General features: G+C 71.2%; 55 protein-coding genes, 1 tRNA gene and 2 pseudogenes (2 of these 58 running past the window's edge). 26 read left to right on the forward strand and 32 right to left on the reverse strand.

What is annotated here, in order from left to right; translation table 11 throughout:
• Together ABZ532_RS12050 and ABZ532_RS12055 are read right to left on the reverse strand one after the other, a co-directional pair.
• Positions 1-25 carry the 5' portion of an FtsX-like permease family protein gene (locus ABZ532_RS12050; RefSeq protein ID WP_361281473.1) on the reverse strand. Its footprint begins 2,516 nt before the window's first position, so 25 of the gene's 2,541 nt are visible here — the first part of the coding sequence; it begins with the start codon at positions 23-25; its stop codon lies beyond the left edge, outside the window.
• Positions 26-83: 58 nt separating this feature from the next.
• Positions 84-854, reverse strand: coding sequence for an ABC transporter ATP-binding protein (locus ABZ532_RS12055; RefSeq protein ID WP_361281475.1), 771 nt, complete (start codon positions 852-854; stop codon positions 84-86).
• A 434-nt stretch (positions 855-1,288) separates the two neighbouring features.
• Between ABZ532_RS12055 and ABZ532_RS12060 the strand changes: the two genes are divergently transcribed.
• A tRNA-Leu gene (locus ABZ532_RS12060) sits at positions 1,289-1,373 on the forward strand.
• A 166-nt stretch (positions 1,374-1,539) separates the two neighbouring features.
• Positions 1,540-2,427 carry a hypothetical protein gene (locus ABZ532_RS12065; RefSeq protein WP_361281477.1) on the forward strand — a complete coding sequence of 296 codons (888 nt, stop codon included), beginning with the start codon at positions 1,540-1,542 and terminating at the stop codon, positions 2,425-2,427.
• A 77-nt stretch (positions 2,428-2,504) separates the two neighbouring features.
• On the opposite strand, the gene ABZ532_RS12070 is transcribed toward ABZ532_RS12065, so the two are convergent.
• The gene (locus tag ABZ532_RS12070) at positions 2,505-3,341 is read right to left on the reverse strand and encodes a hypothetical protein (protein WP_361281479.1); all 837 of its coding nucleotides are present in this window, start codon (positions 3,339-3,341) and stop codon (positions 2,505-2,507) included.
• Positions 3,342-3,697: 356 nt separating this feature from the next.
• Here ABZ532_RS12070 and ABZ532_RS12075 point away from each other — a divergent pair, with 356 nt between their 5' ends.
• From ABZ532_RS12075 to ABZ532_RS12085, 3 genes and pseudogenes are all read left to right on the forward strand, one after another.
• Positions 3,698-4,582 (forward strand): Bax inhibitor-1/YccA family protein, encoded by an 885-nt coding sequence (locus ABZ532_RS12075; RefSeq protein ID WP_361281481.1) that lies wholly within the window; start codon positions 3,698-3,700, stop codon positions 4,580-4,582.
• Between the two features lie 344 nt (positions 4,583-4,926).
• Positions 4,927-5,988: pseudogene (locus ABZ532_RS12080) on the forward strand (DUF4158 domain-containing protein); the annotation flags it as partial.
• Between the two features lie 19 nt (positions 5,989-6,007).
• Positions 6,008-6,718, forward strand: coding sequence for a carbonic anhydrase (locus ABZ532_RS12085; protein ID WP_361281689.1), 711 nt, complete (start codon positions 6,008-6,010; stop codon positions 6,716-6,718).
• A 70-nt stretch (positions 6,719-6,788) separates the two neighbouring features.
• On the opposite strand, the gene ABZ532_RS12090 is transcribed toward ABZ532_RS12085, so the two are convergent.
• Positions 6,789-7,082 carry a hypothetical protein gene (locus ABZ532_RS12090; RefSeq protein WP_361281483.1) on the reverse strand — a complete coding sequence of 98 codons (294 nt, stop codon included), beginning with the start codon at positions 7,080-7,082 and terminating at the stop codon, positions 6,789-6,791.
• Between ABZ532_RS12090 and ABZ532_RS12095 the strand changes: the two genes are divergently transcribed.
• Positions 7,069-7,416 carry an ATP-binding protein gene (locus tag ABZ532_RS12095; RefSeq protein ID WP_361281486.1) on the forward strand — a complete coding sequence of 116 codons (348 nt, stop codon included), beginning with the start codon at positions 7,069-7,071 and terminating at the stop codon, positions 7,414-7,416. The two genes, ABZ532_RS12090 and ABZ532_RS12095, sit on opposite strands and share 14 nt — an antisense overlap.
• 187 nt (positions 7,417-7,603) lie before the next feature.
• Positions 7,604-7,759: a DUF6126 family protein gene (locus ABZ532_RS12100; RefSeq protein ID WP_361281488.1), complete on the forward strand. Its 156-nt coding sequence runs from the start codon at positions 7,604-7,606 to the stop codon at positions 7,757-7,759.
• Between the two features lie 163 nt (positions 7,760-7,922).
• On the opposite strand, the gene ABZ532_RS12105 is transcribed toward ABZ532_RS12100, so the two are convergent.
• Together ABZ532_RS12105 and ABZ532_RS12110 are read right to left on the reverse strand one after the other, a co-directional pair.
• Entirely contained in the window at positions 7,923-8,300 is a 378-nt protein-coding gene (locus ABZ532_RS12105; protein WP_361281691.1) for an ATP-binding protein, read from the reverse strand.
• 335 nt (positions 8,301-8,635) lie between these two features.
• Positions 8,636-8,974, reverse strand: coding sequence for a metalloregulator ArsR/SmtB family transcription factor (locus ABZ532_RS12110; protein ID WP_361281694.1), 339 nt, complete (start codon positions 8,972-8,974; stop codon positions 8,636-8,638).
• 460 nt (positions 8,975-9,434) lie between these two features.
• Between ABZ532_RS12110 and ABZ532_RS12115 the strand changes: the two genes are divergently transcribed.
• Positions 9,435-9,809: a hypothetical protein gene (locus ABZ532_RS12115; RefSeq protein WP_361281490.1), complete on the forward strand. Its 375-nt coding sequence runs from the start codon at positions 9,435-9,437 to the stop codon at positions 9,807-9,809.
• A 143-nt stretch (positions 9,810-9,952) separates the two neighbouring features.
• Here the strand turns inward: ABZ532_RS12115 and ABZ532_RS12120 are convergent, their stop codons facing one another.
• Together ABZ532_RS12120 and ABZ532_RS12125 are read right to left on the reverse strand one after the other, a co-directional pair.
• Positions 9,953-10,372, reverse strand: a complete 420-nt coding sequence (locus tag ABZ532_RS12120) for a pyridoxamine 5'-phosphate oxidase family protein (RefSeq protein WP_361281492.1) — start codon at positions 10,370-10,372, stop codon at positions 9,953-9,955.
• Complete coding sequence (locus ABZ532_RS12125; RefSeq protein WP_361281494.1) at positions 10,369-12,096, reverse strand: SulP family inorganic anion transporter; 1,728 nt, start codon at positions 12,094-12,096, stop codon at positions 10,369-10,371. The genes ABZ532_RS12120 and ABZ532_RS12125 overlap by 4 nt, the downstream gene beginning before the upstream one ends.
• 434 nt (positions 12,097-12,530) lie before the next feature.
• Here ABZ532_RS12125 and ABZ532_RS12130 point away from each other — a divergent pair, with 434 nt between their 5' ends.
• The 3 genes and pseudogenes from ABZ532_RS12130 to mihF all read left to right on the forward strand — a co-directional run bounded on the left by ABZ532_RS12130 (position 12,531) and on the right by mihF (position 14,136).
• Positions 12,531-13,532, forward strand: coding sequence for a recombinase family protein (locus tag ABZ532_RS12130; RefSeq protein WP_361281497.1), 1,002 nt, complete (start codon positions 12,531-12,533; stop codon positions 13,530-13,532).
• Between the two features lie 61 nt (positions 13,533-13,593).
• Positions 13,594-13,776: a hypothetical protein gene (locus ABZ532_RS12135; RefSeq protein WP_361281499.1), complete on the forward strand. Its 183-nt coding sequence runs from the start codon at positions 13,594-13,596 to the stop codon at positions 13,774-13,776.
• A gap of 45 nt (positions 13,777-13,821) precedes the next feature.
• Positions 13,822-14,136: pseudogene (gene mihF, locus ABZ532_RS12140) on the forward strand (integration host factor, actinobacterial type).
• 121 nt (positions 14,137-14,257) lie between these two features.
• Here the strand turns inward: mihF and ABZ532_RS12145 are convergent.
• From ABZ532_RS12145 to ABZ532_RS12155, 3 genes are all read right to left on the reverse strand, one after another.
• Positions 14,258-14,734, reverse strand: a complete 477-nt coding sequence (locus ABZ532_RS12145; protein ID WP_361281501.1) for a hypothetical protein — start codon at positions 14,732-14,734, stop codon at positions 14,258-14,260.
• Positions 14,735-14,794: 60 nt separating this feature from the next.
• Positions 14,795-16,270, reverse strand: a complete 1,476-nt coding sequence (locus tag ABZ532_RS12150) for an NF041680 family putative transposase (RefSeq protein ID WP_361281503.1) — start codon at positions 16,268-16,270, stop codon at positions 14,795-14,797.
• Between the two features lie 338 nt (positions 16,271-16,608).
• Positions 16,609-16,839 (reverse strand): DUF4287 domain-containing protein, encoded by a 231-nt coding sequence (locus ABZ532_RS12155; RefSeq protein WP_361281505.1) that lies wholly within the window; start codon positions 16,837-16,839, stop codon positions 16,609-16,611.
• 99 nt (positions 16,840-16,938) lie between these two features.
• Here ABZ532_RS12155 and ABZ532_RS12160 point away from each other — a divergent pair, with 99 nt between their 5' ends.
• Positions 16,939-17,268 carry a hypothetical protein gene (locus ABZ532_RS12160; RefSeq protein ID WP_361281507.1) on the forward strand — a complete coding sequence of 110 codons (330 nt, stop codon included), beginning with the start codon at positions 16,939-16,941 and terminating at the stop codon, positions 17,266-17,268.
• Here ABZ532_RS12160 and ABZ532_RS12165 read toward each other — a convergent pair whose 3' ends face one another.
• The 3 genes from ABZ532_RS12165 to ABZ532_RS12175 form a co-directional block, all read right to left on the reverse strand.
• Positions 17,269-18,168: a hypothetical protein gene (locus tag ABZ532_RS12165; protein ID WP_361281696.1), complete on the reverse strand. Its 900-nt coding sequence runs from the start codon at positions 18,166-18,168 to the stop codon at positions 17,269-17,271.
• A 322-nt stretch (positions 18,169-18,490) separates the two neighbouring features.
• Positions 18,491-19,711 carry an acetyl-CoA C-acetyltransferase gene (locus tag ABZ532_RS12170; protein WP_361281509.1) on the reverse strand — a complete coding sequence of 407 codons (1,221 nt, stop codon included), beginning with the start codon at positions 19,709-19,711 and terminating at the stop codon, positions 18,491-18,493.
• 244 nt (positions 19,712-19,955) lie between these two features.
• The gene (locus ABZ532_RS12175) at positions 19,956-20,951 is read right to left on the reverse strand and encodes an SGNH/GDSL hydrolase family protein (RefSeq protein ID WP_361281698.1); all 996 of its coding nucleotides are present in this window, start codon (positions 20,949-20,951) and stop codon (positions 19,956-19,958) included.
• Between the two features lie 206 nt (positions 20,952-21,157).
• On the opposite strand from ABZ532_RS12175, the gene ABZ532_RS12180 reads away from it, so the two are divergent.
• Both ABZ532_RS12180 and ABZ532_RS12185 read left to right on the forward strand, forming a co-directional pair.
• Complete coding sequence (locus ABZ532_RS12180) at positions 21,158-22,546, forward strand: cystathionine beta-synthase (protein WP_361281511.1); 1,389 nt, start codon at positions 21,158-21,160, stop codon at positions 22,544-22,546.
• A 358-nt stretch (positions 22,547-22,904) separates the two neighbouring features.
• Complete coding sequence (locus tag ABZ532_RS12185) at positions 22,905-23,747, forward strand: MurR/RpiR family transcriptional regulator (RefSeq protein WP_361281513.1); 843 nt, start codon at positions 22,905-22,907, stop codon at positions 23,745-23,747.
• Positions 23,748-24,020: 273 nt separating this feature from the next.
• Here ABZ532_RS12185 and ABZ532_RS12190 read toward each other — a convergent pair whose 3' ends face one another.
• The 7 genes from ABZ532_RS12190 to ABZ532_RS12220 all read right to left on the reverse strand — a co-directional run bounded on the left by ABZ532_RS12190 (position 24,021) and on the right by ABZ532_RS12220 (position 29,641).
• Positions 24,021-24,395, reverse strand: coding sequence for a hypothetical protein (locus ABZ532_RS12190; protein WP_361281515.1), 375 nt, complete (start codon positions 24,393-24,395; stop codon positions 24,021-24,023).
• A gap of 28 nt (positions 24,396-24,423) precedes the next feature.
• Positions 24,424-24,852 (reverse strand): roadblock/LC7 domain-containing protein, encoded by a 429-nt coding sequence (locus tag ABZ532_RS12195; protein ID WP_361281518.1) that lies wholly within the window; start codon positions 24,850-24,852, stop codon positions 24,424-24,426.
• Between the two features lie 38 nt (positions 24,853-24,890).
• Positions 24,891-25,634, reverse strand: a complete 744-nt coding sequence (locus ABZ532_RS12200; RefSeq protein WP_361281521.1) for a transcriptional regulator — start codon at positions 25,632-25,634, stop codon at positions 24,891-24,893.
• Between the two features lie 11 nt (positions 25,635-25,645).
• Positions 25,646-26,071, reverse strand: a complete 426-nt coding sequence (locus ABZ532_RS12205; RefSeq protein ID WP_361281524.1) for a hypothetical protein — start codon at positions 26,069-26,071, stop codon at positions 25,646-25,648.
• A gap of 188 nt (positions 26,072-26,259) precedes the next feature.
• Positions 26,260-27,636, reverse strand: a complete 1,377-nt coding sequence (locus tag ABZ532_RS12210; RefSeq protein WP_361281526.1) for an APC family permease — start codon at positions 27,634-27,636, stop codon at positions 26,260-26,262.
• A gap of 119 nt (positions 27,637-27,755) precedes the next feature.
• On the reverse strand, positions 27,756-28,241 hold the full coding sequence (locus ABZ532_RS12215; protein ID WP_361281528.1) for an SRPBCC family protein: 486 nt from the start codon (positions 28,239-28,241) through the stop codon (positions 27,756-27,758).
• 68 nt (positions 28,242-28,309) lie between these two features.
• Positions 28,310-29,641: a diaminopimelate decarboxylase gene (locus ABZ532_RS12220; RefSeq protein WP_361281530.1), complete on the reverse strand. Its 1,332-nt coding sequence runs from the start codon at positions 29,639-29,641 to the stop codon at positions 28,310-28,312.
• Positions 29,642-29,767: 126 nt separating this feature from the next.
• Between ABZ532_RS12220 and hutU the strand changes: the two genes are divergently transcribed.
• Genes hutU through ABZ532_RS12235 form a run of 3 tightly spaced genes read left to right on the forward strand, consistent with a single transcriptional unit; the run spans position 29,768 to position 33,980 of the window.
• Entirely contained in the window at positions 29,768-31,426 is a 1,659-nt protein-coding gene (gene hutU / locus ABZ532_RS12225; RefSeq protein ID WP_361281532.1) for a urocanate hydratase, read from the forward strand.
• A 17-nt stretch (positions 31,427-31,443) separates the two neighbouring features.
• Positions 31,444-32,634, forward strand: coding sequence for an allantoate amidohydrolase (locus ABZ532_RS12230; RefSeq protein WP_361281701.1), 1,191 nt, complete (start codon positions 31,444-31,446; stop codon positions 32,632-32,634).
• A complete protein-coding gene (locus ABZ532_RS12235; RefSeq protein ID WP_361281534.1) occupies positions 32,625-33,980 on the forward strand; it encodes a formimidoylglutamate deiminase in 1,356 nt (451 codons plus the stop codon). Before ABZ532_RS12230 ends, ABZ532_RS12235 begins: the two co-directional genes overlap by 10 nt.
• A 285-nt stretch (positions 33,981-34,265) precedes the next feature.
• Here ABZ532_RS12235 and ABZ532_RS12240 read toward each other — a convergent pair whose 3' ends face one another.
• The 5 genes from ABZ532_RS12240 to ABZ532_RS12260 form a co-directional block, all read right to left on the reverse strand.
• Positions 34,266-35,510 carry a VWA-like domain-containing protein gene (locus ABZ532_RS12240; RefSeq protein ID WP_361281536.1) on the reverse strand — a complete coding sequence of 415 codons (1,245 nt, stop codon included), beginning with the start codon at positions 35,508-35,510 and terminating at the stop codon, positions 34,266-34,268.
• Between the two features lie 152 nt (positions 35,511-35,662).
• Entirely contained in the window at positions 35,663-36,910 is a 1,248-nt protein-coding gene (locus tag ABZ532_RS12245; protein WP_361281538.1) for a MoxR family ATPase, read from the reverse strand.
• A gap of 81 nt (positions 36,911-36,991) precedes the next feature.
• A complete protein-coding gene (locus ABZ532_RS12250) occupies positions 36,992-38,371 on the reverse strand; it encodes a hypothetical protein (protein WP_361281540.1) in 1,380 nt (459 codons plus the stop codon).
• Positions 38,372-38,492: 121 nt separating this feature from the next.
• The gene (locus tag ABZ532_RS12255; protein WP_361281542.1) at positions 38,493-38,906 is read right to left on the reverse strand and encodes an NUDIX hydrolase; all 414 of its coding nucleotides are present in this window, start codon (positions 38,904-38,906) and stop codon (positions 38,493-38,495) included.
• A 53-nt stretch (positions 38,907-38,959) separates the two neighbouring features.
• A complete protein-coding gene (locus tag ABZ532_RS12260; protein WP_361281544.1) occupies positions 38,960-39,793 on the reverse strand; it encodes a hypothetical protein in 834 nt (277 codons plus the stop codon).
• A 479-nt stretch (positions 39,794-40,272) separates the two neighbouring features.
• On the opposite strand from ABZ532_RS12260, the gene ABZ532_RS12265 reads away from it, so the two are divergent.
• Positions 40,273-40,689, forward strand: coding sequence for a cytidine deaminase (locus ABZ532_RS12265; RefSeq protein ID WP_361281546.1), 417 nt, complete (start codon positions 40,273-40,275; stop codon positions 40,687-40,689).
• Here the strand turns inward: ABZ532_RS12265 and ABZ532_RS12270 are convergent, their stop codons facing one another.
• The 3 genes from ABZ532_RS12270 to ABZ532_RS12280 form a co-directional block, all read right to left on the reverse strand.
• Positions 40,690-41,268, reverse strand: a complete 579-nt coding sequence (locus ABZ532_RS12270; protein WP_361281548.1) for a DinB family protein — start codon at positions 41,266-41,268, stop codon at positions 40,690-40,692.
• Positions 41,269-41,463: 195 nt separating this feature from the next.
• Positions 41,464-41,697 (reverse strand): hypothetical protein, encoded by a 234-nt coding sequence (locus ABZ532_RS12275; RefSeq protein ID WP_361281550.1) that lies wholly within the window; start codon positions 41,695-41,697, stop codon positions 41,464-41,466.
• Between the two features lie 66 nt (positions 41,698-41,763).
• Positions 41,764-43,113 carry a hypothetical protein gene (locus ABZ532_RS12280; protein WP_361281552.1) on the reverse strand — a complete coding sequence of 450 codons (1,350 nt, stop codon included), beginning with the start codon at positions 43,111-43,113 and terminating at the stop codon, positions 41,764-41,766.
• A 62-nt stretch (positions 43,114-43,175) separates the two neighbouring features.
• On the opposite strand from ABZ532_RS12280, the gene hutI reads away from it, so the two are divergent.
• The 8 genes from hutI to ABZ532_RS12320 all read left to right on the forward strand — a co-directional run bounded on the left by hutI (position 43,176) and on the right by ABZ532_RS12320 (position 52,167).
• A complete protein-coding gene (gene hutI / locus ABZ532_RS12285) occupies positions 43,176-44,345 on the forward strand; it encodes an imidazolonepropionase (RefSeq protein WP_361281554.1) in 1,170 nt (389 codons plus the stop codon).
• Positions 44,346-44,414: 69 nt separating this feature from the next.
• Entirely contained in the window at positions 44,415-45,122 is a 708-nt protein-coding gene (locus ABZ532_RS12290) for an AAA family ATPase (RefSeq protein ID WP_361281556.1), read from the forward strand.
• Between the two features lie 171 nt (positions 45,123-45,293).
• Entirely contained in the window at positions 45,294-46,376 is a 1,083-nt protein-coding gene (locus ABZ532_RS12295) for a GNAT family N-acetyltransferase (protein ID WP_361281703.1), read from the forward strand.
• Between the two features lie 10 nt (positions 46,377-46,386).
• Positions 46,387-47,652, forward strand: a complete 1,266-nt coding sequence (locus ABZ532_RS12300) for a glycosyltransferase (RefSeq protein ID WP_361281558.1) — start codon at positions 46,387-46,389, stop codon at positions 47,650-47,652.
• Positions 47,649-48,467, forward strand: coding sequence for a polysaccharide deacetylase family protein (locus tag ABZ532_RS12305; protein WP_361281560.1), 819 nt, complete (start codon positions 47,649-47,651; stop codon positions 48,465-48,467). The genes ABZ532_RS12300 and ABZ532_RS12305 overlap by 4 nt, the downstream gene beginning before the upstream one ends.
• A 135-nt stretch (positions 48,468-48,602) precedes the next feature.
• A complete protein-coding gene (locus tag ABZ532_RS12310; protein ID WP_361281563.1) occupies positions 48,603-50,465 on the forward strand; it encodes a hypothetical protein in 1,863 nt (620 codons plus the stop codon).
• 131 nt (positions 50,466-50,596) lie between these two features.
• Positions 50,597-51,031 carry a hypothetical protein gene (locus tag ABZ532_RS12315; protein ID WP_361281565.1) on the forward strand — a complete coding sequence of 145 codons (435 nt, stop codon included), beginning with the start codon at positions 50,597-50,599 and terminating at the stop codon, positions 51,029-51,031.
• Positions 51,028-52,167 (forward strand): glycosyl hydrolase, encoded by a 1,140-nt coding sequence (locus ABZ532_RS12320; protein WP_361281567.1) that lies wholly within the window; start codon positions 51,028-51,030, stop codon positions 52,165-52,167. Before ABZ532_RS12315 ends, ABZ532_RS12320 begins: the two co-directional genes overlap by 4 nt.
• Here ABZ532_RS12320 and ABZ532_RS12325 read toward each other — a convergent pair.
• The 3 genes from ABZ532_RS12325 to ABZ532_RS12335 form a co-directional block, all read right to left on the reverse strand.
• Positions 52,088-54,100, reverse strand: a complete 2,013-nt coding sequence (locus ABZ532_RS12325) for a lipopolysaccharide biosynthesis protein (RefSeq protein WP_361281705.1) — start codon at positions 54,098-54,100, stop codon at positions 52,088-52,090. The two genes, ABZ532_RS12320 and ABZ532_RS12325, sit on opposite strands and share 80 nt — an antisense overlap.
• A gap of 94 nt (positions 54,101-54,194) precedes the next feature.
• Positions 54,195-55,385 carry a DegT/DnrJ/EryC1/StrS family aminotransferase gene (locus tag ABZ532_RS12330; RefSeq protein ID WP_361281707.1) on the reverse strand — a complete coding sequence of 397 codons (1,191 nt, stop codon included), beginning with the start codon at positions 55,383-55,385 and terminating at the stop codon, positions 54,195-54,197.
• Between the two features lie 157 nt (positions 55,386-55,542).
• Positions 55,543-55,648: the end of an RNA polymerase sigma factor SigF gene (locus tag ABZ532_RS12335; protein WP_361281570.1), read on the reverse strand. Its footprint extends 845 nt past the window's final position; 106 of the gene's 951 nt are visible here — the last part of the coding sequence; its start codon lies off the right edge, out of view — the gene reads right to left on this strand; its stop codon occupies positions 55,543-55,545.

Here is a 55,648-nt window from a genome sequence, read left to right on the forward strand (position 1 = left end):
CATTGCGCAAGGCGGTACGGAACATGGTGGTGGTCAGTCCTGAGGTGAGGGCCGGAGGTCTTGGGTGCGGCAGCGGGTACGGGTCAGCTGGTCCGGCCCTTGGCGTCGAACGCCTTCATCCGGTCGAGCACGCCGTCGGCGGTCGGGGCGAGCATCTCGTCCACGATCCGGCCGTCGGCGAGGAAGATCACGCGGTCCGCGTAGGACGCCGCGACCGGGTCGTGGGTCACCATGACCACCGTCTGTCCCAGCTCCCGCACCGAGTTGCGCAGAAAGCCCAGCACCTCGGCGCCGGAGCGCGAGTCCAGGTTTCCGGTCGGCTCGTCACCGAAGATGATCTCGGGCCGGGAGGCGAGGGCACGGGCCACCGCGACGCGCTGCTGCTGGCCGCCGGAGAGCTGCGCGGGGCGGTGGCTGAGCCGCCCGGACAGCCCGATCAGGTCGATGACCTGCTGGAGCCACTGCTTGTCCGGCTTGCGTCCCGCGATGTCCATCGGAAGCGTGATGTTCTCCAGCGCGGTCAGGGTCGGCAGCAGGTTGAACGCCTGGAAGATGAAGCCGATCTTGTCCCGGCGGAGCTGGGTGAGCTGTTTGTCCTTGAGCGAGCCGAGCTCGGTCTCGCCGATGCGCGCCGACCCGCCGCTGAAACTGTCGAGCCCGGCGACGCAGTGCATCAGGGTGGACTTGCCGGACCCCGACGGGCCCATGATGGCGGTGAACTCGCCCTGCCTGAAGTCCACGGTGACCCGGTCGAGGGCGACCACCTGGGTCTCGCCCTGTCCGTAGACCTTGGACAGATCCATGGCACGGGCGGCTACCGCGGTGGTGCGGTAGGCAGTGGGGGTGGTGGTCACGAGTCGACTCTCCTGTCGCGTTCACGCTGCTCTTCGGGGACCACCCCATCGTGCTGCGTGACACCGGCCCGGATCGTCCGTCCCGATGCCCGTTCCTGAGGCCCTCTCGGGTCTGACCCGGCCCTCCGGCCGTAGTCCTCGGGTATGACGGCGACCCCTGAGCCGGACTACGGGTCAGGCGCGGATCCGGCCGTAAGTCAGGCTCCGCACACGGCACGGGTGGAACCCGAGCGCAGTCGGACGACGACTTTCCGTCATTTCGCCGAAGCGGCGATCAGTGGTCAAATGCCGGGCGAGAGCTAGCGCAAACTGCCGAATACCCGCACTGACGCACCCTCAGGCGCCCATAAAATCAGACAACATCGAGTCGGCGTACCGCTGTTCGGGGGAGTCATCCGGATAGGCTCGTGAGCCAGCACGGAGCCGCGTGCAGGGCCCGGATGGTGGAATGCAGACACGGCGAGCTTAAACCTCGCTGGCCTTCGGGCCGTGCCGGTTCAAGTCCGGCTCCGGGCACCATGTGCTACGAGGCGTGTGACCTCCGTATCCGACCGGCTCCGCTCCCCGCGGCCTGCTGCCCACGGCGGGCGGACGAGCCCCTGGCGCTCCCGCACCTCATCGCGAGGACAATGGCATGTTCATATGCATGGTTTCGACGGTGATGAACGGTGATGACGGGAGGCGCGTGAACGCTGCCACGGTCGCGATGGTGACGAGCGGGATCGGCATGCTCGTGGACACCGATCTCCGACTCGCCGTGGAGGCGTTGCGCACCGAGGGTCTGACGGCCGAAGCGGTGGCCTGGGACGCGGAGCCGGCAGCGTGGGAGAAATTCGATCTGGCCGTCATCCGGTCGACCTGGGACTACGCGGAACGCGTCGACGAGTTCCTGGCCTGGGCCGACTGGACGGCGCGGCGCACTCGTCTGTGCAATCCGGCCGAAGTGATCCGCTGGAACAGCGACAAGCGCTACCTGCTGGACCTCGCCGCACACGGGGTACCCGTCGTGCCCACGCGCTTCATCGAGCCGGGTGAGCAGTGCGGCGAGGGTGACTTCCGGAGCGCCGGCGCGGTGGTGGTCAAACCCGCCGTCTCGGCCGGTGCCGCGGATACCGCGCGCTACGAACCCGGACAGCATGCCGACGCCCTGAGCCATGCGCGCGGCCTGCTGGACCGGGGCCGCGTCGTGATGGTCCAGCCGTATCTGCCTCTTGTGGCGGAGGGGGAGCGCGCACTGGTCTTCTTCTCCGGCACCTTCAGCCATGCGATCCGCAAAGGCCCGGTTCTCACCGAGCCCGGAGTGATCGACAACGACCGGGTCCCCCATCCCGACCTCGTCCCGTACCAGCCGACCGACGAGGAGCTCGGCACCGCGACAGCCGCCCTGGCATCGGTGCCGTCCCCGGCCGCTCTTCTGTTCGCACGGGTGGACCTGGCGCTGGATGACACCAGAAGCCCTGTGGTCATGGAGCTGGAGCTCATCGAGCCGAACCTGTTCCTCCAGGAGCATCCGCAAGGGCTGGAACGCTTCGCCGGCGCTGTGGCGGCCGAGCTGCGGCGCGCCTCGTCGTAGCCACCGGCCGAGGGCCGGCCCGTCGCCATGGACGGACCGGCCCTCAGGACCACGTCAGAAGCCGCTCGCGGGCAGTGCTACCACCACACGACGAGGTAGCCCGCCCCGCCCTCGCCTCCGGGTCCACCGTCCGTGCCGGTGGCGCCCGCCGCGCCGCCGTCGCCGCCGTCGCCACCCTCGCCGCTGTTGAGCGGCGGGTCGACGATGCCGTCCGCGGTGTCTCCGCCCGCGCCTCCGGCCCCGCCGTCCGTGCCGGTGGCGCCTGCCGCGCCGTCGTCACCGATCCGGACCACGCTGGCACCGACGCACGCCGCGCTGCCTCCGCCGCCGCCCGATCCTGCCGTGCCGCCGACGGCGGTACCGCCACCGCCGCCGCCACCGCCGCCGCCACCACCGGCGTTCACCAGCACGCCGCTGTTGCTGAAGGTCGTTGCGTCGCCGACGCCTCCGGTGCCGCCGCCCCCACCCGGTGAGTTGACACCTGTCGCGCCGGTACCCGCAGTCCCGGTGGTGCCGCCGTCCCCGATGTCGACGGTGTACGTCTGCCCGGGCTTGACGGACACCGCGCACCAGACGAAGCCGCCGCCACCGCCGCCACCGCCGCCCCCGCCGGTCCCGGTCAGTTCCGTCGACGCGCCGCCGCCACCGCCGCCCGCGCCACCACCGGCGCCCCACGCCTGGACGAAGATCGAACGCACACCGCTGGGCACCCTGAACGTGTCGTCCTCGGTGAACTCCGCGAGTCCGTGGGGGAACTGGACCGGAGCGCTTGGCCTCGGCTGGGGGTAGTGCGGCTTCGGCCGCGGCTTGGTCGCGGCCTCGGTGGCGGGGGCCATGGCGAGGGCCTGACCGGCCAGACCGGCCGCGGCCGCCAGGACGACCGCCGTGCGGAGGCGCCGGGTGCTGCTGCTCATGATGAGCTTCCTTTCTCTGTGCGGTGCCACGGCCGTCACGGAGCGATCCACGTGTGCGAGTGGCCTGCGACGCACATCCCACAGCCCACCGCCGCCGCCCTGCGGTTGCCGCGCCGCGCCGTGCTCTGGTCAGGTGATCGTTCGATCGGGGTACGCCGGAATACGTCGGCGTAGACCGGGGTACGGGGGCTGGGTGAAACTCGAACGAACGGTCGATGCGATGGGGTGGTGGTGATCGGCCGGAGTGACCGGCTTGTCACGATCAAGGAAAGATCCTCCTTCAGCACTAGGCGGATCTCTTTGCCCCCGCATTACTCTTGTGGCAAGGCCGCGCACGGCGGCCATGGAGGAGTGAGATGAGGAGCAGCAACCCGGTCTTCTCGCGACGAGGGTTCAGCCGCGACAACGGCTACGCGGGCTTCAACGCCGCGCCGCAGGCCGGGGGCCCCGCCGCCGGAAACCCGTACGCCCAGGGCACCGGAAACCCGTACGCCACCAACCCCTACGCGCCGGCCGACGCCCAGCTGGGCGCACCGCCGCAGGCGCCCGCCCGCACCGGTGTGATGACGATGGACGACGTCGTGGCGCGCACCGCCATGACGCTCGGCACCGTCGTGCTCACCGCGATCCTGTCGTGGGTGCTGCTGCCCGTCGACCAGGCCAACATCGGCAAGTCGTACGCCATCGGCATCGGCGCCGCGCTGGTCGCGTTCGTGCTGGCGCTCGTCCAGTCCTTCAAGCGCAAGCCGTCGCCCGCGCTGATCCTCGCCTACGCCGCGTTCGAGGGTGTCTTCCTCGGCGTGATCTCCAGCGCCGTCTCCACGTACATCGCGGACGGCGTGGTCATGCAGGCGGTGCTCGGCACGATGGCGGTGTTCGCCGGCGTGCTGGTCGCGTACCGGATGGGCTGGATCCGCGTCACCCGCCGCTTCTACGGCTTCGTGATGGCCGCGGCGCTCGGGTTCCTGCTGCTGATGGCGGTCAACGCGCTGTTCGCCGTGTTCGGCGGCGGTGACGGCCTCGGCTTCCGCAGCGGTGGCCTCGGCATCCTGTTCGGTGTCATCGGCATCATCCTCGGCGCCTGCTTCCTCGCCCTGGACTTCAAGCAGGTCGAGGACGGCATCACCTACGGTGCTCCCCGCGAGGAGTCCTGGCTGGCGGCCTTCGGCCTCACCATGACCCTGGTGTGGATCTACCTGGAGATGCTGCGGCTGCTGTCGATCCTCCAGGGCGACGACTGACGCCAGGACGCGTATGAGTGAACGAAGGGCCCGCCCGGTGGAAGCCGGGCGGGCCCTTCGCATTGTGGTCGCCGATGGCGCGGGTGCCGATCCCTGGCTGCCAAGGCCGTGTGTGAGAACTCCCGCCTGGCCCGCGACTCCTCCAGAGCTTCGTCCTGGAGGTGCCCCCAGCACGCGGACAGCGCTTAGCTTGTCGTTTAACGGCTCTGCATTGCTTGTCCGGCCTTGGGGAACATCGGTACAGCCGTTGGCGCTGAGATTGATCATGGTCACCTAGCACAGTGATCGTGTGCCGTGCTGTGAAGATCGTCGATCACGCGTGAGAGACAGCTACCGTCCGCCGCGTGCCGGTGGAACTTTTAACTGATGAGCAGGCTGAGGCGTACGGGAGATTCGCCGAGGAGCCGACGCGTCCGGAGCTGGAGCGGTTCTTCTTCCTGGACGACGTCGACCGCGATCTGATCGCGCTGCGGCGTACGAAGCACCACCAACTTGGGTTCGCCCTCCAGATGTGCACGGTCCGCTACATCGGCCGATTCCTGCCGGAGGACCCGCTCGCCGTGCCGTGGCCGGTGGTCGAGCACCTGGCCGCGCAGCTGGGGATCGAGGACCCGTCGTGCGTGAAGCGGTACACCGAGCGGCCGAAGACGGCGTACGAGCACGCGTGGGAGATCCGGGACGCCTACGAGTACCACGAGTACGAGGACCCGGAGTGGTCGCGCAGGTTCCGCACGTTCCTGCACGGCCGGGCGTGGACGCACGCCGAGGGGCCGGTGGCCCTGTTCAACCAGGCGGTGGGCTGGCTGCGCCGGAACCGGGTGCTGCTGCCGGGTGTCTCGGTGCTGGCCCGGCAGGTCTCCGAGGTCCGTACGATCGCCGAGAAACGGCTGCACGCCACTGTCGCGCGGGCCGCGGCCCGCGCGGAACGGGAGCTGCCCGCGCAGCTGGTGGTGACGCTGGTCACGCCGGAGGGGAAGCGGTTCTCGGAGCTGGAGCGGCTGCGCCGGCCGCCGACGCGGACGACGGGCACGGCGTTCGCCCGCTCGCTGGAGCGGGTGGGCGAGATCGGCGCGTTCGGCCTGGGCCGGGTGAAGCTGAACAAGATCCCGCCGAACCGGCTCGCCGCGCTGGCCCGGTACGGGCTGGGCTCGAAGGCGGCCGGGCTGGAGCGGGCCGCCGAGCCGAAGCGCACGGCGATGCTGACGGCGGGGATGCGGCACCTGGAGGCCAAGGCGATCGACGAGGCCCTGGACCTGTTCCAGGTCCTGATGGCGACGCGGCTGATCAGCACGGCGAAGCGGGCCACGGACAAGGACCGGCTCTCGACGCTGCCGCAGCTGGAGAAGGCGTCCCGGACACTCGCGCGGGCGGCGAAGGTGCTGTTCGAGGAGCTGGAGTTGGTCGAGAGCCACGGCACGGACGTGGATACGGCGGCGCCGGCTGGTGCGTGCGGGGTTGAGCGGGATCGTGGTGGTGGGGGCGGGGTTGATGTGCGGGCCTTCGGCGGTGTCCGGTGCACGGGCGGAACCAGCGGTGGGTGGTCTGTCGCGACTGTCGGGGCCGGGGCGAGCCTGGCGGGAGCTTGAGGTGGGGAACCGGCGGTGGCAGACGTTCCACGAGAGCTTTCCGGATCGGGCCAAGAGCGTGCGCAGGGCGCTGGTGGGCGGGCAGCATCCGTTCGCGGTGATTCTGGGGTGCGTGGACTCGCGGGTACCGCCGGAGCTGGTCTTCGACCAGGGGCTGGGTGATTTACTCACTGTGCGGTCGGCGGGCGAGGTCCTGGATGAGGCGGTCTTGGGCAGCATTGCCTACGGGGTGCTGGAACTCGCTGTCCCGTTGATCGTTGTCCTGGGTCATCAGGGATGCGGGGCGGTCGCCGCGGCGGTGCATGCCGATGCCGGGGACTCGCAGCTTCCGGCGCACATCCGGTACCTGGCGGACCGGATCCGCCCGGCGATCGACCACCGGCTTCACGGTGAGGCCCGTGTGGACGCGGCGGTCACCGAGAACGTGCGCAGGGTGCGGGACAGCCTGGCCGGCGAGCCGGACCTCGCCGCCCTGGCCGCTAAGGGCCGCCTGGCTGTCGTCGGTGCCCGGTATGAGTTCAACAGCCAACGGGTGCACCGGGTGCCCTGAGCAGTCAGGGGGTTGATTGCCGTTGCAGATCCGCGGGCTCCTGGCAGCTAGACTTGCAGAGTTCTGCAATTCATAAGGTTCTGTACGGCGTGGGGGTGGCGGTGTGTCCGAGTTCGCGCAGGCGGCGCGGCATCGTGTTCGGGTGGCGTGGGCCCGTGTGGCGGCTGCCCAGGAGGCTGGTGATGTCGTGGAGGAGGCTGAGGCGGCTGATGAGTTGGATGACGCGCTGCGTACGGTCCGGAAGCATGGCGTGGATCTGGAGGATGCCGGGTGAGTCGGCTGTGAGCACGGTGTGCGAGGTCGGGGCGTCGTCGTGGGCGGTGCCGTTGGTGCCGGCCTCGGGGCGGGCGGTGCGCCAGCGCACCGAGCGGGTGCTGTCCGGGCTCGGGATCGCGTCCGCGTCCTGCCTGGGCGGGGCTGTGCTGCTGGTGGTCAGTGAGCTGGCGGCCAACGCGGTGCGGCATGCCGGGCAGTCCCCGGACGTCGAGGTCACGCTGGCGCTGTCCGGCAAGGTCCTGACGGTGGCGGTCGCGGACCTGGACCCGCGGCCCATGGCGCTGCGCGTGCTGCCGGGGCGGGGCCTGGGGGTTGTGGCTGAGCTGGCGCGCGCTCACGCCGGGGACGGGCGGATCGAGCCCGCTCCTGGTGGGCAGGGCAAGAGCGTCGTTGTCCGCTTCCTGGCCGTGGAAAACCCGTGACCGTCCCACAGAAAGAAGGAGTCATGTACGAGATCAGCTACGCCTGTGCACCGTGCGCGCCGGCACCTGCGGTCGTGGCGGCCGGGCACGTCCCGGAGATCGTCGCGCAGGCAGGCCGGGACGGGTTGCGGGTCCATATCCGGCCCTGCCCGCCGCACCCTGGCCAGCCACCCACAGGAGGGGAGCTGTGGTGAACGGCGAGAGTCACGACGTGGATCGGACTGGCGAGAGGTGGAAGGAGAAAGGCGTCGCGCTGCGCGCGTTCTTCTACATCTTCGGCACGCATCTGTTTGCCGGCTTCGTGTGGCTGCTGTTCTACGTGGGCGAGCACGCCCAGAAATAGACCGGCCGCGGGCCAGGAGCTCACGGTGAACCTGCGGCTGGGGAAGACGGCTGCCCGACTCGTGAGGCATCGCACGGGAGTTCGCCTTGGTCAGGACAGCGAGTTACCGGGAGAGGTCAGCCGGTTCGGCACCGGTCTCCCTCGTCGTCCGCGAATGCTCTCTCTACAGGGGGAGGGTGACCCAGATGCTTTTGCCGTGGCCGTCGGAATCTGCGCGGACCACGGTGGTGCCGCCAAGGCCGAGGGTGAGTTCGACGACGGTGGCCAGGCCGCCGCGGTGGGTGAGATGGGCGTGCAGGAGTGCGGGTTGGTAGGGGTGGCGGTCGTGGACGGCGAACGCGAAGGTGTCCGGGGCGCCGGCGTAGATCACCGTGATGGTGGGTGAGAGATCGACAGCGTGCCGCACGCTGTTGGTGACCAGTTCGGCCAGGATGAGCAACGCGGGGTCTACGGCATGGTGGTGGCGGCTGATGCCCCACCCGGCCAGTAGCAGTTCAGTAGTCTCGCGTGCTGTCCGGACCGCGGAGCCGACAGCGGGCATCGTCAGCACGAGGCGGTAGGGCAGATCGCCGATCGGAGAGAACACTCAGAGGCTCCCGTGACCGTGGCCCATTCGCAAACCGGTCCGTACCCTGCCCAGCAGGATCTGGGGACGACGCGACATCCGTGTGCCGACGACCAGTACTCCGCTCGTGCTGTACCTGGCGACGGTCGCAGGCAGAACCGGAGACATCGCGCGAGCGTGAGGGGCAGCGGCAGGATCGCTGCCGTGACGCCGGGCCAGCAGGTCGCGGCGGGGACTGTGTGCCGAGGCTGCGAAATCGTTGCGCGCGAGCGGGCGGCTCACCGATCGCCGACAGCGGGAGGTCAGCCTGCTCACTTGGCGGCCTCGGACTCCTGCAGCTCGGCCAGCAGCTCGTTCTGCCCAGCGAGCATTACCGTGAGGATCCGCCGGGCAGCCCGCAGCAGATCCGCCACGTCGCCGCCCGCCAGCTCATACACCACCGTCGAACCCTCCCTGGTCGAGGTGACGATCCCCGAGCGGCGCAGCACCGCCAGCTGCTGGGACAGCGCCGACGGCTCCACCTCGATCTCTGTCAGCAGATCCCGCACCGGCATCGGCCCGCTCTGCAGCAACTCCAGCACCCGGATACGCACCGGATGACCGAGCATGCGGAAGAACTCGGCCTTGGCCTGATAGAGCGGTACCGTCACCATCGAGACCCTTCCTCCTCAACACCCCACAAAGGCAGGCAACCCCTTGCCTGGCCTGCGCCCGCGACTCCCCCGCGAACGCAGCCACTCCATGATGTATTGAATTGCAGAATTTTGCAATTGCCGACTGCCTGTCGACTTCGTCGTTTTCCGACTAGTGCACCCGGGCACGGCCGGGACGCGGCCGCGAACTGGTCGGACGCCTCGACCTCACCCAATCCCCCCACCGACTCCGGCCGTTGACCGTCCGCCTGTGATGTTGCCCGCGGCCGATCTCGGGTGGGCCGTTCTCGGGCAAGCGGACGCTCTCGCGGGCGCGCACTCTACCGCGATCCTCCGCATGCCCTGACGAGGACTGGGATTCTCGCGCCCACCACATCCACGGTACGTAATCTCGCCGTCACCCAACTGGCAGGCACTTGCTGTGCGCAAGTGCCGTGGCGAGGAGCGAGGAAGCGGCATGGCCAACATAGAAGTCTCCCTCAAGGAGACCGTGACATCGATTGAGGGCAGCCTGGGCGCCGCCCTCGTCGATTACACCAGCGGGATGGCACTGGGCACGATCGGGGGCAGCAAAGACCTTGACCTGACGGTGGCCGCGGCGGGCAACACGGACGTGATCCGCGCAAAGCTGCGCACCATGGAACTCCTTGGCCTCGACGACGAGATCATCGATGTACTGATCACGCTTGGCACCCAGTACCACCTCATCCGGCTCCTCAAAGGCCGCAGCGGCGACGGCCTGTTCCTCTACCTCGTCCTGGACAAAGCGAAGTCCAACCTGGCCATGGCCCGCCATCAACTCAGCCGCATCGAAGCCCAACTGGAGTTGTAACGAGCCTCACCGTCGGGGCTCAGCATGCCCACAAATTGAAGAATTCTTCAATTAACCACATGGCGAATTGATGTGTACGGGCGGGCTGAGACCCGATGACACCGCGTGCGGCGGCCATGGTGGCCGCCGCACCGGGTCGGCCGTCATCGTGCCTCTTCGGCGGGGCGGGCCAGGCGGAACCCGGTGATCGACTGCGGGGTCAGGCGCAGCAGGGTGTCGTGGGGGCCGTGTGCCCAGCCGGGCAGGGTTCGGCGGTAGTGGGCTTCTTCGTATGGGTCGGTGATGGGGTCGCCCGGGCCGTGCGTGGTGAGGGTCCAGCCGGTGCCGGCCGGGTGCTGGATGTTTTCGCAGTGGTAGGTCAGGGCGGTGCGGGAGTGGACGATCAGGGGCTGGACGGGGGCGCGGACGATCAGTTGGCCGTGCTCCAGGAGGTGGCAGGCTGGGCGGATCATCGCTTGGTTGCGCTGGATGTAGACCAAGCGGCCGGTATGGGCGTCTTCGAGGAGCCATAGGGCCTCGGTGCCGGAGATCTCCAGCATCATCCGCTCGGCGGGATGGGTCATCGGGGGGCCTTCCGGGCTCGGTGCGGGTGACGGTGGCGGCGGGGGAGGAGTCCGGCATGCTCGAGGAGTTTGCGGGCCGCGGCGATCGCCTCTGGGGTGGTGGCATACTCCTGACCATCGGTGTGCAGCATGTCCAAGGCCCCGACGGATTCGAGGACCTGCCGCTGGCCGGGCCGGATTCCGGAGGCCAGCACGGTGATCCCACGTCGGTGGAGCTTGTCGACCGCGTCTTTCAGGACGAGGGCGCCGGTGGCGTCCATGGTGGTGACTCTGGACATGCGCAGGATCACCACGCGCACGTCGGCCACCTCTGACAGCTGAAGCAGGAACCGGTGCGCGCCAGCGAAGAAGACCGGGCCGTCGATGCGGTAGGCGACGATGTGCTCGGCAAGCAGCGCGTGCTCCTCGTCGCTGTGTTCCCCGGGCAGGTCCGGGCGGAAGTCGACCTGATCGAGGCGGGCCTGCCCGGCGACCGCGCGCAGCGCCAGCGCCCCGGCCACTACGAGGCCGATGATCACCGCGTAGACCAAGTCCAAGAGCAGAGTGGCCGCGGCGGTCAGTACCAGGACGAGCGCGTCCGAGCGGGTCGCGCGGGCCATGGCCCTGAGCGAGCCGACCTCCACCATCCGCACCGCGGTTGCCAGCAGCACCCCGGCCAGCGCTGCCAGCGGGATGCGGGAGACGAGCGGGGCGGCGGCGAACACGATCACTCCGAGGATCACCGCGTGGGTGAGGGCCGCGGTCCGGGAGGAAGCACCGGTGCGCACATTGACCGCGGTCCGGGCTATCGCCGCGGTCGCCGGGACCCCGCCGAACAGCGGGGCGGCCAGGTTCGCCACCCCCTGCCCGAACAACTCCCGGTCCGGATCATGCTTCTGGCCGACCGTCATGCCATCCGCCACGGTCGCCGACAGCAGCGACTCCAGCGCAGCCAAAGCCGCCACCGCCACCGCAGGGGCCAGCAGCGCCCCCAGCGCCGAGATGTCGATAAAAGACAGTGAAGGCACGGGCAGGCCCGACGGCAACGCGCCGATCGACGCCGCTCCCTGAAGATGGAAGACCTCCACCGCGATCGTCGCCGCGATCACCGCGACGATCGAGAACGGTATGGTCGGTCGCCACCGCGCCCCGGCCAGCATCACGGCTGCCACCCCGAGCGAAAGGCCCAGCGCCGTCCAATTCGGCGCCTCGACAAACGCTGTCACCGAGCGCCAGGCGATCGCCAGGACCTTCTCGCCCTCGGGCTTGTCCATCCCCAGCGCGTTGGGGACCTGCTGCAGGCCGATCACGCACGCGATGCCGAGAGTGAAGCCCTCCACCACCGGGGCAGGCACATACGCCATGTACCGGCCCGCCTTCAACAAGGCTACGGCGATCAGCAGCACACCGGCCATCAGCCCGACCGTGAGCACCCCGCCCGAACCGTACTCGGCAACGATCGGGACCAGCACAACCGTCATCGCCCCAGTCGGCCCCGACACCTGAAGGTTCGAGCCGCCCAGCAAAGCCGCCAAAGCCCCGGCCACCACCGCGGTCGCCAACCCCGCCTCCGCCCCCAGCCCGGAGGAGACACCAAACCCGAGCGCGAGGGGCAGGGCAACGATTGCCACCGTCAACCCCGCCAGCAAATCCCGGCGCGGATCCCGCGCCATCACCAGGTAGTCGGCACGGGTCGGCAGCACTGCCCGAACCCTGCGCACGCACCGCAGCAGGACCTGATTCATGAGACTGCCCCGCTCACCCGCAGACCACCCAGCCCCTGTCTCCAGCCGGCGAACACCGGCACGAAGTCGGCCATCACCCAGCACAGCGGAACTGCCACCCCGCTCCTCCAACCCTTCCCATCACCAAAGGCCCGTACGGGCACATCACCGGCCCACCCCGGAGACCACGATATAAGAATGTAATGAATTGCAGAATTCTGCAATTCCGAGAGTCGCCGATCCAGTCGCACGCTCTTGCGGAAGGTGCACCCCGCCTGACGGGGACCTTCAACCGCGGACGGTCAGCCATTCTCATGAACGACCCTTTGCCAGAGCAAGATCACTTGAGAGCCGGGAAAGCCGCCCGGGCCCCGGATTGGTTCGCACAACTCGTTCTCACTCAAAGGCGGGTCGAACCCCCTTCTGAGACTTGCATTGTGAGAAAATCCGGGGCTATGACGGACCCTCAAGAGCCCTCCCCGGCCGACGCGGACGACGTCGAGCGCCATCCCTGCCCGAGGTGTGCGGCCGAGCCTGGATCACCGTGCCGCTCGCGCGGCGGCGCGGTCGCCGGCACCTACCACACCGGCCGCTTCACCAAGGTGCCCCGGCTCGCGAAGCTCCTGCGGGTGGCAACCCCGGCTGACCGAGGTCCGGGGCAGCCGTGGCGGCCCGGCACGCCGCCCCCGGCGCCGATTGCCCCGAACACCCCGACCGCTGACATCCGCATCGGCTACGCGCGATGCTCGCACCTGAGCCAGGAACTCCAGTCCCAGCTCGACGCGCTCACCAAGCACGGCATCCCCAGGGAGAAGATCTTCAGCGAGAAGATCAGCACCCGCATGCGCGTCCGGCCGCAGTTCGAGGCCGCGCTCGCCGCCGCCCGCGAGATCAAGGCCCACGCACCCCACTGCCGGGTCATCTTCACCGTGTTCGAGATGAAGCGGCTGGGGCGCGATGCAGCCGAGCTGACCGCGCTCGCCGATCACCTCACCGCCCACGGCCTGGTCCTGGAGATGCTCGCCGGACCGCTCCCCGGGATGTACGACCCCTCCGGCCCCGGAAGACTGCTCTTCGGCTTCTTCGCCGCGATGGCGGAGACCGAGCGGGAGAACATCCGGGAATCGACGCTGGAAGGACTCGACACCGCCGCCCGCAAGGGCAAGCACGGTGGTCGGCCTCCCGTCATCACCGACGACATGCTGCACACCGTGCTCCGCCGCCGCGCGAACGGCGAGTCCGTCGAGCAGATCCAGCCCGACCTGATCATCCCCACCGGCAAACGCAAAGGTCAGGCCCCATCCGTCGCCAGCGTCTACCGGGCCCTCGCCGAACACGCCAAGCGCGAGGCGTACCCCGAAGCCGTCGAGCAGGCACGAGCCGACTTCACCACGCTGACAGCCGCGGACGACATACCCCAGCCCCGCCAGCCGGCCCCCGCGGCCCAGGCCGTGTAGAGCTGGCCCCGCGATCGCGCGCCTGACGTGCTAGAAGACCAAGATCAAGTGCTTAGCGTTAATGGCTGTTCCGTTGGCCCCCAAGGCCGTCCTTCAGCTGGCCGCCCACTGGCGCGAGGCGGCACTGGAACTCGGCGAGTTCGCCCCGCCCCGCCCTGCGTCTCGTCACCGACCCGACACCACCCTCGTAGAGGGGGCACCGGATCCCGTAAACCTGCTGGTCACCAACTGCACGGCAGGGTGATGATGACCGCCACACGCCCGTACGAGAGGAAGAGGAGCGGCGCCCATGGCTCTGCCCGTACTGACCGCCGAGGCCCGCGCCGAGGCACTGAGGAAGGCCGCCGCCGTCCGCAAGGACGCGGCGAAGTCCTCGAAGCCCTCAAGACGAACGGGGTCACCTTGAAGGAGGTGCTGGACCGCGAGGACTCCATCGTCGGCAAGACGTACGTACGGCGCCTGCTGGAATCACTGCCCGGCATCGGCAAGGTCCGCGCCGGGCCAGCTCCTGGCCGACCTCGACATCTCCGAGCGTCGCCGCGTCCAGGGCCTCGGCGCCGGCCAGAAGGAACGCCTCCTCGAACTCTTCCCGCCGCGAACCTGACCAGCGACGCCGCCCGCCCGCTACAACGTCAGAGGACCCCGGTGATCACCTCACCGGGGTCCTCTGCGTTCATGATCAATCCCAGCGCCAACGGCTGTACCGATGTTCCCCAAGGCCGTTGTCAGTCCCATGCGTTGAAGAGGACTCCGCCCAATGTCGTGATGCCGTAGAAACGGACCTCACGCCACTCGCCCGGCCCGAGCACTGAGGTGTCCACGTCGGAAAGCGGTGTGGCAAGCAACTCGCTGCTCAGGACGGCGAAGCCCACGTCGGTAAAGGCATGAGCCCACGTAGGCGGTGCGAGGAACTCCTCCCCGTACCAGTTCCGACGTGTCTGGGCGAAGGCGATCCAGGGGTGATGAGCGTGACAAAGGACGATGCTCTCGCCTGCGCCTCCGACGACCGATGCGGTGTGGAAGGGCCGAGGATATGCCTGTTCCTCCACCTCGCCCACTTTGCCTCCGGCGCCGCGGGCAGCGGCATACAGAGCGGTGCGGAACGCCCGCAGGTCGGTCTTCGGGAGCGGGCCCTCCTTCGGCCAGAAAAAGCCTGTCGCCCCGCGCGGCAGCACGAAGCTGGTGTTCCCGTCGTTGACCATGTCGCTCATTTTGCCTGGTGGGAGGTGCATCGGTTGTCGTAGGTGGCGTGAGCTGCGGGTTCACGCTGTGCGGCGAGGCTTGGTGCCCACCTTGTGATGGGCGGGGCGGGTATACGCCTCGCCGGTCGCGAGGACTCTGCCCACGTCATGACGGGGGGCGGGGTGACGGTTCTTTGAGCCCGGCGGACGGCCGGGTCCAGGGCGGGACGGTTTCGGTGCACCGGCAGGAGTGCCGGTCTTCGTGCGCAGGTTCCTGAACCCCCGTCGGACGCGGGCGGGAGTGAGTCTGTTCGGCTCGGTTGGCTTCTCCCAGGGGCGCCGGAGGCCGGCGGCCAGCGGGCGGGCGAGCCGGAGCTGGGCATAGGCGGCGATCACCAGCCAGGTCCACCGGTCGGCTGCTTCCGAGCTGCGAAGCCGGGGCTTGGTCCATCCGAGCGTCTGCTTGAACAGGCGGAATGTGTGCTCGATGTCGAAGCGGCGGAGGAAGGACTGCCAGCAGCGGTCCACGTCGCCCGTGGTGGCGTCGGTGCCCGACCACCACAGCCAGACCGGCTTGTTGACCCCGCCGCTGGGCAGCTTCTCCACGACCAGACGGATGACAGTGCCCTCGATGAGAGGAAGCGGGCCGTCGTGGTCGAGCCAGGCCGCCCGACGTGTCAGCCTCGGATGCAGCAGGTCCCACGCCTGCGCGGTCGCCTTCCCGTAGCGGCGAGTGTCGGTGACCGTCACGGTCTGCTCGGTGCCCCAGGTGGCCGGGTCGCCGAAGATGAACTCGCCGCCGTGCTTCGGCGGTCGCCCGCCTTGGGGATAGGACAGGGCGTACTCCGTGAGCGAGGGCGTCGGTCGGCGCATCACCCGGTCCGACCGCAGTCGGCCCAGGATCTCGACGGGCAGGTCGCCCAGCAGGTGAGCGATGCGGGGCGCGTCGTATCCGGCGTCCAGCACGACCAGGACGTTGGGGTCGCCCTGCTTCCACTGGCCGGTGGCGACGAGCCGTTCGACGACCTCGCGGAGCTGGACCGTGGTCACCGCGGCAACGTCGGCGCCGGGGTCCAGGCGCACCGCGTCCAGCACCGCTGTCCAGGACGTGCGGCCGGTCTCCAGCGCGGCCACCACCGAGTAAGGCCAGCCGGGCACCATCTGATGCTTGCCCTCACCCCGGCCGAACGTGTGGCAAAAGGCCCGGTCGGCACAGGTGTTGGCGTCCGGCCGGAGCCACGGCGAGACATCCACCGCCAGCACGAGCCGGCCGTCCGCCGCCCTGGGCAGCGGCACCCCGGCCAGGGCCCGACGCAGCCGGGCGACGTCGATCCGACCCTGGTTGAGTCCGCCGTACAGGGCTCCGTGCCCACGGCGGTGTTCGGGCGCGAGCGCGAGATCGACCAGCGTCCGCACCGGCCCGTCCGTGCACAGCAACGCGTCGCACAACTCGAACAACGCGTCGCCCCGTGCGGTCAGACACGCATACAGCTCCGACCGGAAGTGTGACACTTCCGCGAACGCATCCCGCAGGACGCCCTGATGCACCAAACTCACGGCCACGGCCTTCGTGTTGATCCACTCTGTGACGGAGCACAGGATCAGACGAAGGCCGCCTACACGTCCGCCGAACTGCGAAAACGCTGACCAAGTTCGATCCGCGTTCGACGCCGGACCATAAATGACAAGCTTAGGGCGTGTTGCGAAAGTCCCGCCTGGCACGCGACTCCCCCAGAGCTTCGCCCGGGAGGTGCCCCCAGCACGCACACTCGCTGCGTTGTCGGACTCATCCAAGTACGTCCAGTACGAGGACGACCCTCCGCCTTGCGATCGCACGCACCAGACGCCGCGAGCCCCACCCCTCCGGGCGGACGGCGCCAGTTCCCCAACACGGCCTAGAGCAGTCTGCGGGCCGCGCGCCTCAGGTCGTACTCGTGGATGATCGCTTTCGCGTGGCCGTAGGCGAGATTGTGCTCGCCGCGCAGCCAGCTGACCTTCTCCTCGAAGCGGAAGAGAGCGGGGCCGTCCTCCACGGTGCGGAGCCAGTCGGCCACTTCACGACCGGTGCAGTCGGGGATGCGGGAGAGCAGATTGCGGTGGGTCTCTTCGGAGAAGACTTGGGACATCGGCGCCTCCGTGCGCTTTGCGCGTGTGGTCCTTCACGTCACCGTGCCTGAGTGTTCGTCCATTGGCAACAGTGCGGCACCGGCGCATAGGGTCGCGTCGTGCTTGATACGACACCCCTGACCGCCGCCGTGGAGCGGATCGCCGACCGGCTGCGCACCGCCCCGCAGAGCCGTCTGCAGCGAGGGGCTGCGGACGAAGGGCTGGCGCTGGCCAGGGAGTTGGCGGTGCGGGCCCAGCGGATCGAGGCCCCGGACGAGGATCCGAAGATCATGCCCGATGCCGGGGTCTTCGCCGTCGCCGACCAACTTGTCGTGGCAGGGTCGGATTTGGCTGAGTCCTTGCGCACGACTGCGGCCCCGCCGCGGGAGCTGGACGAGGCCGTGGGGTTCGTGGAGAAGGCGGGGGAGCGCCTGAGTGCCCTGCTGTGATCAGAGGGATGCGATGACGCGGTCCGCGAGGATGTAGACACTCTCCTCGGGGCCGCAGGAGAAGGTCAGCGCATAGGCACCTGACACGCCGGAGCCACCCAGCAGGACAGGCGTCCGTCCGCTGCGCAGCGCGTCGGCGAGACGCTCGGCCGTCTCCCGGTGGCCGGGGGTGATGCAGAGCGTCGTGCCGTCGGCGAAGACATAGACGTCGAGGGTGCCGAGCGGCCCTGGCCGCACGTCGGAGAGAGCGGTGCCGGTCTCGGCGAGCTCCTCGAGGCGGGCCACCGTGCGCTCGTGGTCGGTGACCACCGGGGTCTGGACCGGTACGAAGTCCGGGTGGGAGGGATGCCTGCGGCGGGCCGCGGCCAGCTCCGGGGAGTCCTCGGCGAACTCGGCCGGGGGCTCACTGAAGCCGGGGAGTTCGTCCTGTCCGTCCAGCGCCTCGGCCGCGTCCAGCGTGCCCATCGCGTCGACCGCTTCCAGTGCCTCATCGAGGTGCATGGCCTCGAAGTCCATCGCCTCGAGCCCCGCGAAGTCGGCCTGGCGCGGGATGAACAGCGGCGGAGCGTCCTCTCCCAGCCCCCCGGATCCGCCGAGCAGCGTCGTCGGGGCGTCGGCGGCCTCGCGGGCCTCCTGCGCGGCCCAGAAGGCGCGCGCCTCGGCCAGTTCGCGCTCCCGCTCCTCGGCGAGGGCTTCGGCGACGGCTGCGCGTATCTCTTCGGCAGGGGCGGTGCGGGCCCCGGGCACCGTGGCGGCGAGCGGACCGGGACCACTGCCGTGCAGGGCGGACAGCTCCGCACGCAGGGCCGTGACCTGCTTGCGCAGCCCGTGAGCGGCGTGCAGGGCGGCGGTGCCCGCTGCCGTGGCCGTGGCCGCGGTCAGCATGAGGGCGAGAGACATGGCGCTCACTGACGTACTCCCGGTTTCTGTGGATCCCCGACCGACTTACTACATCAGCTTGGCCTGAGCTGATGTCTCGTGTCAGTGCAATACATCACGAAATGGACAGCTCTTCACAGGGGTCGGGTGGGATTCACGCGGGACGATCACCCCTAGAGATGCTCTGACCTGGCCAAATGAATCTCCCCCAGGAGATACGTCACATCCTGGGGGAGATTAGGTCACGGCTGGGACGCGGAGGGATTGACCGAGTCGGCCAGGAGGAAGGGGGATCCGTTCCCCCGCTCCTCGACCGGGCAGGTCAGCGCCCCTGTGCGTGGCATCAGCTCAGGCGCTCGATCACCATGGCCATGCCCTGCCCGCCGCCGACGCACATGGTCTCCAGACCGAACTGCTTGTCGTGGAACTGGAGGCCGTTGATCAGGGTGCCGGTGATACGGGCGCCGGTCATGCCGAAGGGGTGGCCGACCGCGATCGCGCCTCCGTTGACGTTCAGCTTGTCCAGCGGGATGTCCAGGTCCCGGTAGGACGGGATGACCTGGGCCGCGAACGCCTCGTTGATCTCGACCAGGTCGATGTCGCCCATGGTCAGCCCTGCGCGCTTCAGTGCCTGCTTGGACGCATCGACGGGACCGTAGCCCATGATCTCGGGGGAGAGGCCCGAGACTCCGGTGGAGACGATCCGGGCCAGCGGGGTCAGCCCCAGCTCCCGCGCCTTGGTGTCGGACATGATCACGAGCGCGGCGGCGCCGTCGTTGAGCGGGCAGCAGTTGGCCGCCGTCACCAGGCCGTCGGGGCGGAAGACCGGCTTCAGGCCCTGGACGCCCTCCAGCGTGACCCCGGCGCGCGGGCCGTCGTCCTTGCTGACGACCGTGCCGTCGGGGAGCGTCACCGGGGTGATCTCGCGCTCCCAGAAGCCGTTCTTGATCGCCTGCTCGGCGAGGTTCTGGGACCGTACGCCGAACTCGTCCATCTCCTGGCGGCTGACGCCCTTGAGCCGGGCCAGGTTCTCGGCGGTCTGGCCCATGCTGATGTAGGCGTCCGGGACCAGGCCGTCCTCGCGCGGGTCGTGCCAGGTCGAGCCCTCGCTCGCGGCCACGGCCGCGGTACGGGCCTCGGCCTCGGCGAACAGCGGGTTGTGCGTGTCGGGCAGACCGTCGGACGTGCCCTTCACCGAACGGGACACCATCTCGACACCGGCCGAGATGAAGACGTCGCCCTCGCCGGCCTTGATGGCGTGCAGCGCCATGCGGGAGGTCTGGAGGGAGGACGAGCAGTAACGGGTGATGGTGCAGCCGGGGAGGTGGTCCATCCCCATCTGCACGGCCACGATCCGGCCCAGGTTGTATCCCTGCTCGCCGCCGGGCAGGCCGCAGCCGAGCATCAGGTCGTCGATGTCCCTCGGGTCGAGCTCGGGCACCTTGGCCAGCGCGGCCTGGACGATGGTCGCGGTCAGGTCGTCGGGCCGCAGGTCTTTCAGGGAGCCTTTGAAGGCCCGGCCGATGGGAGAGCGGGCGGCAGAGACGATCACGGCTTCGGGCATCACGGCTCCAGGAAAGTACGATCAGAACAACTGTCTGGGAAATTACCCCTACGTACCGCGCGGGTCACTGCACGGACCGTGTGATGAGGGCCTCTTTTCTAAGCGCTCGCTTACGCATGCGTGCCTACTCGCCCCAGGCGCGGGCGACCAGCCGCGACGGGACAGCCCCCGGGACCTCTCCCGCTGCCCCTGCGGGGAGACCTCCCGGGGACCCCGGTGACGCACCGGATTTCCGGCGGAGGCTCTACGCACCAGGGTGCACCTCCGAAGCGGCCGTGGGCTCCGCCGCGACCGGAGGGGGCAGCCGGCGCCGCCTGCGGTGCTTGAGCAGTGCCCAGGGCGCGCGGGCCCCGGTGACCTCCGTACCGGCCTCGTTCGCCGCCTCCGCCGCGGCCTTGGCGACCGGCAGCATTCCCTCGTGGCGGTCCACTTCCAGCCGGTCCGAATCGGGCCACAGCCCGAGCGCCGCGCAGAGCGTGGGCAGCATCGCCATCGCCGCCGTCGCGTACCCCTCCGCCGAGGGGTGGTAGTTGTCGGGGCCGAAGAGCTCGCGCGGGTTCGCCGCGAACTCGGGGCCCAGCAGATCACCGAGCGACACCGTCCGGCCGCCCTGCTCCACCGCCACGATCGTCTGCGCCGCGGCAAGCTGCCGGGAGACCCGGCGGGCCAGGAACCGCAGCGGCTGGTACACCGGCTCGATGGTGCCGAGATCGGGGCAGGTGCCCACCACCACCTCCGCACCCGCCGTGCGCAGCCGCCGCACCGCCGCCGACAGGCAGCGCACCGACTGGGTCGGTGGGATGCGGTGGGTCACGTCATTCGCGCCGATCATGATGACGCACACATCCGGGGGCCGAGCCGGGTCCTGGAGAGCCAGCGCCGTCTGCCGCTGCAGATCGTCCGACCTGGCTCCGCACTCCGCCGCGATCCGCAGCTCCACGGGCCGCTCGGCCACCGCGGCCAGCCCGGAGGCCAGCAGGGCGCCCGGTGTCTGCCCCGAGCGGCGTACGCCTTGGCCGACCGCCGTCGAATCGCCCAGCAGTGCCAGCCTCAGCGGTTCTGACGGGATGTACACCGTGCCGTACATCCCGTCAGGGGTCGGGGGCAGCGGCGCCGTGCCGCCGTTCACCGACCGTTTCGCCAGCTGCACCTCGGCCAGCAGCAGACCCACCGCCGCAGCCCCGACCAGTCCGATCCCACCGCCGCCGTACGCCGCGCCCGCCGCGATACGCCGCGCCACCCTCGCCCTTGACACAGTCCCCGCCACCTCCGCGTAGCCGTGCTGCCGTCTGCCGTGCCGTGCTCGTACCCGTCCGTCTACGGCATGTCACTCGTGTCCACGTCGTGTCACTCAAGAGCTAACTGCCCCGTAACGACCGTCGCCCAATCTCACTCCGATACGGCATACGCTGGCGGAACCACTACGGAGATCCCGGAGATAAAACGGTGCAATTCCACGACTCGATGATCAGTCTGGTTGGCAATACCCCGCTGGTGAAGCTGAACAGCGTGACAGCGGGCATTCAGGCGACGGTGCTCGCCAAGGTTGAGTACTTCAACCCGGGCGGTTCGGTGAAGGACCGTATCGCCCTGCGCATGATCGAGGCCGCCGAGCAGAGCGGAGAGCTCAAGCCGGGTGGCACGATCGTCGAGCCCACCAGCGGCAACACCGGTGTCGGGCTTGCCATCGTGGCCCAGCAGAAGGGCTACAAGTGCATCTTCGTCTGCCCTGACAAGGTGTCCACGGACAAGATCAATGTGCTGCGCGCCTATGGTGCCGAGGTCGTGGTCTGCCCGACCGCGGTCGACCCGGAGCACCCGGACTCGTACTACAACGTCTCCGACCGGCTGGTCCAGGAGACCCCGGGTGCCTGGAAGCCCGACCAGTACTCCAACCCCAACAACCCGCGCTCGCACTACGAGACGACCGGTCCCGAACTCTGGGATCAGACTGAGGGGAAAATCACCCATTTCGTCGCGGGTGTGGGCACGGGCGGCACCATCTCCGGCACCGGTCGCTATCTGAAGGAGATCAGCGACGGCAAGGTGCGCGTCGTCGGTGCCGACCCCGAGGGCTCCGTGTACTCGGGCGGCTCGGGCCGGCCGTACCTCATCGAGGGCGTCGGTGAGGACTTCTGGCCCACCGCGTACGACCCCGACGTCACCGACGAGATCGTCGCCGTGTCCGACAAGGACGCCTTCCAGATGACCCGCCGCCTCGCCAAGGAGGAGGGTCTGCTGGTCGGCGGTTCCTGCGGCATGGCGGTCGTCGCGGCGCTGCGCGTGGCGGAGGGCCTCGGCCCGGACGGCGTCGTGGTCGTGCTGCTCCCGGACAGCGGGCGCGGCTACCTCTCGAAGATCTTCAACGACGAGTGGATGAACGACTACGGCTTCCTGGAGCAGGCCGGCGACGAGCCGCTGGTCAGCGCCGTGCTGGAGCACAAGGAGGGCGCGCTGCCCTCGCTCGTGCACATGCACCCCGAGGAGACGGTCGGGCAGGCCATCGAGGTGCTGCGGGAGTACGGCGTCTCCCAGATGCCGATCGTCAAGCCGGGTGCCGGTCACCCGGACGTCATGGCCGCCGAGGTCATCGGCTCGGTCGTGGAGCGGGAGCTGCTGGACGCGCTGTTCACCCAGCGGGCGTCGCTGCACGACCCGCTGGAGAAGCACATGAGCGCCCCGTTGCCGCAGGTCGGCTCGGGTGAGCCGGTCAGCGACCTGATGGCCGTGCTCGGTACGGCGGACGCGGCGATCGTGCTCGTCGAGGGCAAGCCGACCGGCGTGGTCAGCAGGCAGGACCTGCTGTCGTTCCTCGCCAGGGAAGGCGCCAAGTAGCCCCCGGGTGACGTGAGCGCGGGGACCGCCGCACCCCCTGAACGGGGGGCGGGACGACGGCGGTCCCCGCGAGGGGCGCTCTTCCCGGGTCAGGACCGGGATGCGCCCGGCGTCAACGGAGGTCCGGGAGCCGCTCCGGAAGTCCCTGACGCCGACACCCATCAATGTGCCGGACGCGTGTTAAGCGCGTGCTGCGCCAATGTGTCGCGCTCGTACCGCTTTCGCGAACCGTTACGGGCGCCCCCTCCGCGAGCCCTCCCCGCACGCCCCGCCTTGCCCTGGCTGCATACGTTCATGCAGAGTTCTAGGGGACTGAATGGACGATCCGTGTGCTGAGACGGCCGAGAAGGGGGACGGCATGAGCGACACCAGCCCTGCCGCACGGTTGCAGCAGCTTTTCGAGGGCCAGCGGCTCACGCCCACCCAGCGCCGCATCGCCCACTGCATGGTGCGCCGCGCGGCGGATGTGGCCTTCCTGTCCAGCGTCGAACTGGCCGAGCTCGCCGGGGTCAGCCAGCCCTCCGTCACCCGCTTCGCCGTCGCGCTCGGGTTCGACGGCTATCCGGCGCTGCGCCGTCATCTGCGTGAGGTCGCTCCGGCCGCCGAACCGGTCGTGGGCAAGGACGAGTTCAACGAGTACCAGCAGGCCGTCCACGCGGAGATCGAGAACCTGCGGCACCTTGCCGAGATGCTCGCCGATCCGGCCCCCGTCGAGCGGGCCGGACGGCTGCTCGCCGCCTCGCGGCCGCTGCCGGTCCTGGGGCTGCGGGCCGCCTCGTCGCAGGCGCGTGGCTTCGCGTACTTCGCGGCCAAGGTGCATCCCGACGTACGCCTCATCGACGAGGGCGGTTCGATGGTCGCCGACCGCATCGACGGGGCCCGGCGCGCGGGCGCGAGTGCGCTGCTCTGCTTCGCGCTGCCGCGCCATCCCAAGGAGGTCATCGAAGCGCTCGACTACGCCCGCTCCTGCGGGCTGACCGTCGTCACGGTCGCCGACTCCGCCTTCGCCCCGGTCGGCACCCACAGCGATCTGCTGATCCCGGCTGCGGTCGGCACGGGCCTCGCCTTCGACACGGCCTGTGCGCCGATGCTGCTGGGGCGGGTGCTGCTGGAAGCGATGTGCGACGACCTGCCGGACGCACAGGCGCGGCTCGAGCAGTTCGACGTACGGGCGGCCGAGCGCGGGCTGTTCGCCGAGTAGCGGCTGAGCGGAGGCTCGCACGCCCGCTCCCGTCATCGGCGCCTTCAGTCGCCGTCGGCGGCGTACTCGGAATCGGTGACCAGCCCTGTCCGGGCGGTCTTCGAGGTTCAGCCCGCGGCGTCAGCCGCGGGGGGACTTCCCAGGCTCGGCCGGCCTGGGGGCGTTGCGAGGCGGTGGGAGTCCCACGGCCTTCGGCGGGAGCCGGCGACGCCGCGCCCGGTGGGGCGCGGCGTCGCTGATCCGATGGTGTGCGAGAAGTCGGCTGACGTGTGGTCAGACCTCCAGCTCTGCCTCGACCTTGCGCAGCTGATGGCGGGCCATGGCGAGGTTGGCGCGCTTGTTGTCGAGCGCCAGGTACAGGAACAGCCCGTTGCCGCCGCGCGCCTTGAGCAGCCGGATCAGGTGGTACTGCGTGCCCAGACTGATGAGGATGTCCTCGATCTCGTCCTGGAGGCCCAGCATCTCCATGGCGCGGAGCTTGGCCCGCACCACATCGGTGTTTCCGGCCGCCGCCACGTTGAGATCGAGGTGCTTGCCCCCTCCCAGGGTGCCGAGTGCCATCCCACTGGTGTAGTCGACGAGGGCGACGCCGACGCACCCCTCGATGACGGTCATCGCTTCCTTGAGGGCTGTTTCGGTGTTGGCCATGGTGGTGGTGCCTTTCGTTTCGATGGGCTCATCGGACTTGTGCGGTGTGTGGGGGGGTGGAGTTGGAGTTGGAGTCGAGACGGTCGAGTGCGCCGTCGACGAGCTCGCCTATGCGTGCCCCGGTCCTGCGGGCTTCGAGGTGCAGTCGCCCGACATTGACGCGGGGCTCCGCGGTGACGGTGAGCACGGCCGCCGAACCTGCCGCGTAGGTCGCGACATAGCCGCGCTCGCCGCGTATCAGCAGTTCACGGAAGCCGCCCTGGCCGGTGGCCTCGGTCAGGCGCACCGACACACCCAGGGCCGCCGCCGTGAGGGCGGCGACGGTCTCCGCCTCCGCGTCCGGGGTGTCCCGGGCCAGAACCAGGCCGTCCACGCTGGCCGCGAGGGCGCCGGTGAGCTGAGGCAACCGGCTTCGCAGCCGGTTGAGTTCGTCGACGACTCCAGGGCTCGCTGTCATCAGCTGTCTCCTCTCGGCGCGCTGCCTCAGCGTGCGCATCACAGCGTTGCCTCCAGGGCGTCACGGAGTCTGCGGAGTAAGGCGATGTCAGGGTCCGCGGACATCTCCATGGCGCGGGCGACATCGGGGGGTGGTAGAGCAGGGACAGAGCTGCGCGGGGTCTCGACCAGACCGGCAGCGGCCAGCCGGCGCACATCGATCATGGTGTGGAAGGCGGGGCGGCCCAGGGCCCTGGCGATGTCGGCGGGAGTCCGGACACCGTCCGCCAGCTCGAGCACGGCGCGCTGCCGCGGGGCGGCCCGGATACCCGGCGCCCGTCTGGTGCGGACCACCGGCGCGGTGTCCGTCTCCGGGTGCGCCCACAACCGGTCGAGCAGCGCACGGCGTCTCGCGGTCTCCCGCTCCACGGCCGCCGCGGGGACGGGCCGCACGGGCCCTATCCAGTGGGCGACCCCGTAGCGGAAACGGGAAGGGGTGTTGCTCGGTGCGAGCGCGAAGAACGCGGCGTCGTAAAGTGCCTCCAGGTGGCAGATCTCCAGCTCGCCGCCCGAGAGCCGGCCGGTGTCGACCAGATAGCGGCCCACCCTGCCGAGCGCCCCGGCCTCACGCAGGGCCTCCGTCCAGCCGTCGGCGCGCAGCCGTCCGGCGGCGGTCAGCAGGACCTCGATCCCGGGGGCGACGGGGCTTTCGGCGTGCACCACCTGGCCGTCGACGAGATAGAGCGTGCCCCGGTCGCGTAACAGGGCGCCGGTCGCCCGCTCCGAGGCGAGTCTCAGCAGCATCGGGGATACGGTCACTCCAGCACCAGCCGCTCGGTCAGATCCCGCATCCGCAGCCGTGCCAGGGCGAGATTGCCCTCGACCCGGTCGAGCCACAGATGCAGAAGAACACTGCTGTCAAAGCTGGTCTCCACGAAACGCAGGACGTGATAGCACGTACGGGTGGTCACGACGAGGTCTTCGATCGGGGGTGTCTTCCCGGAGCCTGCGCCGGAGCCCGCCCGCCCGGCCGGATCATCGTCGGCAGCCGGTGCGAATGTGGGATGCTCCGCCGCCATCCGCGCCAGTTCGGCGGTTTCGGTGGCAGCCGTCTCATGGTCGGCGCCCGCGGCGTCCCCCACCGTGCCGAGAGCGAGCCCGCTGGTCCAGTCGACAAGCGCTGCGCCGCGCACTCCGGGCAGCCGCATGGCGTGGAGCAGACACTCGTCGATTCCGGGCACGCGAAAATCCCCCTCCAGCACGTGTGCGAAACGGCTCGGACGTTCGAACGTCCGTAGTCGGGAGGTTACGCAACGGAGTGGTGCCTGCTAGAACTTCTGGCATTTTCCGTCGGAACATGCCCGCGATCCGCTAGGGTCCGCGGCCCCCCCGTGCGCGCGTCCCTGTACCTGCCCGGGCTCACGACAGCTCAGACGCCGCGTGTCACCGACTGCTCGTGATGGAGCTTCATCCACAGCTTGTTGACGCCCCACAGCAGGATCCCGATGCCGATCAGCACCCCCGCCCGGATGTACACATCAGCGGCCCGGTCCGACAGCGGGCTCGCGAGGATGACCGATGTGAGCGCACCGATCACCGGCAGGACCATCGGCGTACGGAAGTGGTCGTGGTCGACCGGGTCCTTGCGCAGCACGAGGACCGCGACGTTCACCACGGCGAACACGCACAGCAGCAGGAACGCCGTGGTGTCGCCGAGGCCCTCGATCTCGCCTGTGGACACCAGGCCGATGGCGATCGCGGTGACGAAGATGATGCCCGTGACCGGGGTGCGGCGCCGCGGCAGGACCTTGCCCATGCCGGGTGGGAGCACCTTCTCGTTGGCGAGGCCGTAGCAGAGCCGCGAGGCCATCATGATGTTGATCAGCGCGGAGTTGGTGACCGCGAACAACGCGATCAGGGCGAAGAGTTTCGGCGGGAAGGCGACGCCCCCGGCCTTGACCACCTCGAGCAGTGGTCCGGTGGAGCTCTCCAGCACCCGGTAGTCGACCAGCAGCGAGGACACCAGCGCGACCAGCACGTAGATCGTGCCCGTCACCGCGACACCGGTGAAGATCGCGCGCGGGAAGGTGCGCACCGGATCCTTGGTCTCCTCCGCCATGTTGACCGAGTCCTCGAAGCCGACGAAGGCGAAGAAGCCGAGCGCCGTGGCCCCGAGCACACTTGTCATCAGCGCGAAGCCCGTGCCGCCCGACGACTCGAACTCGCCCAGCCGGGACGGCTCCCCGCCGCCGGTGATCACCGCCCAGGCGCCGATCGCCAGCACCACGACCAGGCCCGTCAGCTCCACGATGGTCAGCACCACATTGGTCTTCACCGACTCCGAGACCCCGCGCAGGGCCAGTGCGGCCAGGGCGAGGATGAAGGCGATCGCGATGAGGGTGGGCGGGATGGCGGTGGTGAACTCCTGGAAGTAGTCCCCGCTGAAGGCGCGGGCCGCCGCGCTCGCCGATGACAGCCCCGAGCACATCACCATGAAGGCGATGATGAAGGTGAGGAAGGGGAGCTTGAACGCCCGCTGGGTGTAGAGCGCGGCGCCTGCCGCCTTCGGGTACTTGCCGACGAGCTCGACATACGAGGCGGCGGTCATGATCGCGACCAGGAAGCCGATCACGAACGGCAGCCACAGCGCCCCGCCGACCTTGCCCGCGACCTTGCCGGTCGTGGCGTAGATGCCCGTGCCCAGGATGTCGCCGATCACGAAGAGGATCAGCAGCTTGGGGCCGATGGCCCGCTTGAGTGAGGGCTGCTGCTCTTCCGGTGCCTCCATGGAGGCGGATGCGGCCATCGGATCCCTTTCCCGTGGTCCCGTCCCTGTGTGTACCGCTCTCTACTGCCCGGCTTTCGCGTGGTGATTCCGGGGCGTGGGGCGGATGAGCCTTACGAGGGACAGGGGGGACACGGCGGTCAGCCCGTGCCACCGCCTCCCCCTGCGCCGCGCCCCTCCACTTCGGCGGCGACATCGGCGAGGTCCCTGGCGATCGCCTTGCGCACGGCCCGCGCGCCCAGACCGCCGAGCACCTTGGCGAGCAGCCCCATCGCACCACCGGGCGGCACGGCGCTGAACGTCATCCGCACCACCGTGGTCTCGGGACCCAGCGGCTGGAGCGTGAACTCCGAGACATAGTGCGTGCCCTGGGAGTCGGCCTCCACCACATACCGTCCGGGCGGCTCGCTCGCCGTCACGTACATCTCCTCGGTGGCTTCCTTGCCCAGCATCCGCCGGGTCTCCCGCCACCGCGTGCCCACCCGGAAGGGGCCGTCGGTGAGGACCTCGACCTTCTCCACTCCGCGCAGCACCCGTGCCATGTCGCCCAGGTCGGTCATGGCTTCCCATACGCGAACGGCGGACGCGGCGATCCGGTGCTCGACGGCGACGCTTTTCGTGGTCATGGACCCCATGGAAGCACCGGGGTCCGACAACCGCTCTCCGCCGCTCAGCCCCGCGGCCGGTGCCCCCGCTACAGCAGTGCGTCCGGGTGCGCCCCGCCCGACTCCGCCACGATCTCCTCCATCGTCTGCGCGTCGCGCACGAGCGTGAACGCGATCCCGCCGCCGCCCGCCTCCTCGCGGAAGCCGTACACGGCCGGGCGCACCAGGCTGTTGTACGCGTAGTGGCTGGTGAAGTAGTAGGCGCCGGTGTCCAGCGCCGCCACCACGTCGCCCTGCTCCAGCAGCGGCAGCCCCCTGGCCTCGGCGAGCAGGTCGCCCGCGAAACACGCCGGGCCCGCGATGTCCTGTACGACGTCGGGCCCCGTCCTCGGGTGTCCCTTGGTGTCGTACGCGGCGATACGCACCGGCCATGCGCCCGGCGCGTACACGGTCCGGGTCGCCACCTGGGCGCCCGCATGGGTCAGGGCGATGGGCCGGCCCCCGGTCCGCTTGGCGTACTCGACCCGGGCGAGCACCATGCCGTGCTTGGCGGTGAGCGCCCGTCCGAATTCGGTGACCAGCCCGTACCGCCCGTCGAAGAGCCCCGGGACCTCGCGGTCCAGCACCTGGGCGTAGTCGGCGAAGCGGGGGGTCTCCTCGTCGGTCGCGAAGTTGACGGGCAGCCCGCCGCCGATGTCCAGCGTGTCGACCTGCTGCCGGCCGGCGGCTGCGTTGATCTCCTCGGCGAGCTCGTACACGGTCCGTACGCCCGCGGCCATGAGCTCGAGCGGCAGGCCCTGGGAACCGGAGTGGGTGTGCAGCCGGGTCAGCCACGGCCGGTCCAGGAAGGTCCGTACGACCCAGTCGCGTGCCCTCTCGTCGCGCAGCCCGACGCCGAACTTCGACGTCGCGGTGGCGGTCGAGAGCGCCCCGATGGTGCCCGCCCCGATCTGCGCGTTGACCCGTAGACCCATGGGCGAGGCGGGGACCGTCCCGTCCGCCAGGGCCCCGATCAGAGCCTCGATGCGGTCGATCTCCTGTGCGTTGTCGGCGTTGACGGCGATACCGAGGTCCAGGGCGGCGCGCAGCTCCCCGGGCGTCTTGGCGGGAGAGTCCAGCACGATCCGGTCGGGCGGAATCCCCGCTGCCCTGGCCAGGGCCAGCTCCCCGGGGCTGGCCACCTCGGCACCGAGCCCCTCGCTGCCCAGCAGCCGCAGCACGCCCACCAGGGGGGCCGCCTTCACCGCGAAGGCATGCAGCACCGGAGCATCCGTGACCTGCTGGAACGCGGTCCGCAGCGATGCGGCGCCCGCGCGGATCCCCGCGATGTCCAGCAGGGCGACGACCGGCTCGGTATCGCCGCCCAGCAGTCCCTGTTCCACGGCTGCCCGTATGGCCTGATCTCGACGGTCTGGCGTCATGGAGTCCAGCCAAACACCCGGCGGGGCTCCGCGCAGCGGTGCGCGGTGGTTGACTGAAATTATTCAGCGAGCGAGGATGTGAATAGACACATAGATCAGCGTCATCGTCGCGAGGAGGCCTCGGCCATGTCTGGACCCCGCCCCGTACGGGCACCGCGTGGTACGGAACTGAACACCCTCGGGTGGCAGCAGGAAGCCGCGCTGCGCATGCTCCAGAACAACCTCGACCCCGAGGTCGCCGAGCACCCCGACAAGCTCGTCGTCTACGGCGGCACCGGCAAGGCCGCCCGCGACTGGCGCTCGTACGACGCCATGGTGCGCACGCTGAAGACGCTGAAGCAGGACGAGACGATGCTCGTCCAGTCCGGCCGCCCGGTCGGCGTGATGCAGACCCACGAGTGGGCCCCGCGGGTGCTCATCGCCAACTCCAACCTCGTCGGCGACTGGGCGAACTGGGAGGAGTTCCGCCGCCTGGAGTCCCTTGGCTTGACCATGTACGGCCAGATGACGGCCGGATCCTGGATCTACATCGGCACCCAGGGCATCCTCCAGGGCACCTACGAGACCTTCGCCGCCGTCGCCGCGAAGAAGTTCAACGGCACCCTCGCCGGGACCATCACCCTCACCGCCGGCCTCGGCGGCATGGGCGGCGCCCAGCCGCTCGCCGTCACCATGAACGACGGCGTCGCCATCTGCATCGACTGCGACCCGCGCGCCATCGAGCGCCGGATCGAGCACCGCTACCTGGACGTGAAGGCCGACTCCCTCGACCACGCGCTCCAGCTCGCCACCGAGGCCCGCGACGCCCGCCGCCCGCTGTCCATCGGCGTGCTCGGCAACGCGGCGGAGCTGGTGCCGCAGCTCCTCGCGATGAGCGCCCCGATCGACATCGTCACCGACCAGACCTCGGCCCACGACCCGCTCGCCTACCTGCCCGTCGGCGTCGACTTCGACGACATGGCCTCGTACGCGGCCAAGGACCCCGCGGGCTTCACCACCCGCGCCCGCGAGTCGATGGCCAGGCACGTCGAGGCCATGGTCGGCTTCATGGACGCGGGCGCCGAGGTCTTCGACTACGGAAACTCCATCCGCGGCGAGGCCCAACTGGCCGGATACGACCGCGCCTTCGCCTTCCCCGGCTTCGTCCCCGCCTACATCCGGCCGCTGTTCTGCGAGGGCAAGGGCCCCTTCCGCTGGGCGGCGCTCTCGGGCGAGGCGTCCGACATCGCCAAGACCGACAAGGCGATGCTCGACCTCTTCCCGGAGAACGAGTCCCTGGCCCGCTGGATCAAGCTGGCCGGAGAGCGGGTCCACTTCCAGGGCCTGCCCGCCCGTATCTGCTGGCTCGGCTACGGCGAGCGCGACCGCGCGGGCGAGCGCTTCAACGACATGGTCGCGAGCGGCGAGCTGGCGGCCCCGCTCGCCATCGGCCGCGACCACCTGGACTGCGGCTCCGTGGCCTCCCCGTACCGCGAGACCGAGGCCATGCTCGACGGCTCCGACGCGATCGCCGACTGGCCGCTGCTGAACGCCATGGTCAATGTGGCCTCCGGCGCATCCTGGGTGTCCATCCACCACGGCGGCGGGGTCGGCATGGGCCGCTCCATCCACGCCGGGCAGGTCACCGTCGCGGACGGCACCAAGCTGGGCGGCGAGAAGATCCGCCGGGTGCTCACCAACGACCCGGGAATGGGCGTCATCCGCCATGTCGACGCCGGTTACGACATCGCGGAGTCCGTCGCCGACGACAAGGGCGTGCGCGTCCCCATGCGGGAAGACTCGTGACCGAGTCCTTCCACGAGATGTGGACCCGGCTCGCGCCCATCGGGCGCGAGCCGGGGACCCACGGCTACCGCCGATACGCCTGGACCGGCGCCGACGCCGACTGCCGGGCCTGGTTCCGGGAGCAGGCCGAGGCGCGCGGGCTGGTCCACGAGACCGACCGCAACGGCAACCAGTGGGCCTGGCAAGGCGACCCCACGGCCGGTGACGCCGTCGTGACCGGGTCCCATCTGGACTCGGTCCCCGACGGCGGCGCCTTCGACGGCCCGCTCGGGGTCGTCTCCGCCTTCGCCGCCCTCGACGAACTGCGCCGCAGAGGCGCTGAGTTCACCAAGCCGTTCGCCATCACCAACTTCGGCGACGAGGAAGGCGCCCGGTTCGGCCTCGCCTGCGTCGGTTCCCGCCTCGCTGCCGGGCAGCTCACCAAGGAACAGGCGCACGAGCTGCGTGACGGCGACGGTGTGTCGCTGCCGCAGGCCATGGAAGCGGCCGGATACGACCCGGACGCCATCGGGCCCGACCCCGAACGCCTCTCCCTTATCGGCGCGTTCGTCGAACTGCACGTCGAACAGGGCCGCGCGCTCGACCTGTCCGGGGATCCCGTCGGCATCGCCAGCGCCATCTGGCCGCACGGCCGCTGGCGCTTCGACTTCCGGGGCGAGGCCAACCACGCGGGCACCACCCGGCTCGCCGACCGCCGCGACCCCATGCTCAGCTACGCCGAGACCGTGCTCGCCGCCCGCCGCGAGGCCGAACTCGCGGGCGCCGTGGCGACCTTCGGCAAGGTGGCCGTCGAGCCCAACGGCGTCAACGCCATCCCCTCCCTCGTCCGCGGCTGGCTCGACTCACGCGCCGCCGACCAGGCCACCCTCGACAAGGTCGTCGCCTCTGTCGAACAGGCCGCGAAGGACCGCGCCCAGCGCGACGGCGTCGACCTCGCCGTCGTACGCGAGTCGTTCACCCCGGTCGTCGAGTTCGGCCACGCCCTGCGCGACGAGATCGGTGCGCTGCTCGGCGGCCGGGCCCCGCTGCTGGGCACGGGCGCGGGACACGACGCCGGAATCCTCTCCGGTTCCATCCCGACCGCCATGCTGTTCGTACGGAACCCGACGGGCGTCTCACACTCCCCGGCCGAACACGCGGCAGAGGACGACTGCGTGGCCGGGGTCCTCGCACTCGCCGACGTACTGGAGGGACTCGCGTGCAGGTGACGCAGACGTACTGGCTGGAGCACGCCTGGCTCGACACCAACGTCGAACCGGGGGTGGTCATCGAGACCGCCGGCGGCCGGATCAAGGCCGTCACGACCGGGGTCGCGCCCCCGCCCCCCGGGGCCGTCGTGCTGCGCGGCCTCACCCTCCCCGGCCTCGCGAACGCCCACTCCCACGCATTCCACCGGGCCCTGCGCGGACTGGTCCAGGTCGGCTCGGGCACCTTCTGGACCTGGCGCGAGTTCATGTACCAGGTCGCCTCGCGGCTCACGCCTGACTCGTACCACGCGCTGGCGCGCGCCGTGTACGCGGAGATGGCGCTCGCCGGGGTCACGGCCGTCGGCGAGTTCCACTACCTGCACCACGCTCCCGGTGGCGCCCCCTATGCCGATCCCAACGCGATGGGCGAGGCGCTGATCGCGGCGGCGGCCGACGCGGGTATCCGGATCACGCTGCTCGACACCGCGTATCTGTCCTCCGGCATGAAGGACAAGCACAGCGGCAAGGCCCCGAACCAGCACCAGCTCCGCTTCTCCGACGGCACGGCCGATGCCTGGGCCGCCCGGGTTTCGCAGCTCAAGGACGGCGAACTGGTGCGCATCGGCGCGGCGATCCACTCCGTACGGGCCGTTCCCGCCGACCAGCTCCCGTCGGTCGCCGCCTGGGCCGCCGACCGCGGCGCGCCCCTGCACGTCCACCTTTCCGAGCAGACGGCCGAGAACGACGCCTGTGTCGCTGTCCACGGCTGCACCCCGACCCGGCTGCTCGCCGACCACGGGGTGCTCGGCCCGCGCACGACCGGCGTCCACAACACCCACCTGACCGACGACGACATCAGTCTGCTCGGCTCGACCGGCACCGGCACCTGTATGTGCCCGACGACCGAACGGGACCTGGCCGACGGCATCGGCCCGGCCGTCGCCCTGGGCCGGGCCGGCAGTCCCCTGTCGCTCGGCAGCGACAGCCACGCCGTCATCGACCTGCTCGAAGAGGCCCGTGCGATGGAGCTCAACGAGCGCCTGCGCTCGCGCACCCGCGGCCACTGGACGGCAGCGGCCCTGCTGCGCGCCGCCACCGCCGACGGCCACGCGGCCATCGGCTGGGAGGACGCGGGCAGCCTCGAAGCGGGCGCACTCGCCGACTTCACCACCATCGCCCTCGACTCGGTACGCACGGCGGGTCCGGTGCCGAGGCTCGGCGCCGAGACCGCGGTCTTCGCGGCGACGGCGGCGGACGTCCGGCACACCGTCGTGGCGGGCCGCCAGGTGGTACGGGACGGGGTGCACACCCTGGTGCCGGATGTGGCGTCGGCGCTGGCGGAGACGATCGGGGCACTGCGGGCCTGAGCCGCCCGCCGGGTTTCACGCCGGAGGATTGCGACGGGAGAAGCGCGCACAGGGGCGATCGCCGACCCGATGCCCAGCCGTCGAGCCGGGCCACCCGCGCTCGCACCCGCACCTGCCCCGGCGCTCGGCGGGTGGTCGGTCTGCCCGTCGAGGATGCCGGCCTGTGCCGTAGGGACGCCGACCAGGGCACAGGCGCATGGTGCCCCTGGGGTGCCCGGGGCGTGCTGACGGCACAGAGAGCACCGCAGGAGACGGCCCCTCAGGCGATGACCGGACCGGGCCCGCTCAGCCGATGGTGACGACCTGCGCCCAGGACGGCGGGGTGTCGGGGACGTAGTCGGGATCGTCCTCGCCCTCGTCCTGGGCCGGGCGCGGGAACAGACCGACGACCGTGCGGCACGGCGGCGGCGCCGACGGCCATGGCGTCTGGCCGTCCGTAAGGGCGACGATCACGTCAGGACGCGGCCGGGCGCGGAGCGCGCGGGCGAAGCCGGAGCGCAGGTCCGTACCGCCGCCGCCGATCAGCTCGATCTTCTCGGCGCGGCAGATCGGTACGGCGACCCCGGCCGCCGCGTCGCAGGAGATCACCGAGACCAGGTCGCGCCGCCCGCCCACCGCCCGCGAGATCGCCGCCACCTCCAGCAGCGCGCTGCCCAGCTCGGCGTCGCTCACCGAGCCGGAGGTGTCGATCACCACGCAGACCCGGGGCGGCGTTCGGCGCAGGCTCGGCAGCACCACCCCGGGCAAGGAGGCCGAACGCCGGGACGGACGACGGTAGCTGTGGTTCCCGCCCGCTCCTGCCGCGCTCGCCGCCGACCGGATCGCAGCGCCCAGCAACTGCCGCCAGGGCTGCGGCGGATGGAACGCCTCGTCCGCCCATCGCCTCCAGCCGTCCGGAGCGTCGCCCGGACGCCCCTTGATCCCCTCGGCGACCCGGAAGCGGACCGCGTCCCGCTGCTGCTTCGTGAGCCCGTGTGCCCCGTCGGGCCCCAGCTCCCAAGGCCGCTCCTGCCCGTCCGCACCGCTGCCGCAGTCCAGCCAGGCCAGCTCCGCGACGAGCCCGGACATCGACGACCGCCGCAGGTACTCCTCCATCAGCAGCCCGTCATCCAGCCCCAGCAGCGATGGCAGCACCGCACCGGCGGGCCGGGGCAGGCCGTCGCCGTAGATGTCATCGTTGATCTCGAAGTCCGCGGCGATGTTCCGCCGCAGCCTCTCCCGGCCCTCGGCCCGGCGGACCCCCGACTCGCTTCGCTCACCCGGACCGTGTGCCCCGTGCTCCCGCGCGTAGCGTTCGCCGCGCCCGTGGTGGTCCCGGAGCAGATGGGAGACCTCGTGCACCCAGACGCCCGCCAGTTCCTCCACCGGCATGCGTGCCACAAAGGCGGGGGAGACGTAGCAGCGCCAGTGCGCGTCCACCGCCATCGTCGGCACCGACCGGTCCTCGACCACATGCAGCGCGAACAACGCGGCGGCCAGGTAGGGACGGACCTTCACCGCGTGCAGCCGGGCGGCCAGAAGCTTCTCCATGTCAAGCCGGAATACGGGCTCGTCGGCGGCCCGCGCCCCTTCCGGCCCGCCCGGGACGGCCCCCGGCGCCGGCGGCACGGGGGCCCGTACCGGACGCGGCGCCGGGGGCCGGGCCATCGGTCGCGGCAGCGGGCGCTTCGCCCTGACCCCCGTCATCGGCCCGCACCCGCCGCGGCCACGGCAGTTGCCGCTGCGGTGGCCCGCCCCACCGACCGGTCCGCACGCCTGGCCAGACCGATCACCCCGGACAGCCGCTCCACCGCATCCGGCACCTCCCAGTCGTCACGCCGCAGCGCGGCGAGCGTGGCGGCCGGGCCCACCAGCAGGTCCGGAGCCCCGGTCTCCAGCGCCCGGACCAGCACCGCCCAAGCCGCCTCCCAGCGCTCCCGTTCCGGCTGTGCCCCGACCGCGGCCACCACCCCTTCCAGCGCCGCCTGACGCAGGTCGCCCCGCACCGGCAGCTCGGCGGAGCCCGGATCGGCCAGCAGTGACTCCGGGTCCGGCAGGTCCATCCGGTCCAGATGCGCGAGGAGTTCAAGCCCGGGCCCGTCCCCGACCGCGCCCCGCACCAGCAACGCCAGCACCTCCCGCGACACCGAGGCCGCCGTGCCGAACGCCAGCAAGGTCAGCGCGGCCTCCCAGCTGCGGGGCGAGGGCCAGGCACCTCCGCGCCGCGTCTCGCTGTTCGGCAGCCGGTGGATCAGCGTGGGCCGGGCCTGGAGGAATCCGCAGACCGCGCGCCGGGCGAAGGCCACCGCCTCCGGCAGCCGTTCCTGCACGAGCCGGGGCAGCTCCGCCCGGGGCCAGACCCCGCCGAGCCCCCGTACCACCACTTCCCGGTCGTGCACCCAGTGCAGATGCACGAACCGGTTGGCCAGCGGCGGGCTGAGCTCCCACCCGTCCGCTGCCGAAGCACGCGGATTCGCCGCGGCCACGATCCTCACCCCTGGCGGGAGTTGCAGTGCACCGACCCTCCGCTCCAGTACGACCCGGAGCAGCGCGGCCTGGACCGCCGGGGTGGCGGTGGAGAGCTCGTCCAGGAACAGCAGGCCCCGCCCGGCCCGTACCAGCTCCACGGCCCACTGCGGTGGCGCCATCGGCACCCCCTGCGTCTCGGGGTCGTCGCCCACGATGGGCAGCCCGGAGAAGTCGGACGGTTCATGGACGCTGGCGATCACAGTCGTCAGCGGCAGGCCGAGGGAGTCGGCGAGCTGGGTCAGGGCCGCGGTCTTGCCGATGCCCGGCTCGCCCCAGAGCAGCACGGGCAGGTCGGCCGACACGGCCAGGGTGAGGGCTTCGAGCTGCTCGTCGGGGCGGGGCTCGGTGGTGGTCGTCCGCAGGAGGGCGAGGAGGTCGTCGGCGAGGGAGAGACGGGCGGGAGCGGAGGTACGGGAAGTCATGGGCATCACCTGGAACGGGGTAGGGGACGGCGCGAACGCGCCGTGAGCAAAGGACACTTCGACGAAGTGGAAGGCGACGGCTCAGCCGGTCAGGGCGTCACGGGGGCGGGTCAGGCTGCCGCGCTTGCGCCGCATGGCGCGAGGCATACGGAGATCGGGGCGAGGACGCCGCTGCGACGCCCTGTCCACACCGGCAGCCGGGTGCACGGCGACCAGCCCGGAGCGGAAGAGGCCGTGGTCTACGCGCCGGGCCACGGCCGACTCCAGTGCCTCCCGGAGCGGCCCGTCACGCAGCAAGGCATTGGGCCCGAGCAGCCCTTCGACCACCGCCAGCGCACCGGCCACATCGCCGTGCCCCAGCCGTTCCCGTACCGCGGGCAGCGCCTCGGGACTGCGGTGCGCCGCGTCGATCGCCCGCAGGCAGGGCAGCGGTGGCCCGCCGAGTGCCACCAGCAGCTCCTCGCGGCGCAGTTGGTCCGCGCCGTGATCGACGGCAGTCAGCACCCCGTCCCGCAGCGCGATCCGGTGCACCTCGCCCCGGCACTCCACCCGGTGCGGATCACGGGACCCGGGTTCGGCAACTGGCGACGGCGCCCACGTTGCGTACGGTGCCAGCATCGGGGCGACCAGCGGATGCAACCGCCCGACCGTGACCAGCCCGGCGCCCAGCAGCTCCAGATCCGGCAGGACCCGGGCCGCCGCCTCCGGCAGCACCGGAAGCGCGGCGACCTCCTGCGGGGCCGGCACCTCACGCAGCATCGGGGCGTGGCTGTCGTCGGGAGCGACGAGTTCGAGCACGGCGCTGCTCCGCGCCGCGAGCCGGACGGTGAACGCCCCACGAGGACTGCGCCCCTCGGCGCGCAACAGCAGCTCGGCTTCGGCGGCCCAACGCGCCACCGCCCAAGGGGAATCGTCCCCGACGGCACACCGCGACCCCAGCTCACCGCTGCGTCCGGCATCCCAGAGATGCCGGTGCAGATCGAGCCGGAAACGCCGGTCGGGATGCGGGTGCGGGTGATGACCGGGGTCGCTCCCGGATCCGTCCCACAACGCCAGGGACATCCGCTGCCCGGCATCCGCCCAGGCCGGCGGTGTCCGTACCACCAACTGCAGTGGTGTGTCGCCGGAACCAGTCCCCGGGTAGCGGGCCAGACAGACGGTGAGGCCGGGACGGAGCAGCCCGTCAGGGGCACTACGGGGCATGTGCCAGCGCAGCAGATCCGGCGCCAGCAGGCGCAGATCCGCGCGAAGGCGGGTGGCAAGACCGGTGCCGTGGCGACGGCCCACGGCGCGCAGATCGAGATCGACATCGATCCGGGCAGCGGCGCAGGCCCCCGCCCAGTCGCCGACCGCACGCCGTGCGGTCGCGGTCTCGATCATGGACGGTGGCACGGCGTACTCACGCACGCGCTGCCACATCAGCAGTCGGGACGGAAACTCGTTCGCGAAGTGATGTGCCATCAGCACTCACCCTGAGCGAACGATTCCCCCAATCCGAACGAGGAGAAGTTCATCATCGCGGGCATCGTAACCGCACCGTTGGCGATCTGTCAGTCCCATTGACTCGCGCGGACGCGGACGATCAGGTGCGGAGGGCCGCGTCGAGGTACTGCCGCACCGGCTCGAAGAGCCCGTACGGCACGTACCGCGGGATCTCACCGAGGGCGACCCACGCGAGCTCGGCCAGTTCCTCGGCGTCCCCCACGCGGGCGGTGCCGCTCAGCACTTCGCAGGCCGTGTAGGACATCAGCCGTCCGGTGTCCGGGTGGACCCGCTCGCCGAGCTGTTCCACGGGGACCACCTCCAGGCCGGTCTCCTCCCGGGTCTCCCGCACCGCGGCCGCTTCGCCTGTCTCGCCGGGCTCGACCTCTCCGGCCGGGAACTGCCAGGAGAGCCGCCCCTCGCCGACCCGTCGGCGCACCAGCAGCACACGGCCCTCATGCACGACGACGGCGGCGGCGACACCCGGCCGTCCGTCCAGGTCCTGATGCGTCATGTCCGCTCCTCCGGGAGTCAACGAGCGCCTTGAGGCAGGTCCGTTGGGCGTCGTCATGAATCATCCACCCGCGGGGTGCCGCTGCGGCAGGAGCGGCAGCGGCCCGGTCCCGGAGCGCGGAAGGCGCGGTCGCAGAGGTCGCAGTTCTGGAGCGGGTCGGGGGGTGGCGGTGGTGCCGTGCCGGCCGGCAGCGGGGGCGGCAGCAGCGCGGTGAGGCGGTGGGCGAGGAAGCCGGCCGGGTGGTGCAGGGTTTCGGGTGGCAGGCCGCTGGTGAGGGCGTGCCGTACCGCGTCGGGGGCCGTTCCGCGTTCCAGCCAGGCGGCGACGGCGGGGGCGAGCCGTCGTACGTCCCGTTCGGCGAGGGTCAGTCGCGGTTCCTGTACGCGCAGGCCGCTGAGCAGGTCGGCGGCGATGCGGTGGAGGTCGGGGGCGTACGCCGTGGGGGTGGGGAGCGGGCGCCGTACCGGGGCCGACCGTGGTGCGGGTGCGGGTGCGGGTGCGGGTGCGGGCGGTTCGGCGGGCGGCTTCGGGGCCGGTTCCGGTCTCGCGACGTCCGCCGCCTCGGCCGCGGTCACCGCCTCACGCGCCCGCTGGGCGGCGACGGCCGCCGGGTTGTTGTATGCGTAAGTGACCGTCGTCCAGGTGCCGTCCGCCAACGGCTGCCGTACGCGCGCCAGGTACCCGTGCTTCTCCAGCTCCCGGAGCGCCTCGGCGAACCGGTCGCGCCCCTCCGGGAACCTGTCCGCCAGGCTGCGGATGTCCACCCGCGATCCGTCCCGCAGCGACAGGATGTGGACGGCGAGACCGATCGCCATGCACGACAACTCGCGGTGCTGGGCGAGATGGTTGCCGACGACCGTGAAGTCGGACGTGTGTGCAGCGATCACCTTGGTGACGCCGCGGCTCGGTCGGTGAACCTGCCCCTCAGCACACTCGGGCGCGTTAAGCTGCGGTACAGCCATCGGGAAGGTCCTGCTTCCTGGGTGGTGAGGCCCTCGTTCGGGATGCCAGTCCCGGCCGGGGGCCGTCGCATATGCCGTGGCATATGCACGAGTTGGTCGGTGCCGACCTTGCCCTGAGCATCGCGCGGAAATCCAGCCAACCGGGTCACGATCACCCGAGTGAGTGACCAGGGGCTCGAGCTCACCACTGTGGGGTGGGAGTTCACCACGGTGGCGTGGGGCGGGTTCTTTCGCCCGGTTCTTTGCTCTCTTGGCGCCTGCGCCACCGGATCCTGGGTCGCCGGTGCGCAGGTCACCGATGCCTGGGTTTCCGGGCTTCGGCGAGGGAGGCGCCGGCGAACTCCCCTTGCGGAGCCCGGACACCTGGGGCGAGTGTCACTGACACGCGGACGAAGGCAGGGAGCATGACCACGCCGACCAGTCAGCATGTCGACCAGGACCTCATCAAGGCGGCAACCCGCGTCGCCCGCACGCGCTGCCGGGGCGAAAACCACACCGTGGCCGCCGCGGGCCGCGCCGTGGACGGACGGATCGTCACAGCGGTGAACGCCTACCACTTCACGGGCGGTCCCTGCGCCGAACTGGTGCTCGTCGGCGCGGCAGCAGCCCAGGGTCTCCATGAGCTGGACACGGTCGTCGCCGTGGGCTACCGCGAGCGCGGGGTCGTTCCTCCGTGCGGACGGTGCCGTCAGGTCCTTCTCGACCATTTTCCCGCGCTCAAGGTCATCGTCGGCGAAGGCGACCGCATCCGGACCGTCCGCATCGCCGAGTTGCTGCCGGAAAGCTACGTCTGGGCGGACCACCAGCTCGGGGACGAGTGATCACTGGCCCACCCGGCCGTCGATCCGCTCGCGCAGAAGGTCGGCGTGGCCGCAGTGCCGTGCGTACTCCGAGATCTGTGCCACCAGTAGGTCGCGGAGCTGCACGTCCCCACCCGGTCGGGCGCCGAGGTCGGCGAAGCCGGCGATGAACCGGTCCGTCACCTCCATCTCGTCCCGCCACTGACGCCAGGCGTCCTCCACGACCGCCGGGTCGGCGACCGCGCCGTTCCAGTCGCCGTCGCGATCCTCCGGGGTGCGGTAGATCCTGGGCAGGTCCTGACCGGCCTGCCGGCGAAAGTGCCGTTCGTCCTCGGCCATGTGCCGCAGCAGCCCGAGCAGGGACATGGTGGAGGGCGGTACGGAGCGCACGGCCATCTGCTCGGCGTCCAGCCCCGCGCACTTCATCTCCACGGTGAGGCGGAAGTGGCGCAGACCGTCGAGCAGCGTGCTGCGTTCGTCGACCGTCTCGGTGCTCGACTCGCGCGGATCGTCGTCCGGGTCGACCCACATGTCGGGGTGGACGGTGGAGGGGGTCCAGCGAGTTGACGCTGCTTCATCGGTGCGCTCACTAGGGTTCACTTGAGCATCCTCGTGCACATCAGCACCGTCCACCATCGGGTATCGCGCTCGCGCCGGCCCTCGCGGCAGCGGCGGCGACCGCCCGGGCGTCCATGGGCGTACGGGACCGCTCTCGGCCCACTCCGTCGTGCCCGGCACCGGCACCGGCACCGGCTCCGGCCCGCAGCGGCAGCCGGCGCCCAGGCGAAGCGCCGTTCACCGACCGGCCGGCGCGGGCTCCTTGAGCAGGCGGCGGGCGCGCAGCAGGCGGACCATGCCGTACACACGCACGGCGGTGAAAGCGAGCACCACGGCAGCCAGGCCGGCGAAGGCCAGATCACTGTCCCGCGCGGACACGTAGAGGAGCATGCCGGCGAAGGCCGTGCCGGAGACGGCGAGTACGGGCTCGCGGACCCAGAAGGGGAGGACGCGCAGAATCAGTCCGATCACGTGGGCACTTCATCAGCTCCGGGCTCGTGCGCGCTGTGATGGACCCCACGATTCCGGCACAGGAGATCACCGGCTTGCCCGCGGCGGCTCACTCGCGGGGGAGACAGGTGCAGGGGGCCGAGCGCGGTCAGGGGCCGCCCGGCCCCGGTACCGGCGCACCAGCGCGGGAACCCAGGGCGCGACGCCCACGGCGAGCAGCATCACCAGCAGCGGCAGCCGCCACCACCACGTCAGGCGCGGCTCAGGCGGCGCGGGGGTTTCGGACACCCAGGGGCGGGCGGTCTTCGACCATGCGAGGAAGGCGTCGCCGATGGGGATCAGGCCGAAGGCGTACCGCTTGGTCCACGGGGTGCCGACCGGTGCGCCCAGCAGCTCGCTGAGGCTGGTCAGGCCCTCGGCGAGCGGGGCGTCGCCGTGGACCTGGGCAGCACCCGCCGTGACCACCGAGGCGGAGAGGCTCACGCCCAGGGGGAGGGGGCCTGAGTCCACGTCGGCGGGGCCGTCCAGGCCGTCGGGGTACTCGCGGACCGCCGGACCCAGGGCGAGCGGCCTGGTCACGTAGCGGTCGCGGAAGCGGGCGTACTGCTCGTCCGCGAAGGACGGGTCGATGTCGACCAGGAAGCGCTGGATCATGCTCTGCGAGGTGGCCCTGGCCACCTCGGCCGGGGCGCCGGTCGCGAGCTCCACGCGGTGCGGCAGCAGGCCGGTGCGCGGGTCGAGACGGTCCCGTACCGCCCGGAGCCAGCGGTCGGCGGTTCCCGCGAACCGGGGCGGCAGCAGCTTGTCGTGCAGCCTCAGCGAGGCCATCGCCACCGTCGAGTCCACCGGCCATGCCTGGCCGGGGTAGGCGGCGAGATACGGAGACGACTTCGAGGCGTCGAAGGCCGCGCCGAGCGCCGCCGAGTCGGCCGTGAACCGGTGCACCTCGGCCGGGTCGCGGCGTGCGACCGGTTGCAGGCTCAGGACGCCGCCGCGCAGCCAGTTCGTCCAGCCCCGGTAGAAGACGCCGTACGACGGGACGAGATCCGCGCTGAACGGGGCGCGGCCCGGCGGCGAGTCCAGCCGTGCCAGCACCCAGCGGGCCTCCCGCAGCGCTTCGGCCCGGGTCGCGTCGCCTTCCGGCTTCCGCATCCCGAGCTCGACCCAGGTCAGCCCGTACAGCGCGTGCAGGAAGAAGTACCCCTCGGGAAAGAGCTGCTGCGCCTCGTCACCGGCCCCGTCGTCCAGGGCCGTCCGCAGGAACGCCAGCTGCCGCTGGACCCCCGGGGGTTCCCCGGTCGTGCCGCCCGTCGCGGGGGCGATCAGGCGCACCGTGCCGAGCAGGGCGCAGAGGCTGACGGCGCAGGCGATCACGCGGCGCGTCCACAGCAGTGCCGTCCGGTGCCGATGCCGTCGTGGTGATCGTTCCCCCGTCATGCGCCCCGAGCCTACCTACGCCCTCGCGGCAGGGGCCCGGACCCCTGTGGAAGCATGGGAACATGACCAGCACCGTCATCACCAACATCGGCGCCCTCGTCACCAACGACCCCGCCGCCGGCGACGGCCCCCTCGGGCTGATCGGAAACGCCGCCCTGGTCATCGACGGTGACACCGTCGCCTGGACCGGCGCCGCCGCCGACGCGCCTGCCGCCGACGAGGGGTACGACGCGGGCGGGCGGGCCGTGATCCCCGGATTCGTGGACTCGCACTCGCACCTGGTCTTCGCAGGTGACCGCACCCAGGAGTTCAATGCCCGGATGTCCGGTCGTGCCTACTCCGCGGGGGGGATCCGCACCACCGTCGCCGCCACCCGTGCCGCCAGCGACGAGGACCTGGAGGGCAACCTCACCCGGTATCTGGGAGAGGCGCTGCGGCAGGGGACAACGACCTTCGAGACCAAGAGCGGTTACGGGCTGACCACCCACGACGAGGAGCGGGCGCTCCGTATCGCCGCCCGGCACACCGACGAGGTCACCTACCTCGGCGCTCATGTCGTGTCCCCGGACTACGCCGACGACCCCGCCGGGTACGTCGCCCTTGTCACGGGCGAGATGCTGGACGCCTGCGCGCCGCACGCCCGCTGGGTGGACGTGTTCTGCGAGAAGGGCGCCTTCGACGGGGACCAGGCCCGCGCGGTGCTGAAGGCGGGCATGGCCAAGGGGCTCATCCCGCGTGTCCACGCCAATCAGCTCACCTACGGCCCGGGGGTCCAGCTCGCCGTCGAGCTCGGCGCGGCGTCCGCCGACCACTGCACGCATCTCACGGACGAGGACGTGGACGCGCTCGCGAACGGCGACACCGTGGCCACCCTGCTCCCGGGTGCCGAGTTCTCCACCCGTGCCGAGTGGCCGAACGCCCGCAGGCTGATCGACGCGGGGGCGACGGTCGCGCTGTCCACGGACTGCAACCCCGGCTCGTCCTTCACGTCGTCCGTGCCGTTCTGCATCGCCCTCGCCGTGCGCGACATGGGCATGACCCCGGATGAGGCCCTCTGGTCCGCCACGGCCGGCGGCGCCGCCGCCCTGCGCCGCACGGACATCGGGCGACTCACCCCGGGCTCCCGCGCGGATCTCGCCCTCCTCGACGCGCCGTCGCATGTGCATCTCGCGTATCGCCCGGGTGTGCCGCTGGTCAGCGAGGTGTGGCGGCGGGGTGCTCGAGTGGTCTGACCGCGCACGCCGGGTGGCCTGCCCGGCCGTCGGTTGGTGCGGCCGGTGGCAGCCTGAAAGACTCGCCGTGTGATTATCGAACGCGCGTACGCACATGTGGCCGGGCAGGAAGACGAGGCGTGGCCCTGGTCCGTGCCCTGCGTGCGGGCGCTGCTGGCGGACGGGCTGTGCTTCACCGCGCCGGTGACTTTCCTCGTCGGTGAGAACGGCTCGGGCAAGTCGACCCTCGTCGAGGCCCTCGCCGAGGGCTTCGGGCTGGACCCCTGGGGCGGCTCGCACGACTGGCGCTATGCCAGTCACCGCTCCAAGTCGGCACTGGGCGAGCGGATACGCTTCGACGCCGCGCCGCGAGGTCAGCGCATGCTGGGGAGCTGGTCGGCACGGAAGGGATTCTTCCTGCGGGCCGAGACGGCGCTGGACGCGCTGGACCGGGAGGGGTTCGCGCCGGATTCCGTGAGCCATGGTGAGGGCTTTCTCGCCGCGTTCCGGGGGAAGTTCCTCCAGCCGGGGCTGTATGTGATGGATGAGCCGGAGGCGGCGCTCTCCTTCACCTCCTGTCTGGAGCTGATCGGCTGTGTCGACCAGCTCGCGAAGGCCGGGGGGCAGGTCATCTGCGCCACCCACTCCCCGCTGCTGACCGCGATGCCGGGTGCCGACATCATCGAGGTCGGTGACCACGGTATGCGCCGGGTGGCCTGGGGCCAGCTGTCCCTGGTCGACCACTGGCGCCGTTATCTCGCCGACCCGCAGTCCTATCTGCGGCACATCCTCGACTGAGGAGCTGTTGACCTTCCGCTGAGCGGCAGCACCCGTCGCTGAACGACTCATTCGTACCGCTGGTCACGGGTTGACCGTCTCACCCTGTCCCGGGAGGTTTTCGGCCGGTACCGTCCTGTCCGGGGAAGCTCAGGGGGAGACCGGGGGGTCGAGTTGAGCGGTTCGAGCGGTCTGCACGCGCGTGTCATCAAGCCGGAGGAGCTGGGCGGGACCGAGTGCGAGTCCTGGCGTGAGCTGCGCGCCGAGTCCGGGGCTCCCGCCAATCCGTTCATGGAACCCGAGTTCACCCTCGCCGTCGCGGCTGTGCGGCCGCGCGCGCGGGTCGCGGTGATCGAGGAGGGCGGGAGCCCGGCCGGCTTCTTCCCCTACGAGAAGGGGCCCTTCGGGCAGGGCCGTGCCATCGGGCTCGGGGTCTCCGACTGCCAGGGCCTGGTGCTGCGGCCCGGGGTGCGGCTGTCGGCGCGGGAGCTGTTGCGCTGCTGCTCGCTGGCCACCTGGGAGTTCGACAACCTGGAGGCCGGTCAGACGCTGTTCCTCCCGGACAGCGACGAGGAGTTCGGCTCGCCCGTGATCGACATCGGCGGGGGTTTCGCCGCGTACGAGGAGCACCTGCGGCGGCACGCGCCCAAGTTCCACCGGACCACGGCGGCCAAGGAGCGCAAACTCGCCCGGCAGACGGACGCCGGCGCGTTGCGGTTCGTCTTCGACGAGCGCGATCCGGCCGCGCTGCGCACCCTCATGGAGTGGAAGTCCGCTCAGTACCGCAGGACGGGCCGCCGAGACCGCTTCGCCCAGGACTGGATCCGCGCGCTCGTGCGGCGGCTGCACGAGATCCGCACGCCGGGCTGTTCCGGGGTGCTGTCCGTGCTGTACGCGGCGGAGCGGCCGGTCGCCGCGCACTTCGGGCTGCGTTCGCGCACGGTGCTGTCCTGTTGGTTTCCCGCGTACGACACCGACTTCGCCAAGTACTCGCCGGGGCTGATCCTGCATCTTCGGATGGCGGAGGCCGCGGCGTCCGAGGGCATCGGGATGCTCGACCTGGGGCGGGGCGCCGCCGAGTACAAGGACTCGCTCAAGACCGGCGAACTCCGCGTCCACGGCGGCTCGTCGACACGGCCAGGGGCCCGGGCCGCGCTGCACCGGCTGAGCCGGGAGCCCGTCCGGCGCGCCCACAGCTACGTACGCGACAGACCACGGCTCGCCCAGCACGCCCAGCGGGCACTGAAGCAGTTCGGCCGGCTCCGGGTCCAGTGAGGGGAAACGCATGTTCCAGGTCGCCGAACTCGATCTCGACGGTGCCCGTTCCGAGCTGCGGCCCGCTCCGGGAGCGCCGCCCGTCGTCGCCGGCGAGGTGTTCGTGCTCGTACGCCTGCGAGGGCGGCCCGTCGCCAGCCTCACCGGGACCGTGCCCGAAGGCGCCGACCCGGCCACCGTACTCGCCGGGCTGGCCCGGCAGCGGCTGGACGAAACCGCCGGCGGCACACCGCCCCCCCGGCCTCCCCGCCGTGAACCACCGCCCGCCAGCGTGGTCGTCGCCACCCGCGAGCGGCCCGGCCGTCTCGCGACCGCTCTCGACTCGCTGCTCGCCCAGGACCACCCGGACTTCGGGATCGTCGTCGTGGACAACGCACCCCTCACCGACGCCACCCGGGATCTCGTCACCCACACGTACGCGGGCCGGGTTCACTACGTGCGCGAGCCCCTACCCGGTCTCGCCGCCGCGCACAACAGGGGCATCGCCGCAGCCGGCGGAGCCGTGCTCGCGTTCACGGACGACGACGTGATCGCCGACCCGCACTGGCTCAGCGCGCTCAGCGCGCCGTTCGCCGGAGATCCCCGTATCGGCTGTGTGACCGGTCTGATCCTCCCCGCACGGCTCACCACACCCGCGCAGATACTGCTCGAGAGCCACGGCGGCTTCGCCAAGGGCTTCACCGCCCGCACCTGGGACCCGGCCCGGCCGCCCGCCGCCACCGCCGAGCCGCTGTTCCCCTTCACTGCCGGGCGCTTCGGATCCGGCGCCAGCATGGCCTTCCGTGCCGACGCGCTGCGCGCCGTCGGCGGGTTCGACCCGGCCACGGGTACCGGGACGCCCGCACGGGGCGGGGACGATCTCTACGCCTTCGTGCGGATCCTGGCCGCCGGGCACCGGCTGCACTACACCCCCGACGCCGTCGTCTGGCACCACCACCGGGAGACCCCGCAGGACCTGCGCCTTCAGGCGTACGGCTACGGCGCCGGGCTCACGGCCTACCTGACCGCCCTCGTGGCCCGCCGCCCCGCGCTGCTGCCCGCGCTGCTCGCGCGGTTGCCGCGCGGCCTCTCCCACGCCCGTGCGATGACCGCCCGGCGGGGAGACGGGCAGGGCGGGGTGCCGGGAGAGCACGACGCCCGGCAGCACGCGTGGCCCCGGGAGCTGTCCCGGCTGGAGCGCCGGGGCATGCTGTACGGGCCCCTCGGCTATCTGCGCGCCCGTCGGCGGGTACGAGGGCTGCCGCTGCCCTGGAGGACCGGGGAGGCGACGCGATGAACGGTGGAAGTGTGCCGGTGTCCGCCCGTGTTCCCGTGCTGCTCTACCACGCCGTGATGGAGGACCCGCCCGGCTGGATCGCCGAATTCAGCGTCACGCCAAGGGACTTCGCCGCCCAGCTCGATGCCGTCCGGGCCAGCGGGCGGACCCCGGTGACCATCAGCGCCCTCACCGACCATCTCCGCGGCCGGGGCGCGCCGCTGCCGCCCCGGCCCGTGCTGCTGACCTTCGACGACGGCTTCGCCGATCTGCCGGGCCCCACGGCCGAGGCACTCGCCTCCCGCCACCTGCCCGCCACCGCCTACCTCACCACCGGCGCCATCACCCCGGGGCTGCGCAGCCTGCTGCCGCCCGCCCCGATGATGAGGCTGGCCCAGGCGCCGCTGCTGGAGCAGTACGGCATGGAGGTGGGCGGGCACACCGCCACCCATCCGCAGCTCGACACCCTCGGCCCCCGGCGCCTGCGGCACGAACTGCGCCACTCCAAGGCGGTCCTGGAGGACACCCTGGGCCACGAGGTGCGGCACCTGGCCTATCCGCACGGCTACAACAGCCGCGTTGTACGCCGCGCCGCCCGCGCCGCCGGATACGAGTCAGCCGTCGCCGTACGCCACGCGCTCAGCTCGGAGCGGGACGAGGCCTACCGCATCGCCCGGCTGATCGTGCGGCGCGGGCACACCGTGGCCGACGTCGAGGCGTGGATGGAGGGCACGGGAGCGCGGGTCGCGCCGTACCCGGACTCGCTGCCGACGATGGGGTGGCGGCTGTGGCGGCGGGCGCGGACGGCGGTGAGAGGCCCGGAGTTCGCCGGATGAGACATGAGCCCGGTGCCTGCCTATCAGTTGCGTACGCGTGCGAGAGCGGTGCAAATGCGCACCAGATTCCTATAATTCACTCAAGGGGGCAGCGGCGTGACGAGCCGCGACCACATCCGTGGGGGGAGTCGCGCCGTGCAGCAACGTGTGCCCACAGCGGTCACCGGTAGCGCCGTGCTGCCGCCGCCCCCCGCCGCACGGCGGCGCGGCCTCGCCCGGCCGACCGGCCGCCCCCAGACCCTGTTCAGCTGGCTGCCGCTGCTGGTGGCCGCGGGCCTCTGGCTGTACGCCGTGCCCCGCACCGACCTCCGCGACATCGGCGACTACGGTCTGCTCGACCGCTTCCCGCCCGCCTACTACGGCGCACTGGCCGTGCTCACGGCGGGCTTCCTGGTCACACTGCGGCGCGCCGGGACCGCTCCCTGGTGGCCTGCCGGGTACAGCCTGGCGATGCTCGTCGCGCTGAAGGCGCCGCCCGCGCTGCTCTACGACTCCGTGCGCTACGCCTGGGCGTCCAAGCACGACGCCGTGATCACCCGCATCCTGACCGAGGGCGCGGTCCATCCCACCGCCGAGCTGTCCGGCGGGATGTCCGCGTACGACCAGTGGCCCGGGTTCTTCTCACTCAACGCGGCGCTGGTGCGGGCCTTCGGCGTGGACGCGGCCGCCTCGTACATCAACTGGGCCCCCGTCGCACTGGGTGTGCTCACCCTGCCGGTGCTCGTGCTGGTCTACCGCACCTTCAGCGACGACTGGCGGCTGGTGTGGACGGCGGTGTGGATCTTCCAGCTCGCCAACTGGGTGGGGCAGGACTACCTCTCTCCGCAGGGTTTCGCGTATCTGCTCTATCTCGCCGTGCTCGCCGTGGTCGTACGGCACTTCGTGAAGCCGGGCTCCGCCGGGCGGCTGCGCGACCGGAGCAGGCTCGACCCGGCAGCCGCGGCCGTGCCGCCGCCCACCGGGGCCCGGCAGCGGGCGGTCGCCGTCGCGATCGTCGCCCCGCTGATCGGGGCGATCAACGCATCCCACCAGCTCACCCCGGTGATGCTGTGCGCCACGCTGGCCGTGCTCTGCCTCAGCCGCCGCTACCGCAACTGGGGGTTGCTCGCCGTCACCGTCCTGATCATGGTGGTCTGGGACCTCACCATGGGACGGGTGCTGTTCCTGGAGACGCTCGGCACGCTGCGCGCCTCGGCGGGCGATCTGCTGTCCAACTCCCGCGCGGGATACGCGGGTGAGCCGACCGGCCCGGGGCCCGAGCTGGTGGGCGCCGCCAATATCGCCATGGTGGGCGTCCTGGCGGTGCTCGCCGGTACGGCGGTGCTGCTGCGCCGCAGGCTGACCCGCAGTGCGCTGCCGCTGCTACTGGCCGCGGCGGCGCCGGTGCCGATGTTCGCCGTCAACGACTACGGCGGCGAAATGCTCTTCCGTGTCTACCTTTTCGGGCTGCCCGGCACCGCCTTCTTCGCCGCAGCAGCGCTCGTCCCGGCAGCGGCCGGCAGCGGCCGGGCCCGCATCGCCGCCCGCCGCACCGCGCTGGTCGCCCTGCCGCTCGCGCTCACGGCCCTGCTGGCCGGATTCCTGCCGTCGTACTACGGCAAGGAAGGCATGCACTACGCACCGCCCGCCGAACTCGCCCTGACCAGAAGGGCCTACGACCGCGCGCCGGAGGGGGCGCTGATCCTCGCCACGACTGGCTCCTTCCCCGGCGCGTACTACCGCTACGACCACTACGAACGCTGGTTCTTCACCGAGCAGGACATCCCGGAGAACCTGCGGATGCTCAAGGACCCGGCGGGTTATCTGGCGCGGGGGATCCCCGAGGGACGGCCCGCCTATGTGATCCTCACGCCGACCCAGGAGAAGGCGGTCACGGGTGAGGGCTACCTGCCGCCCGGTGGCTTCGCCGAGTTGAAGGCCGCGCTCAAGCAGTCCCCGCTCTTCCGCGTGGTCGAGGAGAGCGAGCACGGCTTGGTTCTCGTGCACGGCATCCGCTGACGGGAAGAGCCGGGAAGGGCCGGAAGAGCCGGAAGAGCCGGAAGAGCCGGGAAGAGCGAGGAAGGGCCAGGAGAAGCCGGGGGAGCCGGCGAGACCCAGGAGCATCTGATGACCGTGACAGGGAGATCACCATGCGGGCTGTGCACGCCATGAAGCCGAACCACCTCGGGCTCAGAACGGCCCTGGCCGCCTCCGGCTGGATCGCCCTCGCCGCGACCGCGCTGCCCGGCGGTTCGCCGCTGCGCTGGATCCCGGTCATGGCCTTCACCGTCATCGGACCCGGGCTCGCACTGCTGTATCCGCAGCCGGACGGCGGGGGACTGCGGCCGGGGGCACGGCTCGAGGCGCTGGCGCTCGCGGCCCCGGTCAGCCTCTCGCTGGGCGTGCTCACGGCCACCTCGCTGCTGCTCGTACGGACCTTCTCCGCCACGGCCTTCCTGGTGTCGCTCGCCTGCTTCGCCACACTCGCCGCCGCGCTGCCAGGGCTGCCGCTGCCCGCTGCCACCAGGGGAGCGGTCGAACGGACACACGCGACACCGGACCCCGGACCCGGGAGCGGTGGATGACGGGGCCGCACCTCGCACGCTCCGGTGGCACGAGGAGTACGTACGCCGCCGTCGTCCTCGCCACCATCGGTGCGCTGCTCGCCGGTCTCGGGATGTGGATCGCACACGGAGACGGGAAGGAGGACGACCCCGGCTCCCCGGGGGGCCGTGCCCTGCCCGGCGACGCGGCATCCGGCGCGCTCCCCCAGGGCTCCTGCGCGCCCACAGAGCAGCTGGAGCCCCGCTGCGGGGCCTGGTGGGGCGCCTATGTCCCGTACGCCCCCAGCGGCTCGCTCACCGAAGCGGTGTACGCGTTCGAGGAGAAGATCGGCCGCAGGCTCGATCTCGTCTACAACTACCACGACATGTCCCGCACCCCGCTGGACGGCGAGCTGCTCACCCCCGACGAGCAGGAGCTGGGCCGGGACCGGCTGCTGATGCTGGCCTGGGAGTCCACCGTGTGGACCGAGCCGCACCACGCCAACTGGACGGAGACCCAGCTCGGCTGGAAGAACATCGCCTCCGGAGCGTATGACCGCGACATCATCGACCCGCAGGCACGGCGGCTGAAGGCGTACGGCAAGCGCCTGTTCCTCTCCTTCGACCAGGAGACCGACTTCCGCATCAGGGAAGGCGCGGGCACTCCCGAGGAGTTCGTCGCCGCCTACCGCCATCTCCACGACCGGTTCCGCAGCCTGGGTGTCGACAACGTGGTGTGGGTGTGGACCGTTTCCGGCTACCTCGGCAACGCCGAGTTGATGAAGCGGCTCTATCCGGGTGATGACTACGTGGACTGGATCGGCATGGACCAGTACAACTACTACCTCTGCCACAAGTCCCCGGACTGGCTGGACTTCGACCGCAGCCAGCGCCCCTCCTACGACTGGCTGCGCGAGCACGTCTCCGACCGCAAGCCGCTGATGCTCGCGGAGTTCGCCACCGCGCCCGATCCGGTGCGGCCCCAGCGCCAGCGCGACTGGTACGCCCGTGTCCCCGAGATCGCCCCGACGCTGCCCCGGGTGCGGGCGCTGGTGCACTGGAACCGCGCGGTTCCGGGCCCGGGCTGCGACCTCACCGTCAACGACGGCCCTGGGCTCGAGGGTTACCGGATCGCCGGTCGGGACGGCTACTTCGGACAGCCCGTCCCGACCCGCTGACACCACCCCTGAGAGTGCGATACGCCAGCGAGACCACGGTCACCGCCGCGCAGCCCAGAGACATCGGCAGCGGGGCCGCCGCGAAGGCGTCCTGAGCCGCCCAGCCCACCACGGCGAGCACCCACAGCGCGCCCGCCGTGAACCGGGCGGGCACGGCGACGGCGGCCAGCGACAGGGCCACAAGTCCCAGGCACAGCAACTGGAGCACGAACGGCAGCACCGCGAGCACGTCGCCCCGGGGCAAGGACTCCAGACTGTCGAAGGAGTCCAGGAGGCCCAGGGACTCCAGCCAGGGGCCATGCGCGGGCCGTGGCCGGACTCCGAGCAGCGGCGGGGCCGTGTGCAGGGCGGCCACGGTGGTCAGCAGCGCGGTGGTGACCAGCTCCGGGCACAGCCGCCGCAATGACAGCGCCGCGACGTACACCACGATCAGCAGCACGCCCGCGGCGACGGTCACCGGAGGCAGCGCGTGGAGCAGCTCGGTCCCGGACAGCCGCCCGGGGCCGATACCGTCCGCCCGGATGAGCGGTGCCCAGAACAACGCGGCGGCGAGCACCAGCAGCAGCCACAGGCAGGCGGCCGGCCGGAAGCCGGCGTCCCGGCCCGCTGCGGCCGCCTCGTGGGCAGCCCGCTGATCCGCGGCCTGGCGCGCCCAGGCCGTCCCGTACTCCGGTACGCGCCGCGGCCGCGCGACACGGCCCGGACGCGGCGCCCGGCCCGCCAGCGCGGCCCTGACCCCCGGTGCCGAGGCGAGGGCCGTCACCGTCATGGACAGCAGCACCGCGAGCCCCGCGCCCGAGATCCCCACGGGCCCGAGCAGCAACGCCGTACTCCCCAGTACCAGCGCGCACATGACTCCCTGGAGCACCGCCAGTACGCCTGTGCGTCCCTGGACCCGCAGCACGCCTATGTACAGCTCGACCACGACCCGGGGCAGCGCCGCCGCGGCCAGCAGCCGCAGCACCGTGGTGCCGTGCTCGGCGTAGTCCGGTCCGAACGGGGCGAGGATCTGCGGGGCGAACACCACGAGGACGAGCACCACGGGCACCAGCAGCAGCGCCATCCTGCGCAGCGCCCCCCGTACGCCACCGGCCAGGCTCTCCGGGCTGTGCGAGGCGTGCGCGGTCAGCGACGCGGCCATGTTGATGGCCATGAACTCCATGGTGCCGCCGACGGTGTACGCGATGTAGAAGAAGCCGTTGTGCGCGGCATCGAACCGCACGGCGACCATCACCGGCACCAGATTGATCATCGCCAGCGAGAACAGCGCGCCGACCGAGTCCCCCGCCAGGAACCGCCCGACGGCCCGCAGCCGCGGCGGTTCGCGGTCGTGGTCGGCCGCCGCCTGGCGCGGGATCAACCTGTGGAACACCAGCCAGCCCAGCGGCAGCACGGACAGCGCGATGGCCGCCGCCCAGGAGACGAACACCCCCAGCACCGGCACGGCGGTGGCGAACACGACGAGCAGCAGCAGCTTGCCCAGCGAGAACACGGCGTTGCCGACGGGCACCCAGACCGCCTTGCGCAGCCCGGTCAGCACCCCGTCCTGGAGGGTCAGCAGCGCCCAGCCGACACAGGCGGCGGTGAAGACCAGTCCGGCAGTCGGACCGTGCAGGGGCGCGTAGGAGGGCCCCCACAGGTCGAGCGTGAGGAGGAAGCCCGCGCACACCAGGCACACGACGGCGGAACTGACCGCGTACGCACGCCACACCAGCCCGGCCGTGGCCCGCCCGGCCCTGGGCACGTACCGCACCACGGCACCGATCATCGTGGTGGCGGTGACCGATGCGAGCAGCCGCATCGCCGCGATAGCGGCGGAGCCCTGCCCGACCGACTCCTCGGTGTAGTACCGCGCGGCCACCAGCCAGAACCCGAGCCCGAGCGCCGCCGATACGCCGGTCGACAGCATCAGCGCATAGGCGTTGCGGAACATGGAGTCCCCGCCGCCCTGCCGGGTGCCCGGGGCGGTCTTCCCGGCGACCTCCGGCGCAGCCGCGCCGCTTCCGCGTCCGCTCAGTCTCGCGGTCTCAGCCACCGGTCCCGTCCCGGTGCGGGCCGGTCTTCCCGGATGCCTGCCCGTCGGGGGCCCCGTCGGCGGGGCGGATGCCCTCCTCGTGCAGCACCGCCAGGATCCGTGCCGCCTTCAGCGGGTCGGCGGGCAGGGCGTGGCGGGCGAACCAGCGGGCGGGACCGGGGTTCGGGGACGGGTCCGTGAACAGCTCGGATGCGTAGTCGTCGAGCGGCGGGTCGTAGAGATAGCCGGTGGTGATGCGGCGGCGCGCCAGGGCCGCGATGGCCGCGTCCCGGTCGGCCACCAGGAGCGGGACGCGGAACAGTGGTTGTACGGGGCCGGGCCCCTGCGCCCCCCACGGGCTGTCCAACAGCCTTCGCGTGCCGTCCAGATGGGCCGCCAGGCGTTCGTCCAGACGGTCGAGGAGCCGGGCTGTGCGCCGCAGCCGTGCCTGTCCCGGCGCGATCCGGTAGTCGTGCAGATCGACCCGCACCCAGGAGTGGAACGGTCCGAGCGCCGGGGCCCCGGCGACCGCCCGCTCCAGCTCAGCGGCGCGCAGCGGCATACGTATCTCCCGGCGCTCCTCCATCCCGAGCAGCCGCATCACCGCCCGCGCCGCGCGCACCAGCCGCAGTCCGCGTACCCCTGCCTCCGCGTACGGCCGCAGGACGTAGGCGAGTTCGGATGCCGCACGTGCCGGCAGGAGCAGATCGTCGCGGGCCTCTTCGAGCGCTGCGCGCCGTGCCGGGTCGGCGACGGTCAGGAAGCCGCCGGTCCCGGCCGCGGTGTGCTTGGAGAGCGAGAACACCGACGCGTCGCCGTAGTCGCCGACCGGCCGCCCGTCAGCCACCCGTGAGCCGATCGCGTGCGCCGCGTCCTCGATCAGCGGGATGCCCAGCGCGTCACAGCGGGCGCGCAGCCCGGGCGCCGGTTCGGGGTTGCCGTAGAGGTTCGTGGTGAGTACGGCGGAGAGGCCCCGCCACACCGGGTCGGGGACGGCCGCCGTGTCGATGGAGCCGTCCCGGGCGCGCAGTGGCGCCTGTACCGGCCGCAGTCCGGCCGCGAGCACCACGAAGAAGACGACGTCGTCGTTGACGGGCGACATCAGCAGCCGCCCACCGGGTCTGCACCAGTGACGCAGCGCCAGGTACAGCCCGAAGCGGCACGACGGCACGTACAGGCACTCCCTGCCGGTGCGGTCGCGCATCCACGCGTCCAGTGCCCCGTTGATCGCCATATGGCCCCCCTGCACCCCGGGCTCAATGTGGCGCATTCCGGACCGCACCGTCAATAAGGCGGAAGGGCCCATCCCTTGACGGAATGGACCCTTCGGGAGCCTTCGGAAAGGCGCGTGGGACGAGGTGTCACTCCTCGACCGTGAGGCCCTTTCTGAGCTTGTTCAGCGTGCGCGCGAGCAGCCGGGACACGTGCATCTGCGAGATGCCCAGCTCTTCGCCGATCTCCGACTGG

Origin of the sequence: Streptomyces sp. NPDC019396, from assembly GCF_040632375.1 — a bacterium.
Taxonomy (GTDB): Bacteria; Actinomycetota; Actinomycetes; order Streptomycetales; family Streptomycetaceae; genus Streptomyces.

Coding starts and splice junctions, on each gene's coding strand:
- ABZ532_RS12115 (WP_361281490.1), top strand. CDS start 9,435: ATGGCCAACATAGAAGTCTCCCTCAAGGAGACCGTGACATCGATTGAG.
- ABZ532_RS12250 (WP_361281540.1), bottom strand. CDS start 38,371: ATGGCACATCACTTCGCGAACGAGTTTCCGTCCCGACTGCTGATGTGG.
- ABZ532_RS12280 (WP_361281552.1), bottom strand. CDS start 43,113: ATGACGGGGGAACGATCACCACGACGGCATCGGCACCGGACGGCACTG.
- ABZ532_RS12125 (WP_361281494.1), bottom strand. CDS start 12,096: ATGAATCAGGTCCTGCTGCGGTGCGTGCGCAGGGTTCGGGCAGTGCTG.
- hutI (WP_361281554.1), top strand. CDS start 43,176: ATGACCAGCACCGTCATCACCAACATCGGCGCCCTCGTCACCAACGAC.
- ABZ532_RS12170 (WP_361281509.1), bottom strand. CDS start 19,711: ATGCCCGAAGCCGTGATCGTCTCTGCCGCCCGCTCTCCCATCGGCCGG.
- ABZ532_RS12315 (WP_361281565.1), top strand. CDS start 50,597: ATGCGGGCTGTGCACGCCATGAAGCCGAACCACCTCGGGCTCAGAACG.
- ABZ532_RS12130 (WP_361281497.1), top strand. CDS start 12,531: ATGACGGACCCTCAAGAGCCCTCCCCGGCCGACGCGGACGACGTCGAG.
- ABZ532_RS12210 (WP_361281526.1), bottom strand. CDS start 27,636: ATGGCCGCATCCGCCTCCATGGAGGCACCGGAAGAGCAGCAGCCCTCA.
- ABZ532_RS12200 (WP_361281521.1), bottom strand. CDS start 25,634: ATGCTGCTGAGACTCGCCTCGGAGCGGGCGACCGGCGCCCTGTTACGC.
- ABZ532_RS12255 (WP_361281542.1), bottom strand. CDS start 38,906: ATGACGCATCAGGACCTGGACGGACGGCCGGGTGTCGCCGCCGCCGTC.
- ABZ532_RS12230 (WP_361281701.1), top strand. CDS start 31,444: ATGTGGACCCGGCTCGCGCCCATCGGGCGCGAGCCGGGGACCCACGGC.
- ABZ532_RS12215 (WP_361281528.1), bottom strand. CDS start 28,241: ATGACCACGAAAAGCGTCGCCGTCGAGCACCGGATCGCCGCGTCCGCC.
- ABZ532_RS12300 (WP_361281558.1), top strand. CDS start 46,387: ATGTTCCAGGTCGCCGAACTCGATCTCGACGGTGCCCGTTCCGAGCTG.
- ABZ532_RS12070 (WP_361281479.1), bottom strand. CDS start 3,341: ATGAGCAGCAGCACCCGGCGCCTCCGCACGGCGGTCGTCCTGGCGGCC.
- hutU (WP_361281532.1), top strand. CDS start 29,768: ATGTCTGGACCCCGCCCCGTACGGGCACCGCGTGGTACGGAACTGAAC.
- ABZ532_RS12155 (WP_361281505.1), bottom strand. CDS start 16,839: ATGTCCCAAGTCTTCTCCGAAGAGACCCACCGCAATCTGCTCTCCCGC.
- ABZ532_RS12075 (WP_361281481.1), top strand. CDS start 3,698: ATGAGGAGCAGCAACCCGGTCTTCTCGCGACGAGGGTTCAGCCGCGAC.
- ABZ532_RS12165 (WP_361281696.1), bottom strand. CDS start 18,168: ATGTCTCTCGCCCTCATGCTGACCGCGGCCACGGCCACGGCAGCGGGC.
- ABZ532_RS12305 (WP_361281560.1), top strand. CDS start 47,649: ATGAACGGTGGAAGTGTGCCGGTGTCCGCCCGTGTTCCCGTGCTGCTC.
- ABZ532_RS12320 (WP_361281567.1), top strand. CDS start 51,028: ATGACGGGGCCGCACCTCGCACGCTCCGGTGGCACGAGGAGTACGTAC.
- ABZ532_RS12240 (WP_361281536.1), bottom strand. CDS start 35,510: ATGGAGAAGCTTCTGGCCGCCCGGCTGCACGCGGTGAAGGTCCGTCCC.
- ABZ532_RS12185 (WP_361281513.1), top strand. CDS start 22,905: ATGAGCGACACCAGCCCTGCCGCACGGTTGCAGCAGCTTTTCGAGGGC.
- ABZ532_RS12135 (WP_361281499.1), top strand. CDS start 13,594: ATGGCTGTTCCGTTGGCCCCCAAGGCCGTCCTTCAGCTGGCCGCCCAC.
- ABZ532_RS12325 (WP_361281705.1), bottom strand. CDS start 54,100: ATGTTCCGCAACGCCTATGCGCTGATGCTGTCGACCGGCGTATCGGCG.
- ABZ532_RS12145 (WP_361281501.1), bottom strand. CDS start 14,734: ATGGTCAACGACGGGAACACCAGCTTCGTGCTGCCGCGCGGGGCGACA.
- ABZ532_RS12195 (WP_361281518.1), bottom strand. CDS start 24,852: ATGACAGCGAGCCCTGGAGTCGTCGACGAACTCAACCGGCTGCGAAGC.
- ABZ532_RS12220 (WP_361281530.1), bottom strand. CDS start 29,641: ATGACGCCAGACCGTCGAGATCAGGCCATACGGGCAGCCGTGGAACAG.
- ABZ532_RS12105 (WP_361281691.1), bottom strand. CDS start 8,300: ATGCCCGCTGTCGGCTCCGCGGTCCGGACAGCACGCGAGACTACTGAA.
- ABZ532_RS12245 (WP_361281538.1), bottom strand. CDS start 36,910: ATGACTTCCCGTACCTCCGCTCCCGCCCGTCTCTCCCTCGCCGACGAC.
- ABZ532_RS12330 (WP_361281707.1), bottom strand. CDS start 55,385: ATGCGCGACCGCACCGGCAGGGAGTGCCTGTACGTGCCGTCGTGCCGC.
- ABZ532_RS12190 (WP_361281515.1), bottom strand. CDS start 24,395: ATGGCCAACACCGAAACAGCCCTCAAGGAAGCGATGACCGTCATCGAG.
- ABZ532_RS12120 (WP_361281492.1), bottom strand. CDS start 10,372: ATGACCCATCCCGCCGAGCGGATGATGCTGGAGATCTCCGGCACCGAG.
- ABZ532_RS12265 (WP_361281546.1), top strand. CDS start 40,273: ATGACCACGCCGACCAGTCAGCATGTCGACCAGGACCTCATCAAGGCG.